At 66.7% G+C, this 56598-nt stretch carries 50 protein-coding genes and 2 tRNA genes (2 of these 52 only partly in view); 24 read left to right on the forward strand and 28 right to left on the reverse strand.

The window, feature by feature from the left end; genetic code table 11:
* Positions 1-1852: the 5' portion of a threonine--tRNA ligase gene (gene thrS / locus MU449_RS03540; RefSeq protein ID WP_244736632.1), read on the reverse strand. It extends 89 nt beyond the left edge of the window; the window shows 1852 of its 1941 coding nt (coding positions 1-1852); its start codon is at positions 1850-1852; its stop codon lies off the left edge, out of view.
* A 126-nt stretch (positions 1853-1978) separates the two neighbouring features.
* On the opposite strand from thrS, the gene MU449_RS03545 reads away from it, so the two are divergent.
* Complete coding sequence (locus MU449_RS03545; protein ID WP_244736633.1) at positions 1979-2707, forward strand: alpha/beta hydrolase; 729 nt, start codon at positions 1979-1981, stop codon at positions 2705-2707.
* Here the strand turns inward: MU449_RS03545 and rimO are convergent.
* Together rimO and fni are read right to left on the reverse strand one after the other, a co-directional pair.
* Positions 2704-4095 (reverse strand): 30S ribosomal protein S12 methylthiotransferase RimO, encoded by a 1392-nt coding sequence (rimO, locus tag MU449_RS03550; protein WP_244736634.1) that lies wholly within the window; start codon positions 4093-4095, stop codon positions 2704-2706. The genes MU449_RS03545 and rimO overlap by 4 nt on opposite strands.
* Before the next feature lie 32 nt (positions 4096-4127).
* Positions 4128-5138 (reverse strand): type 2 isopentenyl-diphosphate Delta-isomerase, encoded by a 1011-nt coding sequence (gene fni, locus MU449_RS03555; protein ID WP_244736635.1) that lies wholly within the window; start codon positions 5136-5138, stop codon positions 4128-4130.
* Positions 5139-5234: 96 nt separating this feature from the next.
* Here fni and MU449_RS03560 point away from each other — a divergent pair, with 96 nt between their 5' ends.
* Together MU449_RS03560 and MU449_RS03565 are read left to right on the forward strand one after the other, a co-directional pair.
* Positions 5235-6152 (forward strand): polyprenyl synthetase family protein, encoded by a 918-nt coding sequence (locus MU449_RS03560; protein WP_244736636.1) that lies wholly within the window; start codon positions 5235-5237, stop codon positions 6150-6152.
* Positions 6152-6661: a sterol desaturase family protein gene (locus tag MU449_RS03565; protein WP_244736637.1), complete on the forward strand. Its 510-nt coding sequence runs from the start codon at positions 6152-6154 to the stop codon at positions 6659-6661. The genes MU449_RS03560 and MU449_RS03565 overlap by 1 nt, the downstream gene beginning before the upstream one ends.
* On the opposite strand, the gene MU449_RS03570 is transcribed toward MU449_RS03565, so the two are convergent.
* The 4 genes from MU449_RS03570 to MU449_RS03585 all read right to left on the reverse strand — a co-directional run bounded on the left by MU449_RS03570 (position 6643) and on the right by MU449_RS03585 (position 10253).
* Positions 6643-7527, reverse strand: a complete 885-nt coding sequence (locus MU449_RS03570; RefSeq protein ID WP_244736638.1) for a phytoene/squalene synthase family protein — start codon at positions 7525-7527, stop codon at positions 6643-6645. The two genes, MU449_RS03565 and MU449_RS03570, sit on opposite strands and share 19 nt — an antisense overlap.
* A complete protein-coding gene (locus MU449_RS03575; protein ID WP_244736639.1) occupies positions 7524-8978 on the reverse strand; it encodes a phytoene desaturase in 1455 nt (484 codons plus the stop codon). Before MU449_RS03575 ends, MU449_RS03570 begins: the two co-directional genes overlap by 4 nt.
* Positions 8975-10108, reverse strand: coding sequence for a lycopene beta-cyclase CrtY (gene crtY / locus MU449_RS03580; protein WP_244738959.1), 1134 nt, complete (start codon positions 10106-10108; stop codon positions 8975-8977). Before crtY ends, MU449_RS03575 begins: the two co-directional genes overlap by 4 nt.
* Positions 10109-10178: 70 nt before the next feature.
* Positions 10179-10253 (reverse strand) — tRNA-Glu (locus MU449_RS03585).
* A 126-nt stretch (positions 10254-10379) separates the two neighbouring features.
* On the opposite strand from MU449_RS03585, the gene MU449_RS03590 reads away from it, so the two are divergent.
* The 7 genes from MU449_RS03590 to MU449_RS03620 all read left to right on the forward strand — a co-directional run bounded on the left by MU449_RS03590 (position 10380) and on the right by MU449_RS03620 (position 17274).
* Positions 10380-11267 carry a LysR family transcriptional regulator gene (locus tag MU449_RS03590; RefSeq protein ID WP_244736640.1) on the forward strand — a complete coding sequence of 296 codons (888 nt, stop codon included), beginning with the start codon at positions 10380-10382 and terminating at the stop codon, positions 11265-11267.
* A 187-nt stretch (positions 11268-11454) separates the two neighbouring features.
* Positions 11455-12486 carry a TRAP transporter substrate-binding protein gene (locus MU449_RS03595; protein WP_244736641.1) on the forward strand — a complete coding sequence of 344 codons (1032 nt, stop codon included), beginning with the start codon at positions 11455-11457 and terminating at the stop codon, positions 12484-12486.
* Between the two features lie 10 nt (positions 12487-12496).
* Positions 12497-13042, forward strand: a complete 546-nt coding sequence (locus MU449_RS03600; protein ID WP_244736642.1) for a TRAP transporter small permease subunit — start codon at positions 12497-12499, stop codon at positions 13040-13042.
* Positions 13039-14322 carry a TRAP transporter large permease gene (locus MU449_RS03605; protein WP_244736643.1) on the forward strand — a complete coding sequence of 428 codons (1284 nt, stop codon included), beginning with the start codon at positions 13039-13041 and terminating at the stop codon, positions 14320-14322. The genes MU449_RS03600 and MU449_RS03605 overlap by 4 nt, the downstream gene beginning before the upstream one ends.
* An 11-nt stretch (positions 14323-14333) precedes the next feature.
* Positions 14334-15002: a DUF2848 domain-containing protein gene (locus MU449_RS03610; RefSeq protein WP_244736644.1), complete on the forward strand. Its 669-nt coding sequence runs from the start codon at positions 14334-14336 to the stop codon at positions 15000-15002.
* Positions 14999-16255, forward strand: a complete 1257-nt coding sequence (locus MU449_RS03615; protein WP_244736645.1) for an amidase family protein — start codon at positions 14999-15001, stop codon at positions 16253-16255. The genes MU449_RS03610 and MU449_RS03615 overlap by 4 nt, the downstream gene beginning before the upstream one ends.
* 62 nt (positions 16256-16317) lie before the next feature.
* Positions 16318-17274: a 2-hydroxyacid dehydrogenase gene (locus tag MU449_RS03620; RefSeq protein ID WP_244736646.1), complete on the forward strand. Its 957-nt coding sequence runs from the start codon at positions 16318-16320 to the stop codon at positions 17272-17274.
* Here the strand turns inward: MU449_RS03620 and MU449_RS03625 are convergent.
* On the reverse strand, positions 17271-18203 hold the full coding sequence (locus tag MU449_RS03625) for a LysR substrate-binding domain-containing protein (protein ID WP_244736647.1): 933 nt from the start codon (positions 18201-18203) through the stop codon (positions 17271-17273). The genes MU449_RS03620 and MU449_RS03625 overlap by 4 nt on opposite strands.
* Positions 18204-18306: 103 nt before the next feature.
* On the opposite strand from MU449_RS03625, the gene MU449_RS03630 reads away from it, so the two are divergent.
* Genes MU449_RS03630 through MU449_RS03655 form a run of 6 tightly spaced genes read left to right on the forward strand, consistent with a single transcriptional unit; the run spans position 18307 to position 24753 of the window.
* Entirely contained in the window at positions 18307-19230 is a 924-nt protein-coding gene (locus MU449_RS03630) for an ABC transporter permease (RefSeq protein ID WP_244736648.1), read from the forward strand.
* On the forward strand, positions 19227-20066 hold the full coding sequence (locus MU449_RS03635) for an ABC transporter permease (protein WP_244736649.1): 840 nt from the start codon (positions 19227-19229) through the stop codon (positions 20064-20066). The genes MU449_RS03630 and MU449_RS03635 overlap by 4 nt, the downstream gene beginning before the upstream one ends.
* 28 nt (positions 20067-20094) lie before the next feature.
* Positions 20095-21675: an ABC transporter substrate-binding protein gene (locus tag MU449_RS03640; RefSeq protein ID WP_244736650.1), complete on the forward strand. Its 1581-nt coding sequence runs from the start codon at positions 20095-20097 to the stop codon at positions 21673-21675.
* 17 nt (positions 21676-21692) lie between these two features.
* Positions 21693-22472 carry a creatininase family protein gene (locus MU449_RS03645; protein ID WP_244736651.1) on the forward strand — a complete coding sequence of 260 codons (780 nt, stop codon included), beginning with the start codon at positions 21693-21695 and terminating at the stop codon, positions 22470-22472.
* Entirely contained in the window at positions 22469-24085 is a 1617-nt protein-coding gene (locus tag MU449_RS03650; RefSeq protein ID WP_342345636.1) for an ABC transporter ATP-binding protein, read from the forward strand. Before MU449_RS03645 ends, MU449_RS03650 begins: the two co-directional genes overlap by 4 nt.
* Positions 24082-24753, forward strand: a complete 672-nt coding sequence (locus MU449_RS03655) for an RraA family protein (protein WP_244736652.1) — start codon at positions 24082-24084, stop codon at positions 24751-24753. Before MU449_RS03650 ends, MU449_RS03655 begins: the two co-directional genes overlap by 4 nt.
* Before the next feature lies 1 nt (position 24754).
* Here MU449_RS03655 and MU449_RS03660 read toward each other — a convergent pair.
* The 15 genes from MU449_RS03660 to purD all read right to left on the reverse strand — a co-directional run bounded on the left by MU449_RS03660 (position 24755) and on the right by purD (position 40824).
* A tRNA-Glu gene (locus MU449_RS03660) sits at positions 24755-24829 on the reverse strand.
* A gap of 48 nt (positions 24830-24877) precedes the next feature.
* Positions 24878-26623: a single-stranded-DNA-specific exonuclease RecJ gene (recJ, locus tag MU449_RS03665; protein ID WP_244736653.1), complete on the reverse strand. Its 1746-nt coding sequence runs from the start codon at positions 26621-26623 to the stop codon at positions 24878-24880.
* A 74-nt stretch (positions 26624-26697) separates the two neighbouring features.
* Positions 26698-27666, reverse strand: coding sequence for a class II fructose-bisphosphatase (gene glpX, locus MU449_RS03670; RefSeq protein WP_244736654.1), 969 nt, complete (start codon positions 27664-27666; stop codon positions 26698-26700).
* A 70-nt stretch (positions 27667-27736) separates the two neighbouring features.
* Positions 27737-29023 carry a homoserine dehydrogenase gene (locus MU449_RS03675; RefSeq protein ID WP_244736655.1) on the reverse strand — a complete coding sequence of 429 codons (1287 nt, stop codon included), beginning with the start codon at positions 29021-29023 and terminating at the stop codon, positions 27737-27739.
* Between the two features lie 58 nt (positions 29024-29081).
* Complete coding sequence (locus MU449_RS03680; RefSeq protein WP_244736656.1) at positions 29082-29297, reverse strand: hypothetical protein; 216 nt, start codon at positions 29295-29297, stop codon at positions 29082-29084.
* Positions 29294-29797: a flavin reductase family protein gene (locus MU449_RS03685; protein WP_244736657.1), complete on the reverse strand. Its 504-nt coding sequence runs from the start codon at positions 29795-29797 to the stop codon at positions 29294-29296. Before MU449_RS03685 ends, MU449_RS03680 begins: the two co-directional genes overlap by 4 nt.
* A gap of 16 nt (positions 29798-29813) precedes the next feature.
* The gene (gene purF, locus MU449_RS03690; RefSeq protein ID WP_244736658.1) at positions 29814-31277 is read right to left on the reverse strand and encodes an amidophosphoribosyltransferase; all 1464 of its coding nucleotides are present in this window, start codon (positions 31275-31277) and stop codon (positions 29814-29816) included.
* Between the two features lie 82 nt (positions 31278-31359).
* On the reverse strand, positions 31360-31959 hold the full coding sequence (locus tag MU449_RS03695; protein ID WP_244736659.1) for a CvpA family protein: 600 nt from the start codon (positions 31957-31959) through the stop codon (positions 31360-31362).
* 10 nt (positions 31960-31969) lie between these two features.
* Positions 31970-33331, reverse strand: coding sequence for a DNA repair protein RadA (gene radA, locus MU449_RS03700; protein ID WP_244736660.1), 1362 nt, complete (start codon positions 33329-33331; stop codon positions 31970-31972).
* Positions 33331-34077, reverse strand: coding sequence for an ABC transporter ATP-binding protein (locus MU449_RS03705; protein ID WP_244736661.1), 747 nt, complete (start codon positions 34075-34077; stop codon positions 33331-33333). The genes radA and MU449_RS03705 overlap by 1 nt, the downstream gene beginning before the upstream one ends.
* The gene (locus MU449_RS03710) at positions 34074-34856 is read right to left on the reverse strand and encodes an MlaE family ABC transporter permease (RefSeq protein ID WP_244736662.1); all 783 of its coding nucleotides are present in this window, start codon (positions 34854-34856) and stop codon (positions 34074-34076) included. The genes MU449_RS03705 and MU449_RS03710 overlap by 4 nt, the downstream gene beginning before the upstream one ends.
* Positions 34853-35902, reverse strand: a complete 1050-nt coding sequence (alr, locus tag MU449_RS03715) for an alanine racemase (RefSeq protein ID WP_244736663.1) — start codon at positions 35900-35902, stop codon at positions 34853-34855. The genes MU449_RS03710 and alr overlap by 4 nt, the downstream gene beginning before the upstream one ends.
* A 78-nt stretch (positions 35903-35980) precedes the next feature.
* Entirely contained in the window at positions 35981-38221 is a 2241-nt protein-coding gene (gene ptsP, locus MU449_RS03720) for a phosphoenolpyruvate--protein phosphotransferase (protein WP_244736664.1), read from the reverse strand.
* Positions 38222-38239: 18 nt separating this feature from the next.
* Positions 38240-39499, reverse strand: coding sequence for an aspartate kinase (locus MU449_RS03725; RefSeq protein ID WP_244736665.1), 1260 nt, complete (start codon positions 39497-39499; stop codon positions 38240-38242).
* Between the two features lie 62 nt (positions 39500-39561).
* A complete protein-coding gene (gene purD, locus MU449_RS03730) occupies positions 39562-40824 on the reverse strand; it encodes a phosphoribosylamine--glycine ligase (RefSeq protein WP_244736666.1) in 1263 nt (420 codons plus the stop codon).
* Between the two features lie 70 nt (positions 40825-40894).
* Here purD and xseA point away from each other — a divergent pair, with 70 nt between their 5' ends.
* The 4 genes from xseA (at position 40895) to MU449_RS03750 (ending at position 44991) form a co-directional block, all read left to right on the forward strand.
* Entirely contained in the window at positions 40895-42439 is a 1545-nt protein-coding gene (gene xseA, locus MU449_RS03735) for an exodeoxyribonuclease VII large subunit (RefSeq protein ID WP_244736667.1), read from the forward strand.
* A gap of 63 nt (positions 42440-42502) precedes the next feature.
* On the forward strand, positions 42503-43495 hold the full coding sequence (ftsY, locus tag MU449_RS03740) for a signal recognition particle-docking protein FtsY (RefSeq protein WP_244736668.1): 993 nt from the start codon (positions 42503-42505) through the stop codon (positions 43493-43495).
* Complete coding sequence (locus tag MU449_RS03745) at positions 43492-44382, forward strand: DMT family transporter (RefSeq protein ID WP_244736669.1); 891 nt, start codon at positions 43492-43494, stop codon at positions 44380-44382. Before ftsY ends, MU449_RS03745 begins: the two co-directional genes overlap by 4 nt.
* A gap of 9 nt (positions 44383-44391) precedes the next feature.
* On the forward strand, positions 44392-44991 hold the full coding sequence (locus MU449_RS03750) for an inner membrane-spanning protein YciB (RefSeq protein ID WP_244736670.1): 600 nt from the start codon (positions 44392-44394) through the stop codon (positions 44989-44991).
* A gap of 9 nt (positions 44992-45000) precedes the next feature.
* On the opposite strand, the gene betC is transcribed toward MU449_RS03750, so the two are convergent.
* The 3 genes from betC to ettA all read right to left on the reverse strand — a co-directional run bounded on the left by betC (position 45001) and on the right by ettA (position 48654).
* Complete coding sequence (gene betC / locus MU449_RS03755) at positions 45001-46497, reverse strand: choline-sulfatase (protein WP_244736671.1); 1497 nt, start codon at positions 46495-46497, stop codon at positions 45001-45003.
* Between the two features lie 97 nt (positions 46498-46594).
* A complete protein-coding gene (locus MU449_RS03760) occupies positions 46595-46801 on the reverse strand; it encodes a cold-shock protein (protein ID WP_244736672.1) in 207 nt (68 codons plus the stop codon).
* Between the two features lie 197 nt (positions 46802-46998).
* Positions 46999-48654, reverse strand: coding sequence for an energy-dependent translational throttle protein EttA (gene ettA / locus MU449_RS03765; RefSeq protein ID WP_244736673.1), 1656 nt, complete (start codon positions 48652-48654; stop codon positions 46999-47001).
* A gap of 136 nt (positions 48655-48790) precedes the next feature.
* Between ettA and MU449_RS03770 the strand changes: the two genes are divergently transcribed.
* Positions 48791-49348 carry a nicotinate-nucleotide adenylyltransferase gene (locus MU449_RS03770; protein WP_244738961.1) on the forward strand — a complete coding sequence of 186 codons (558 nt, stop codon included), beginning with the start codon at positions 48791-48793 and terminating at the stop codon, positions 49346-49348.
* Between the two features lie 15 nt (positions 49349-49363).
* Complete coding sequence (gene dacB, locus MU449_RS03775) at positions 49364-50794, forward strand: D-alanyl-D-alanine carboxypeptidase/D-alanyl-D-alanine endopeptidase (RefSeq protein WP_244736674.1); 1431 nt, start codon at positions 49364-49366, stop codon at positions 50792-50794.
* A gap of 111 nt (positions 50795-50905) precedes the next feature.
* Here the strand turns inward: dacB and MU449_RS03780 are convergent, their stop codons facing one another.
* A complete protein-coding gene (locus MU449_RS03780; protein WP_280517694.1) occupies positions 50906-51277 on the reverse strand; it encodes a tellurite resistance TerB family protein in 372 nt (123 codons plus the stop codon).
* A gap of 161 nt (positions 51278-51438) precedes the next feature.
* On the opposite strand from MU449_RS03780, the gene MU449_RS03785 reads away from it, so the two are divergent.
* Together MU449_RS03785 and MU449_RS03790 are read left to right on the forward strand one after the other, a co-directional pair.
* Positions 51439-53016, forward strand: a complete 1578-nt coding sequence (locus MU449_RS03785) for a lysine--tRNA ligase (protein ID WP_244736676.1) — start codon at positions 51439-51441, stop codon at positions 53014-53016.
* An 87-nt stretch (positions 53017-53103) separates the two neighbouring features.
* Positions 53104-55389: a glycoside hydrolase family 55 protein gene (locus MU449_RS03790; RefSeq protein ID WP_244736677.1), complete on the forward strand. Its 2286-nt coding sequence runs from the start codon at positions 53104-53106 to the stop codon at positions 55387-55389.
* Here MU449_RS03790 and guaD read toward each other — a convergent pair.
* Positions 55356-56598: the 3' portion of a guanine deaminase gene (guaD, locus tag MU449_RS03795; RefSeq protein WP_244736678.1), read on the reverse strand. The gene runs 44 nt beyond the window's last position; only the last 1243 of its 1287 coding nucleotides appear in the window; the start codon falls outside the window, past its right edge; the stop codon is at positions 55356-55358. The genes MU449_RS03790 and guaD overlap by 34 nt on opposite strands.

Genomic DNA, 56598 nt, shown 5'->3' on the forward strand with positions numbered 1-56598 from the left:
CGGAGACGGTGCGCTCCTCCACCTCGCGCATGCCGACGGCGAGGATGACCGGCACCTTGCCCACCGAATGTTCGCGGACCTTGTAGTTGATCTTTTCGTTGCGCAGATCGGTTTCGGCCCGCACGCCCGCGGCCTTCAGCGCCTCGGCCACCTCGCGCGCGTAATCGTCGGCATCCGACACGATGGCCGCCACGACCACCTGACGCGGGGCCAGCCAGAAGGGCAGCTTGCCGGCATAGTTTTCGATCAGGATGCCGATGAACCGTTCAAAGCTGCCCAGAACCGCGCGGTGCAGCATGTAGGGACGGTGCTTGCCGCCATCCTCGCCGATATATTGCGCGTCCAGCCGTTCGGGCAGGTTGGGATCGACCTGGAACGTGCCGCACTGCCATTCGCGGCCGATCGCGTCGGTCAGCTTGAAATCCAGCTTGGGGCCGTAGAAAGCGCCGTCGCCCTCGTTGATCTCGTAGGGCAGGCCCAGCTTCTCGATCGCGCCCTTCAGCGCGCCTTCGACCTTGTCCCACTGTTCGTCGGTGCCGATGCGGACATCGGGGCGGGTGGACAGCTTGATGTCGAACTTTTCGAACCCAAGATCGCGATAGACTTCGGACAGAAGCGAGATGAAGCCCGCGCATTCGCTTTCGATCTGATCCTCGGTGCAGAAGATGTGGCCATCGTCCTGCACGAAGCCGCGCACCCGCATCAACCCGTGCATGGAGCCCGAGGATTCGTAGCGGTGGCAGGACCCGAACTCGGCCAGCCGCAGCGGCAGGTCGCGATAGGATTTCATGCCGTGGTTATAGACCTGCACATGGCAGGGGCAGTTCATCGGCTTCAGCGCGTTGATGCGCTTTTCCTTGGCGCCTTCCTCGTCCACCTCGACGATGAACATATTCTCGCGATAGGCTTCCCAGTGGCCGGACTTTTCCCACAGGATGCGGTCCAGCACCTGCGGCGTGCGGATTTCCTTATACCCCGCCGCGCGCTGCTTGCCGCGCATGTAATCTTCCAGCGTGCGATAGATCTGCCAGCCGTTCGGATGCCAGAACACCATGCCCGGCGCTTCTTCCTGCAGGTGGAACAGCTCCATCTCGCGGCCCAGCTTGCGGTGGTCGCGCTTGGCGGCTTCCTCCAGCATCAGAAGATGGGCTTTCAGATCCTCGCGGTTCTTGAAGGCCACGCCATAGATGCGCTGCAACATGGGCCGCGTGCTGTCCCCCAGCCAATAGGCCCCGGCGACCGAGGTCAGCTTGAACGCATCCGCCGGAAGCTGTCCGGTGTTCTGCAGGTGCGGGCCACGGCACAGGTCCATCCAGGGCCCGTGCCAATACATGCGGATCGGCTCATCGCCCGGAATGCGGTCCAGGAGTTCGACCTTGAACGGCTCGCCCGCCGCCTCGTAATGGGCGCGGACGCGGGGGCGGTCCCAGACCTCGGTCTTCACCGGCTCGCGCGCGTTGATGATGTGCTTCATCTTCGCCTCGATCGCGCCAAGGTCTTCGGGCGTGAACGGTTCCGCCCGGTCGAAATCATAGAACCAGCCCTGATCGCGGACGGGGCCGATGGTGACCTTCACGTCCGGCCACAGCTCCTGCACCGCGCGGGCCATGACGTGGGCGAAATCGTGGCGGATCAGCTCCAACGCCTGGGCGTTGTCCTGCATGGTGTGGATGGCGATGCTGGCATCCTCGTCGATCGGCCATTGCAGGTCGTGATGCGCGCCGTTCACCGTGGCCGAGATGGCCTTCTTGCCAAGGCTGGTGGAGATGGCCGAGGCCACATCGCCGGGCGTGACGCCCGCGTCGAAGGCGCGTTGATTGCCATCGGGAAAGGTCAGGGTGATCTGGGCCATATGCGGCTCCTCGTCGGTTTGGCGCCCACGGAACGCCCGGTTGCGGGTATGTCGCAGGGGTTGTCGCGGGGCGGGGCTGGAAAGTCAACCGCGCCCCGCGCTAGGGTGCGATCAAAGGAGACACCCATGACCGATTTTCTGACCACGCCCGAGGGCCGCCGCATCGCCTATGACCTGACCGTGGGGGCGGGCCCGGCGGTGGTGTTCCTGGGCGGTTTCCGTTCCGACATGGAGGGGACGAAGGCGCTGGACCTTCGCGATTGGGCCGCCGCGCAGGGGCGGACCTTCCTGCGGTTCGATTATTCCGGCCACGGCCTGTCGGGCGGACGGTTCGAGGATGGGTGCATCGGCGATTGGTATGAGGATGCCCGCGCCGCCCTGTCGCTGGTGGCGGGGCCGGTCGTTCTGGTCGGATCGTCGATGGGGGGCTGGATTTCACTTCTGCTGGCGCGCGAGATGCCGGAGCGGGTGGCGGCCTTCGTCGGCATCGCCGCCGCGCCCGACTTCACCGAAGATCTGATGTGGGACGCCTTTGACGAGGATCAGCGCGCGCAGGTCATGGCGGGCGTCTATCCCATGCCGTCCCCATACGGCGAGCCGACGCCGATCACGCGGCGTCTGATCGAGGATGGGCGGGAGCGGCTGGTCCTGCGCTCGCCCCTGGCCTTCGGGTTCCCCGTGCGGCTGCTGCAAGGGACGGCGGATGCGGATGTGCCGGTTTCGGTCGCCATGCGCCTGATCCAGCATATCGACGGGCCGGACAAACAGATGATGGTGATCGGCGGGGCGGACCATCGGTTCTCCACCCCCGAATGTCTGCGGGAAATCCGGCGGGTGGTGGCGGAGGTCGCCTAGACCTGCCGCCCCCAGAGGTCGTATTCGCTGGCCTCTTCCACCCGCACGGTGACCATGTCACCCGGCTTCAGCCCCTCGAACCCTTCGTCGATGAACAGGTTGCCGTCGATTTCGGGCGCGTCGGCCTTGGTGCGGCAGGTGGCGCCGTCGGAGTCCACCTCGTCCACGATGACCTGTTGCAGGCTGCCGACCTTGGCCGCCAGCTTCGCCTCGGAAATGGCTTGGGCCTTTTCCATGAAGCGGTCCCAGCGGTCCTGCTTCACCTCGGGGGCCACATGGTCGGGCAAGAGGTTCGACCGCGCCCCCGCGACGTTTTCGTATTGGAAGCAGCCGACGCGGTCCAACTGCGCCTCGTCCAGCCAATCGAGCAGGGTCTGGAACTCGGCCTCCGTCTCGCCCGGATAGCCGACTATGAAGGTGGAACGCAGGGTGATGTCGGGGCAGGCGGCGCGCCAGGCCGCGATTTCGTCCAGCGTCCTGGCCGCCGCCGCCGGACGCGCCATGCGGCGCAACGTGTCGGGATGGGCGTGCTGGAACGGAATGTCGAGGTAGGGGAGCACCAGCCCCTCCGCCATAAGCGGAATCAGGTTGCGCACATGGGGATAGGGATAGACGTAATGCAGCCGCACCCACGCGCCGAGCTGCCCCAGTTCCCGCGCCAGATCGGTGATGTGCGCCCGCACCTCGCCGCCCTTCCACGGGGCCATGTCGTGCTTGCGGTCCACGCCATAGGCGGAGGTGTCCTGGCTGATGACCAGCAGTTCCTTGACGCCCGCATCGACCAGCTTCTCCGCCTCGCGCAGGATGGCGTGGGCCGGGCGGCTGGCCAGCTTGCCGCGCATGTCGGGGATGATGCAGAACTTGCAGGCGTGATTGCAGCCTTCGGAAATCTTGAGATAGCTGTAATGGCGGGGCGTCAGGCTGACGCTTTGCTGGGGCAGCAGATCGACGAAGGGATCGGGCTTCGGCGGCACGGCCTTGTGCACGGCGTCCAGCACCGCCTCATACTGGTGGGGGCCGGTGACGGCCATGACCTTGGGGTGCGCGCCGGTGATGTATTCGGGGTCGGCCCCCAGACATCCGGTGACCAGAACCTTGCCGTTTTCGCGCAGCGCCTCGCCGATGGCGTCCAGACTTTCGGCCTTGGCGGAATCGAGAAACCCGCAGGTGTTGACGATGACCGCATCCGCGCCCTTGTAATCGGGGCTGATCGCATATCCTTCCGCCCGCAGGCGGGTCAGGATGCGTTCGCTGTCCACCAGCGCCTTGGGGCAGCCAAGGCTGACCATGCCGATGGTCGGCTGGCCCGCGCGCGGGTTGGCGTCGATCTGGATCTTCGGGGCAAGATCCGGGCGGAGGTTCGGCGGGTTCTGGGTCATCGCGCGCATATAGACGACGCGCGGCCTTCGCGGAAGGGGATTTACAGCAGTTCGGCCATGCGCAGGGCGGCAAGATCGCGTGATCCGGTGCAGAAGCAGGCAACGCGCAACTGCCCTTCCAGAACGGCGAAGGCGTCGGCCACCGCCTCCGGCCCCTGCACGGCGGCGGGCAGGATCGCCCCCGCCACCCCCGCCATGTCCGCCCCAAGGCGCACCGCGCGCGCCACGTCCAACCCCGTGGCGATCCCGCCCGAGGCGAGGACCGTCGCGTCGGGGCAGGCGGCGCGGACCTGCCGGATGGAGGTGGCGGTGGGAATGCCCCAGTCGGCGAACGCGTCCGCGATGGCGGCCCGGACGGGATCGGTGTTGCGGGCCGCCTCCACCGCCGCCCAGCTTGTGCCGCCCGAACCGGCGGTGTCGAAGATGCCGACGCCCTCATCCGCCAGGCGTCGGGCGAGTGTGCCCGACAGGCCCGCGCCCACCTCCTTCACCACCAGCGGAACATCCAGATGGCGGGCCAGCGCCCCGATCTTCGCCGGAAGGTCGCGCCAGTCGCGGTCGCCCTCGGGCTGCAGCGCCTCCTGCAATGGGTTCAGATGGATGATGAGGGCGTCGGCCCCGATCCCCTCCACCGCGCGGCGGGCATGGTCCACGCCGTAGCCGAGGTTCATTTGCGCCGCGCCCAGATTGGCCAGAATTGGAATGTCCGGGGCCAGCCGCCGCAGGTCGGCATCCAGGCCCCCGGCGGCCCCATCCTCCAACGCGACGCGCTGCGACCCGACGGCCAGCGCCACCCCCGTTGCCTGACAGGCGATGGCAAGATTACGGTTGATGTCCGCCGCCCGCGCCGGTCCGCCCGTCATCGAACTGACGAAGATCGGCAAGGCGACGGGGCGGTTCAGAAAGCGGGTGGACAGGTCCACCGCATCCATGTGCAGATCCGGCAGGGCGTTGTGGGCAAAGCGCACCGCGTTCAGCCCCGTGTCCCCCGACCCCGCCGCCCGACCGTCCAGCACGATGTCCAGATGCTGCGACTTTCGTTCCGTGGTCATGAGGTTTCCGCAGGTTGGGTTTGACAAGGGGGGCCTTGCTTCCAGATAGTCGCACTGACAGCCCCGGCAAACCGAAGCGATCGCATACTTATGAACATGACGCCAGACCTGCACCCCGGACCGCGCCATGCCGAAACCTTCGACCGGTTTCGCGCGGCGCTGGACCACCGGCTTGAGGTGGTGCTGGGCGCCACGTCCGACGCGCCATCGCGGTTGCGTCAGGCTTCGTCGCAAGCGGTGCTGAGCCCCGGCAAGCGGATGCGCCCTTTCATCCTGCATCTGGTGGCGGGGCGGATGGATGCGGCGGTTCTGGATGCCGGCGTGGCGCTTGAGATGGTGCACTCGGCCTCTCTCATCCTGGACGATCTGCCTTGCATGGATGATGCGCATCTGCGGCGCGGGGCGGCGGCGACCCATGTGACCTGGGGGGAGGCGACGGCGATTCTGGGGGCCGTGGGGCTGTTGAACCAGTCCTTCGGTGTTCTGGGCGCGGTGGAGGCGACGGACGCGCAGCGCGTGGCGCTGGTCCGGGTCATGTCGGACGCCGTGGGCTGGAACGGGCTGGTCGCGGGGCAGGATTACGACGTGAACGGCCCGGAAGGGACGGGCAGCGTGGATCACATCGACCGCGTCAACCGGATGAAGACCGGCGTCCTGCTGATCGCCGCGGCCGAGATGGGGGCGATTCTGGCAGGGCGTTCCGACGATTGCCGTGCCCATCTGCGCCGGTTCGCGGGCGATCTGGGCCAGGCGTTCCAGATCGCCGACGATCTGGGGGATGCGCTGAAATCGCGGGTCGAATTCGGCAAGGACGTGGGCAAGGATGCGGGCAAGGACACGCTGGTCGCGCGTCTGGGGCCGGAACTGGCGCTGCGCCGCTGTCTGGACCTGCTGCTTCAGGCGCAACATGCGCTGGAGGCGGCGGGCCTGGACTTCGCGCCCTTCCACTGGATGATCGGGCAGGTGTTCGACCGCGATCTGCTGATTGCCCGCGTGGGCAAGGGGGCGGCGTGATGTCGTGGATCCTGCCGATCGTCGTCGTCATCGCCACGGTGGCCTTCATGGAATGGGTGGCGTGGGCGTCGCACAAATACATCATGCACGGCTGGGGCTGGGGTTGGCACAAATCCCACCACGAGGAAACGCACGGCATGTTCGAACTGAACGACCTTTATGCCGTCGTCTTCGCGCTGTTTTCCATCGGGCTGTTCGTGGCGGGGGAATGGCTGTGGCGTCCGGCGACCTGGCTGGGGATCGGTGTGCTGATCTATGGGATCCTATATTTCATCGCCCATGACGGGCTGGTGCACAAACGCTGGCCGTTCCACTACATCCCGCGCAAGGGCTATGCCAAACGTCTCTATCAAGCGCACCGCCTGCATCACGCGGTGGAGGGGAAGGAAGGCTGCGTGTCCTTCGGCTTCATCTGGGCCAGGCCGGTGAAAACGCTGGTGAAAGAGCTGGACCAGAACAAACGCGCCGACCGCAACCTGATGCGCGACGTTCAGGAAGGGCGGGAATAAAGCCCGACCCGCGGCGACGGCGTGCGGAACCGGCTGCGGGCCACATCGCCCAAGGCGGCGGTGAACAGCGCGGCCTTTTCGGCCTTCGTGGTGCTGATCCGCCGCTCCCACGCCTCCGGCCCGCCCTTGCGCAGCTTTTCCCCGATGGCGCGATAGACGCGGCGGGCGGCGGCGATGGCCAGGGCCGAACGCGGCGGCAATTCCGCGATGCCGTCCAGCGCGCTGTCGTAATACGCCTCGGCCATGTCCAGAAGCCGCAGCGCGGCGGCATAGCGGGTGGGGGTGGCCGCCAGGATATCATCGGGGATATAGCATCGGCCCGCCGCCGCATCCTCCATCACGTCGCGCGCGATGTTGGTCAGCTGGAACCCGATCCCAAGGTCGGAGGCGCGGTCCAGTGTCCGTTCGTCCCGCACGCCCATGATCTGAGCCATCATCACCCCGACGACCCCCGCCACGTGGTAGCAATAGGTCAGAAGATCGTCGGTCGTGGCGTAGTGCTTTTCCTCCACATCCATCGCGAATCCGTCGATCAGCGCCAGAGGATGACGCGGCGGAATGGCGTTGCGTTCCACCACCCGGCGCAGGGATTCGAAGACGGGATCGGTCTGCGGCGCGCCGTGCAGCGCGGCCTCGGTCTGGGCGCGCAGGGTGACCAGCCGCGCGCGCTGTCCCGCGCGGAAATCGGCGCGCTGGGCGTGGCCCAGATCCTGCCCGTCGATCACGTCATCCGCGTGGCGGCACCAGGCATAGAGCATGACGCAATCGGCCCGCACATCCGCCGGAAAAATCCGCGCGGCGGCGGCAAAGCTTTGCGACCCCTTGGCGATCGACGCCTCGGCCCCGCGCAGAACGGCGTCGGTCATATCATCAGCCCCGCCGTCGCCTCGGCCGAACCGACGACGCCCGGAATGCCTGCGCCGGGATGGGTGCCCGCGCCGACGATATACATGTTCGTCAACCGCTCGTCCCGGTTGTGGGGGCGGAACCACGCGCTTTGGGTCAGGATCGGCTCGATGGAAAACGCGCTGCCGTGATGGGCGTTCAGCTCATCGCGGAAATCGAAGGGAGTGAAGTGGCGCACGGTCATCAGATCGCGGCGCAGGTTGGGGATATACCGCGCCTCAAGGTAATCCAGAATCCGGTCGCGGTATTGGGGCCCCACCACGTCCCAGTCGATCGCGGCCTGCCCCAGATGCGGCACGGGCGAAAGGACGTAATAGGCGCTGCACCCTTCGGGGGCCAGGCTGTCATCCGTGACCGAGGGCGCGTGGAGATAGAGCGAAAAGTCGTCCGGCAGGTCGTGGCCGTGAAAAATCTCCTGGATCAGATCGCGGTAGCGGTTGCCGAACAGGACCATGTGGTGCCGCAGGTCCGGCCGCGCGCCGCGCAGCCCGAAATAGGTGACGAAAAGCGACATCGAATGGCGTTTCGCCGCCAGCTTTTCCCCCTTCGGATCGGCCAGCAGCTTGCGGTAGGTGTGGACCACATCGGCGTTCGACGCGATCATGTCGAAGGGCTGACGCGTGCCGTTCACGCGCAGGGCGGTGGCGCGGTTGCCTTCGGTGTCGATCCCCTCCACCTCGGCGTTGCAATGGATGGTGCCGCCCAGATCCTGGAACAGGTTCACCATCCCGTGCACCAGCGCCCCCGTGCCGCCCTTGGCGAACCAGACCCCGCCCTGACGTTCCAGCGCATGGATCAGGGCATAGATCGACGAGGTCTCGAACGGGTTGCCGCCGACCAGCAGGGTGTGGAAGCTGAACGCCTGCCGCAACTGGTCGTCCTTGATGAATTTCGCCACCATGGAATAAACGCTGCGCCAGCTTTGCAGCCGGGCCAGTTGCGGCCCCGCCTTGATCATCGACTTGAAATGCAGGAACGGCACTGTGCCCAGCTTTTCATACCCCTCGCGATAGACGTCGCGGGAATAGGCGAGAAAGCGGCGATAGCCTTCCACGTCCTCGGGGCTTTTGGCGGCGATCTGCGCGTCGATGGCGTCCTGATCGTCGGCGTAATCGAAGCGATAGCCGTCCTCCCAGCACAGCTGATAGAACGGGGTGACGGGCAGCAGGGTGACGTAATCCTCCATCCGCCGCCCCGACAGCGCCCACAGCTTCTTCAGGCAGTCCGGGTCGGTGATGACCGTCGGCCCCGCATCGAAGGTGAAGCCCGCATCGCGATAGACATAGGCCCGCCCGCCGGGCAGGTCGCGCTTTTCGAACACGGTCGTCTGGATGCCCGCCGATTGCAGGCGGATGGCCAGCGCCAGACCTCCCAGGCCCGCACCGATGACGGCGGCGTTACGTTCGGTCATGGCAGGGTCCTTCGGGGCAGGGCGCGCAGGGCACGGGGAATGGAGACGGGTGGTTTGCCGATCAGGATGCGGGCCATATCGGCGGGCGTGGTCCGTCCGGCATAGAAACGCGCAATCAGCGGCTCGGGCAAGGTGTAGAATCGCTGCATCACATGGCGGCGCTGGGCGGGGTCGGCCGCGCGGAACAGCATCCGGTTCAACATGCGGTAAAAGCCCTGCCGTCTGGCACGGGTCAGCGCGTCGGACGTCAGATGGCGGGCCAGCGCCTCCGACCCCTCGTGCCAATGCCGCGCGACGACATTCGCGGTGCGCACGGCGTCGGGCAGGGAATAGCCGGTGACGGGATGGAACTGCGCCGCCCGCATCCCGATGCGGGGCAGGGCCGCATCCGCCCAGAACCGCGCCGCGTCGTAGTCGAGCGCGAGGGGGAGGGAGGACGTCTCCTCGGCCAGCACATCGGCGATGGTCCAGCCTTGGCCTTGGGCATAGGCGGCGATGCCCGCGCGAAAGGCCTTGGCATCCACCTCCGGCCCATCGGAATACCGCGTATCCTCGATCAGCAGGCGGGTCGGTGAAAACGGCAAAAGATAGACGAAGCGATAGCCGTCGAGCTGATCGACGGTGGCGTCCATGATGACGGGGCGGGTCAGGCCGTGGGGGGCGGTCAGCGCCACCTCTTGCCCCAGGAACTTCTGCCAGGCCACCCGCAGCGCGGGGTGGGGCGCGGCCCCGCGGGCGTCGATGACCAGCGGCGCGCGCAGGGCGGTGCCGTCCACCGTCAGATGGTCGGCGGCCAGCGTCGTCACCTGTCCCTGCACGATGCGGACCCCGCAATCGGCCACGGCGCGGGCCATCGTTTCGGGGCGGATGGTGGCATATCCGCTGTCCAACGTCCGGCGGTAATCGGGAAAGCGCACGTCCTGCCCCTGCCAGCGCGCGGCGATCGCGGGGGAGATCCAGCGCAGATCGTCCCCGGTGACGTCATCGTCGTGAAACGACCATGTGCGGCCCACGAACGGGGTGGCGCTGTCGATCAAGGTGACGCGGGGGGCATCCGGCAGGGCGCGCAGGCGCAGCGCCGTCAGCGCGGCGGCCAGTCCCGCCCCCGCAATCGCGATATCCGTATCCATCAAGCCCCCGCGCCTTTCCCGCGAACCTAGCGGAGACAGGGGAAATGGCGAGGCAAATCTTTGGAAAATGTGGCAGCCCGTAGGGGAGTCGAACCCCTCTTTTCAGGTTGAAAACCTGACGTCCTAACCGATAGACGAACGGGCCACACTGGGATGGGCGGTGCATACTGTCCGGGCCGTCACCGCGCAAGGGGAAAAGACACGAGGCGGGGATTTTTCTGCTGCGCCCGCCGTCTTGACGGGGGCGGCCGGGCGGGGATGATGGCGCATCATGTTCGGGTTCCGCGACATCTTCATCATTCAGGCCATCGTGCAGCACGGGGGCTTTCGCGCCGCGTCGGATGCGACGGGGGTGGCGCAGTCGGCCATCTCGCGCCGGGTGCGCCATCTGGAGGATCGGATGAAGATCACGATCTTCGAACGCGACGGGCGCGGGGTGCGCCTGACCGCCGTGGGCCGCCGCCTGCTGGAGGAGGCGGAGACCCTGATCACCCAGCGCGACCGGATCCTGGACGAATTGACGCAGAACGTCATGGCGGGGGTGGTCCGGTTGGGCGTGGCCGAAACCCTCAGCCATACGGTCCTGCCGCGGATGCTGACCGAATTGCGCCGCCGCCACCCCCTGCTGCGGTTCGAGATTTCGGTCGATACGTCCGAGCAGATGGCCCGGATGCTGGTGGCGGACCAGTTGGACGTGGCGATGCTGCTGCGCGATCAGGCCCCGCGCGAGGCGACGGTGGCGCCGCTGCCGCCCGTCAGCCTGGGGTGGTTCGTCTCTGCCGTGCATTTCACCGTGGCGCAGCCCGCCAACGTGGCCGACATCGCGCATCTGCCCATCGTCACCTTTCCCAAGGGAACCCTGCCGCACCGTCAGGTGGATCACCTGCTGTCGCCCACGCGACGGCAGGCGGCGGTCGTGCACGGGTCGGCCTCGCTCGCCACGATGCTGCAACTGGTGGATCAGGGGTTCGGCATCGGCACCATTCCCCACGATCTGGTCGCCGGCTGGCCGCAGGTTCATCTGCACGAGGTGATCGTCACGCCCGAGGCGCGGCTGCCGGATCTGGAATTCGTCATCTGCCACATGCCCGACCGCAACGAAAAGATCGGGCGCGAGGTGACGTCCGCCGCCTTGGGGTTGGACGCACCGATGCCGTAAGGGCATCGGTATTGGATAAGATTGCCTTCTTGATGCGATGGGATGCGGCTGCAATCCTTTCGCCATCGACCGGACAGTGCGGGACGACCGCATCCGGCCCCGGTGCCGACATCCGGCCTTCAGGACCGAACCGGCATCCAAAAAACGCCCGCCGGAAAGGCGGCTTTCACCTCAACGGGAGACCGACATGAAACTTGCGACCCTCATTCTTGGCTCGACGATGCTGGCCACCTCCGCCATGGCGGAAGACCTCAGTGTTGTCGGAAGCTGGAGCAACCTGCCGCTGTATCAGAATTTCGAAACCCCGTTCTGGACGCAGGAAATCGGCAGCCTGACGAATGACGAATTCACCGCCCAACTGACCAGCTTCGACCAGATGGGCGTGGCGGGGGCCGACGTGTTCCGCATGTTGGGCGACGGGCTGTTCGACGTCGGCGCCACCGTGGCCGATTACACCGTCGGCGACGCGCCCGAACTGGAGGGGCTGGATGTGCCGCTTCTGGCCACCACCGTGGCGCAGGCGCAGGCCATGGTCGATGCGGCCAAGCCGATGGTGGCCGACATCATGCGCGCCCGATTCGGGTCCGAGATGCTGGGCATCGCCCCCTATCCCCCGCAGGTCGTTTTCTGCCGGGGCGCGATCGCGTCGCTGGACGATCTGAAGGGCAAGAAGGTGCGCGGCTCAGGCCGGATGACCACGAAATTCCTGGAGGCGCTGGGGGCCGAGGGCATCAACATCGCCTTTTCCGAAGTGCCCGGATCGTTGGAGCGGGGCGTGATCGACTGCGCCGTCACCGGGGCCGGGTCGGGCTTTTCCGCCGGCTGGTGGGAGGTCAGCGACACGCTGGTCGCCCTGCCGCTGGGCGGGTGGGATCCGGTGGTGATCGCGATGAACGGCGACCGGTTCGACGCGTTGGACGCCGAGGCGCAGGAGACGCTGAAAACCGCCGTGGCCGAGGGGCTGGAAACCCCCGCCTGGGATGCGGCCGAAGGCGGGCTTGAAACGTATCTGGCCTGCCTGACCGGGAATGCCGCCTGCCCGGTGGAGACGGCGGCCGCCATGACGCTTCTGGAGCCCACCGCCGCCGATATCGAGGCCGCGCGCGCCATCCTGACGACTGAGGTCCTGCCCGACTGGGCGGGCCGCGCGGGCGACGAATGGGTCACGCGCTGGAACGACACGGTGGGCACGGCCGTGGGCCTGACCATCGCGCAATAAGGGCGGGACCATGATCGACCGCATCCATGACGCGCTGCGGCGCGCGAACGGGGCGATCGCCATCCTTCTGGGGGTGGCGCTGGTCCTGACGGTTCTGTTCATCCTGACCGACGTGATCCTGCGCCGCGCCGGGCTCGGCTCTCTGGGCGGCTCGGACGAGGTGTCGGGCTATGTCATGGGTGCGGTCGCAAGCTGGGGTCTGGCCTGTGCGCTGATGGACCGGGCGCATGTCCGCATCGACGTGATCCGCCAGCGTCTGGCCGCCCCCGGTCGCGCGGTGATGGACATCTTCGCGATGATCGTCACCACCGGCGTCGTGCTCTTGATCGCGGTGCGGTGCTGGCCCGTCCTGTCCAAGACGCTGACCAGCGGCGCGCGGGCAAACACCTCGTTGGAGACGCCCTTGTGGATTCCGCAAGGGATCTGGTTCGCGGGCTGGGTCTGGTTCGCCTTCACGGCCACCGCCCTCAGCCTGATCGCCATCGCCTATTTGGCCACCGGTCGGCGCGAGGCGTTCGAGGCGACCGCCGGCATCGGGGCGGAGGTGGAGACATGATCTGGACCGTCGGGCTGTCGCTTCTGGGCCTCATGGCCCTGTCCCTGCCGGTGGGGATCGTGCTGTTTCTTCTGGGCATCGGGGTGGGGGAGTTCTATTCCGCGTTCCCGCTGCTGCGGGGTCTGGGGCAGTTGATCTGGTCCTCCTCGGCCTCCTCCACGCTTATCGCCATTCCGCTGTTCGTGCTGTTGGGAGAGATTCTGGTGCGGGGCGGCGTGGCCGAACGCACCTATGGCGCGCTGGACACTTGGCTGTCCTGGCTGCCGGGCGGGCTGGTCCATGCCAACATCGCCACGGCGACGATGTTCTCGGCCACCTCTGGGTCGTCCGTCGCGACGGCGGCGACGGTGGCCACCGTCGCCATGCCGCAGGCCGAACGGCTGAACTACGACCCGCGCCTGTTTTCCGGCGCGATCGCGGCGGGGGGCACGCTGGGCATCCTGATCCCGCCGTCGATCAACCTGATCGTCTATGGCTTTCTGACCGAAACCTCGATCCCGCAATTGTTCTCGGCGGGGCTTCTGCCGGGGCTGCTGATGGCGCTGGCCTTCATCGCGGTGACGGTGGTGATCTGCGTGCTGCGCCCGGCCCTGGGCGGGCCGTCGCGCCGGTTCACATGGTCCGCGCGGGCCGCCAGCCTGGTTCAGTTGGGGCCGATCGTGCTGCTGTTCGGGGTGGTCATCGGCTCGATCTATGCCGGATGGGCGACGCCCACGGAATCGGCGGCGATCGGGGTTGTGATGGCCGCCGTGATCGCCGTCCTGTTCGGCACCGGGCTGAACCGGGCGGCGATGACCGAGGCGCTGCGCGGCACGATCCGCATTTCGGCCATGATCATGCTGGTGGTGGCGGGCGCGTCGTTCCTGAACTTCGCCATGACGGCGGCGGGATTGGGGCGGCAGTTGACGCAGTTGATCGAAGGCTCCGGCCTGACGCCCTTCGGCACGCTTTTGCTGGTCATCGGCCTTTACTTCGTTCTGGGCTTCTTCATCGAGACGTTGTCGCTGATGGTCGCCACCATCCCGATCGTCGTGCCGATCATGGCGGGCCTTGGGTATGACAAGGTGTGGTTCGGCATCCTGATGATCGTTTTGATCGAGATGGCGCTGATCACCCCGCCGGTCGGGCTGAACCTGTTCGTGGTGCAGGGCGCACGGCGGTCGGGGTCCATAAATCAGGTGATCATGGGGGCCATTCCCTTCGTGCTGGTGATGATCTGCATGATTGCCGCGCTGATCGCCGTGCCGGGGCTGGCGCTCTGGCTTCCCTCCATTCTGTGAAAGACCAAGACATGACCTTTATCCTGAACGGCACCCCTCTGGATGCCATGCCCGCCCATCTGGTGGTGGCGGGCTGGACCGGGCGCGACGCCGCCGCGATCCGCCACCATATCGAGGAACTGGCCGCGCTGGGCGTGGCGCCGCCCTCGGCCACGCCGCTGTTCTATCGCGTGGCGGCCCCGCTGCTGACCACCGCCGACCGGATCGAGGCGGTCGGCTCCGCGTCCTCGGGCGAGGTGGAGCCGTTGATCCTGCAGATCGGCGGGCGGCGGTATCTGGGCCTTGGTTCCGACCACACCGACCGCGCGCTGGAGGCCCATTCCGTCGCCTTGTCCAAACAGGTCTGCGCCAAGCCCTGCGCCGCCGAGGTCTGGCCGTGGGAGGAGGTGGTCGACGTGCTGGAGGACATCCGTCTGCAATCCTGGATCGAGGAAGACGGCGCCTGGGTCCCCTATCAGGACGGGACCATCGCCGCGATCCGTCCCCTGGCCGACCTGATCGCGGGGGCGGAGTTCGACCGGCTGGCCGAGGCGGGCGGGGTGGCGATGATGTGCGGCACGTTCGGGGCCAAGGGGGGCGTGCGCCCGGCGGCGCGGTTCCGCATGGCGATGACCAACCCCGCCACCGGCCGCACGATCCGCCACGAATATGAGACCGTGACGCTGGACGCCGTCGCATGATCGCCGCGTTCCGCCAGAAGCTCGACATCGCCCTTGGCCGCGTGGCGGCGATGACGGAGGCTGACCGCCGCGCCGTCTTCACCCAATTCGACCCCGCCCGCATCCGGGCCGAGGCGGACGGCCTGATCGCCCGCCATGACGCGGGCGAGGCGATGCCGCTGTTCGGCACGCTGGTGTCGGTCAAGGATCTGTATGACGAGGCGGGGCAGGTCACGGGGGCCGGATCGCGCCTTTTGGCCGACGGCCCGCCCGCCCCGCAGGACGCGGTGGCGGTCGCGCGCCTGCGCGCGGCGGGGGCGCTGATGTTCGGGCGCACGTCGATGTCGGAATTCGCCTATTCCGGGGTGGGGCTGAACCCGCATCACGGCACGCCGTCCAGCGTTCTGGCGGCGGGGGTGATCCCCGGCGGCTCCTCCTCGGGTGGGGCGGTGACGGTGGGTCTGGGGCTGGTGGATGCGGCCATCGGCACGGATACCGGGGGATCGCTGCGCATCCCGGCGGCGGCGAACGGGCTGTGGGGGATCAAGCCGACCCAAGGGCTTATCGACGATACCGGCGTCCATCCGCTGGCCCCCAGTTTCGACACGCCGGGCCCCATGGCCGCAGATCCGACGGTTCTGCGCCGGATGGTGGAGGTGATGGCCGGGACCCCGCTGACCGATGCGGCGGCGGGGCCGTTCACCCTGGCCGTGCCGGTGGGGGCCTTCACCGACGCGCTGTCGCCGGAGGTGGAGGCGCTGTTTGCCCGCGATCAGGCCCGGCTGCGGGCGGCGGGGCACGATCTTCAACCGCTGGACCTGACCTTTCTGGGCGCGGCGATCGGCCTGAACCGCATCCTTGTCGCGGCCGAGGCGCATCGCCTTTATGCCCCGCATCTGGACCGGCTGGAAACGGTGGGCGACCCCCGCGTCCTGTCGCGCATCCGGTTCGCCGAAACCCTGTCGGCGGCGCAGGTGGAGGAGGCCTTGGCCGCGCGGGCCGAGGTTGTGGCGCGGTTCGACGCCGCGATGGCCCCGTTCGACGCCGCCATCGCGCCCACGCTGTCGCGGATGCCCCCCACCATCGCCGAGGTGGAGGCGGATTTCGACAGGTTGAACGCGGCGATGCTGCGCAACACGTCGCTGGTCAATCTGGCCGACGGCTGCGCGCTGGCGATGCCCATGCCGGGCGGGGGCGGGTGGTCGATGACCATGCTGGTCGGGCGTCGGGGCGCGGATGCGCGGCTGTTCGCACTGGCGCAGACCATCGGCTGACGGTTGACCGCGGGGGCCGCCTGTCCCATCGTCGGGCCACCGCGATGACAGGGGATGGGACGATGCGACTTGTGATGCTGGATCCGGCGCAACCCGAACGGCTGGACCGGATCCGGCCCTTTCTGCCGGCGGGGTGGACGCTGGACACCGCCGCCTCGCGCACGCCCGAAGATCAGATCGCGGCCCTGAACGGTGCCGGTTTCGCCATCACGGGGGATGTTCCGGTGACGGCGGCGATGATGGCGGTTCCGGGGCTGCGCGCCGTGCACAAATGGGGCGTCGGCTATGACAACATCGATCTGGAGGCCGCGCGCGCGCATGGGGTGCGGGTGCTGCGCACCACCGGATCGAACGCGGTGGCGGTGGCGGAAACGACGCTGGCGCTGATCCTGGCCGTCAATCGCAACATCCAGCGGGGCCATTCCGGCATCGCGGGCGGCATGTGGCGGAAATCCGAACTCTCCCCCACCTCCCATCGGCTGTCGGGCAAGACGGTGGGCATCATCGGGCTGGGGCATATCGGGGCGGCGCTGGCGCGATTGCTGGCGGGGTTCGGCTGCAACCTGCTTTACACCAAGCGCACCCCCCTTCGGGCCGAGGAGGAGCGCGCCCTGTCCCTGACCTTCGCCCCGCTGAACGATCTGCTGGCGCGGGCGGATGTGGTCACGCTGAACTGCGAGCTGAACGCCACCACCCGCGATCTGATGGACGCGGCGCGGCTGGCGCAGATGAAGCCCGACGCCATTCTGGTCAACGCCGCGCGGGGTGGGGTGCTGGTGGAACAGGCGCTGGCCGATGCGATCCGCGCCGGGCGGCTGCGCGGGGCGGGCGTGGACGTCTTCGCGGTGGAGCCGATCGCCCCCGACAATCCGCTGATCGGGTTGGACCGTGTGATCCTGACGCCGCATATCGGCGCGGTATCCGCCGACAGCTTCGCCCCGTCGATGCAACGGATCATCGGCAACCTGGCCGCGGTGGCGGCAGGGCGGCCCCCGCGCAACGGCGACCTTGTCATCTAGGGGTGATTCGGACGTGTGAAGCCCAGATCGCGGGCGATGCCGGGTGTCAGACGTTTCGTGATCGCTATGAAATCGTGCACAAGGGGCGATGTTTCACCACTGGGCCAAGCGACGACCAGATCGATGACCTGCGGCAGGTCGGACACGGGGCGGAAATCGACATAGGGCATTCCCAGCCGTCCGATCCATGACGGCACCAGCGCGACCCCCAGCCCGGACGCCACCTGCGCCACCACCGCCGAGGTGTGGGTGCATTCCTGCACGACGCGGTAATGCAGCCCCGCCCGCCGCATCGCCCCCGTCATGATCGAGGCATAGTTCGCGCCCAGGATCGGCGCATATCCGATCAGCGATTCCCCGTTGAAATCCGCGACCGTCACATGGTCGCGCGCGCACAGGCGGTGCCCCTTGGGCAGGACCGCGACGAACCCCTCCCGCATCAGGGTTTCCGTCTGTAGAAACGCCGCGCGTTCGGTGGGGCGGATGAAGGCCACGTTGATGTCGCCCTTTTCCAGCGTGCGCAGCTGGTTGGACGTGCTGAGCGGGGCCACATCGACAATCACCCCCGGATGGGCCTTGCGAAATTCGGCCAGGATCGGGGGGAGGACATGGCTGAGGGCCACGGCCACACCGGCCACGTTGATCCGCCCCGACGTCTCGTTCGCCATGGCGCGGGTATGGGCCACCGCGCGTTCGGCCCCGTCCAGCAGCCCTTGGGCATGACGCAGCAGCGTCTCTCCGGCCGAGGTGAGGCGGGTGCGCCGCGTGGTGCGGTGGAACAACTGGACGCCCAACCGTTCCTCCATCTGCCGGATCTGCTGGCTGAGGGGGGCCTGCGCCATGCCAAGCCGTTCGGCGGCGCGACCGAAATGCAATTCCTCGGCCAGGCAGACGAAATACCGCAACTGACGCAGATCGAAGCCATTCATATGTTTTGCATATCAAATGATACCGCGAATGAGAATTGATTTTATCAAAATGACATGGTCGGCTTTCCCCTGACCCAGCAAGAAGGGGCGTTCGGACACAGTCATGGCGCGTTTCTGGTTTCTTCGGTTTCTTCGGACGATCCTGACCTTGTGGTTCGTCGTCACCTTCACCTTCGTGGTGCTGCGCACCAGCGGCGATCCGGTCGTGGCCCTTCTGGGGGCCGACGCCATGCCCGCCGAAATCGAGCAGTTCCGCGAGCAATGGGGCCTGAACCAACCGCTGATCGTGCAATATGCGAAATATGTCGGGCAGATGGCGATGGGCCAGTTCGGGGTGTCGTTGCAGGACGGGCGGCCGGTGATGCAGATCATCCTGGAACGCGCCCCGGCGACGGTGACGCTGGGCCTTGTCGCCTATGTGCTTGCGGCGGCGGTGGGGATCCCGGCGGGGATCGTGGCCGCGCTGCGCCGGGGCGGGGCGATCGACCGGGCCATCATGGCGATCGCCGTCATGGGATTTGCCTTGCCGAACTTCTTCATGGGCATCCTCATGATCCTGCTGTTTTCGCTGACGTTGCAGATCCTGCCCTCCTCGGGGACCGGCACGGCGCTGCATTACGTCATGCCCGCCATCACGCTGGGCACCTTCACGGCAGGGACGCTGGCGCGGTTCACCCGATCGGCGATGCTGGAGGTGCTGGAGAAACCCTATATGCGCGCGGCGGCGGCCAAGGGTGCGCCCGGCCTGACCCGCATCCTGCGCCACGCGCTGCCCAACGCCGCCATTCCGCTGGTGACGATCATCGGCCTGAACCTTGGCAACCTGATTGCCGGGGCCATCGTGGTGGAGACGGTGTTCGGCTGGCCCGGCATCGGGCGGCTGCTGGTCGTGGCCGTGTCGCAGCGCGATCTGGCGCTGGTGCAGGGGCTGGTCCTTGTGATCGCAACGACGATGGTGCTGGCCAATCTGGCGGTCGATCTCCTGTATGGGCTGCTCGATCCCCGCATCCGGGGGGGCGCGAGATGAGCCGTAGACCGAACCTGATCGTCCTTCTGGCCGCGGGGGTGCTGATCTTCGTGCTGGCCGTCGCCGCCTTCGGCAACATCTTCACGCCGTTTTCCCCCACGCAGCAGGACCTGATGGCCCGCCTGAAGCCGCCCGTCTGGCTGGGCGGTCCGGCGGAACACCCGCTGGGCACCGACCGCATCGGCCGCGACATGATCGCCCGCCTGATCGAGGCGCTGCGCATGTCGCTGTTCGTGGCGCTTGCGGGCACCTTCATCGGCGCGGTCTTCGGCACCGCCATTGGCTTCATCGCCGCCCATTTCCGCGGATGGGTGGAGGAGGTGCTGATGATGATCGTGGATTTCCAGGCCTCGCTGCCGTTCATCCTGATCGCGCTGACGCTGCTGGCGTTCTTTGGCAATTCCATGGTGCTGTTCATCATCCTGATGGGGCTGTTCGGGTGGGAAACCTATGCCCGGTTGGCGCGCGGCATCGTCCTGTCGGCGGCGGCGCAGCCTTATGCGCGGGCAGTGACGGCGCTGGGGGCCTCGCCCTCGCGCCTTTATCTGCGCCACGTCCTGCCCAACGTCGCCTCGGCGCTGATCGTGCAGGTCACGTTGACCTTTCCGCAGATCATCCTTCTGGAAACCTCGCTGTCCTTTCTTGGGCTGGGCATCCAGCCGCCCAACACCAGTCTGGGCCAGATCCTGGGCGACGGGCGGGATTACCTGTCCACCGCATGGTGGATTTCGGTCTGGCCGGGGCTCCTTATCTTCCTCATCACCCTGTCCATGTCGATCCTGGGCGACGCGCTGCGCGACCGGCTGGACCCGATGCTGAAATCACGAACCACCTGAGTTTCGACATATTTTTCGGAGGTATCCCATGATCACGCGACGGACGTTCGGAACCTATACCTTGGCTGCGGGCGCGATGACCATGCCATTGCCGCGCCTGGCCTTCGGGCAGGGCACGCGGCCCACGCTGCGCATCGCGGTGGACAATCTGTGGTCCAACCTGAACACGATCAACGGCATCTCCACCACCACGCGGCGGTTCTTTCCCAACATCTATACCCATCTGGTGGAACAGGATTTCATCAACGACCCCGAAGGCGTGGCGCTGATCCCCGGCCTTGCCACCGAATGGTCGCAGAACGGCAAGGTCTGGACCCTGACCCTGCGCGAGGGGGTGAAGTTCCACAATGGCGAAACGATGACCGCCGAGGATGTGGCCTTCACCCTTGGGCCGGAACGCCTGTGGGGCGAGCAGCCGTTCGAACCGCGCGGCAAGACCTTCACCGCCGGCTTCACGCGGGTGGAGGCCACGGGCGATCTGACGGTGGAGATCGAGACCGAGCGCGAGGACCCCTACATCCCCGGCAAGCTGACCGGCTATATCGGGTTCGTCGTGCCCAAGAAGGCTTATCTGGAGATGGGGGTGGACGCCTTCGGGCAGATGCCCATCGGCACCGGCCCCTACAAGGTCACGACCTTCCGTTCGGGCGAGGTGCTGGAGATGGAGGCCTTCGACGACTACTGGGACGGCCCGCCCCCCGCGCAGAAACTGATCTGGCGCATCGTGCCGGAATTCGCGGGCCGCATGGCGGGGCTGGTGTCGAACGAGTTCGACTTCATGGTCAACATCCCCACCGATCAGGAGGCGCAGATGGCGTCCTATTCCAACGTCACGCTGACGCGGGCGCTGGCGGGCAACTACCCGGCCTTCGCCTTCAACACGCGGCCCGATCCGGCGGACAACCCCCTGGTGGACGTGAACCTGCGCAAGGGGATGGTGCAGGCGATCGACATGGACGCGATCGTGGCGGCGCTGTTCGGGGACACGACCTTCCATCCGGCGGTGCCGTTCAACTTCCCTGAATACGGACCCTTCTATGACCCGAACATGGTCAACCCGCTGCCCTATGACCCCGACGCGGCCCGGGCGCTGATCGCGAAATCGGGCTATGACGGGCAGCCTTTGCAATGGCACATCACGCGCGGCTTCTATCCCAATTATGAAATCGCGGCCGAGATCATGATCGAGCAATGGGCGCAGGTGGGCGTGAACGTCGTGGCCGAAATCCTCGACAATTTCGAACTGGTCTATACCCGCCCCTATCACATGATGAACATGTCGATGTCGACGAACTTCATCCCCGGCGACCCCTATCAGCCCCTGTGGCTGGACTGGGGTCCGACGGCCAGCCGGTCCACCGCGCAGTGGAAGACTTGGGACCCCACCCCCGAATATTTGGCGGCGGGCGAGGCGTTCGAACAGGCCACCGATTTCGAGACGCGCAACGCCGCCTATTTGAAGCTGTCGCAGGCGTGGCAGGATGTGACGCCGGGATATTACATGTGGAAAAGCGTCTATAACTGGGCGCACCGATCCGACATCGGCTTTGTCCCCCGGTCGGATGGCGAGATGCGGATGTTCGGCCCCTATGTCACGCTGCCCTCATGAAACATACGTTGAAGGATATGACGGTCGCGGAATTCTGCGACCGGCTGGGCGACGATCCCGTCATCCTCCTGCCCTTGGGCAGCCATGAGGAGCAGGGGCCCCACGCCCCCATGGGCGATTACCAACTGGCCGAGATCATCGCAGGCCGGATCGCCGAAAGCTCGGGCGCGGTGGCGGCCCCCTGCCTGCCCTTCGGATATGCCGATTTCTTCCGCGGCTTTCCCGGCGGCATCCAGTTGCGCGCCAGCACCTTCACGGCGGTGCTGGCGGACATGATCACCGCCTTTCTGGATCACGGGCTGGAGCGGGTGCTGATCGTCAACGGCCATTCGTCGAACGCCCCGCTGATCGATCAGGTGCTGCGCCGGGTGCGGGCGGAGCGGGGGGTCGCCGTGGCCTCGTTGGATCTGTGGCGGGCGATCCCGGACGGGGTGTGGGGCCGCGTTCACGGGGATGATGCGGCGCGGGCGCGGGGGCATGGGGCCGATCCCGTCACCTCGGTCGCGATGCATCTTCTGCCGGACGCGGTGCGGCCCGACCTGATCCGGCCGTCGGGGTCGGCCACGGCGTTCGGCCTGCCTGCCGCCGTGAACGGGGTGCGGTTCGGGGATGTGCATGTCCATCTGCCCCTGAACGCGCATGAGGTGAATGCCGACGGGATGCTGGGGGGCGACGCCACCCTCGCCTCGGCCGCGAAGGGGGAGGAGATCGTGGCCCATCTGACCGCGCTGGGCGCCGATCTGGTGCGGCATCTGGCCCATGTCGATCCCCGCAACCCCATGGACCGGGTGGAATGATGACCGAACCACTGCTGGACATCCGCAATCTGACGGTGCCCCTGCCGCGCGGGGCCGACCGGCCCTTCGCGGTCAAGGATCTGTCGCTGACGCTGAACCCCGGAGAAATCCTGTGCGTGGTGGGCGAGACGGGGTCGGGCAAGTCCCTGACCGCGATGGCCGCCATGGGGCTGTTGCCGCCGAACCTGCCCGCCGCCACCGGCCATATCGGGTTCGAGGGGCGCGATCTTCTGCATCTGCCCGCGAAAGAGCGGCGGACATTGTCGGGCCGCCGTCTGGCGATGATCTTTCAGGAACCCATCGCGGCGCTGAACCCCGTCTACCGCGTGGGCGATCAGGTGGGGGAGGTGTTTCGTCTGCACACCGACCTGTCGGCGGCGCAGATCCGCGACAAGGTGCTGCACCTGTTTCGCGAAGTGCGCCTGCCAGACCCGGAGGCGATCATGGCCGCCTATCCCCATCAGTTGTCGGGTGGGCAATGCCAGCGCGTGATGATCGCGACGGCGCTGGCGCTGGAACCCGCGATCCTGATCGCGGACGAACCGACGACCGCGCTGGATGTGACCACGCAGGCGCAGATCCTGAAGCTGATGCTGGACCTGCGCCGGACCCACGACACCGGCATCCTGTTCATCACCCACGATTTCGGCGTCGTGGCCGAAATTGCCGACCGGGTGGCCGTGATGCGCCATGGCGAATTGGTCGAGGTGGGTCCGGTGCGCGGGATACTGACGACGCCGCAGGCCGATTACACCAAGCGCCTTCTGGCCGCCGTCCCGACGCTGGAACTGAACGCGGCGCGGGACGGGCGGGGTGGGCCGGTGCTGTCGGCCACCGGCATGTCCAAGCTGTTCCGCGTGGGCGGCATGTTCGGCAAGGTGCGCGAGGTGCGCGCGCTGGATCATGTGGACCTGACGGTTCATGAGGGGGAGACGGTCGGCCTTGTGGGGGAAAGCGGCAGCGGGAAATCGACGTTGGCGCAATGCGTGATCCGGCTGGTCGATCCCGATGGCGGGGCGGTGACGCTGGCGGGCGGCGATTTCACCCATCTGCGCGGGCGGGCGCTGCGGGATGCGCGGCGCAAGGTGCAGATCGTGTTCCAGGACCCCTATACCGCGCTGGACCCGCGCCAGACGGTGGGGGGCGCGATCGCCGAAGGGCCGATCATCCACGGCACCCCCCTGCGCACGGCGCAGGCGCAGGCGCGGGATTTGCTGGGGGCGGTCGGGCTCGACCCCTCGGCCTATGGTCGGTTCCCGCACGAGTTTTCCGGCGGGCAGCGGCAACGGGTCTGCATCGCCCGCGCCCTGGCGCTGGAGCCGCGCCTTCTGATCGCGGATGAAAGCGTGTCGGCGCTGGACGTGTCGGTGCAGGCGCAGATCCTTGATCTGCTGGCCGACATGCAGGCGCGGCTGCGCTTCGGGATGCTGTTCATCACCCACGATCTGCGCGTCGCCAGCCGCATCTGCGACCGTATCGCCGTCATGCGCCAGGGCCGCATCATCGAGGAGGCGGAGCCCGCCACCCTGTTCACCGCCCCGCGCGAAGATTACACCCGCGCGCTTCTGGCCGCCGTGCCGGGGCGCGACTGGCAAACGAGGACCCCCGCATGAAACGCTATCACATCGGCCCCGTGCCGCCGCAGATCGACCCGGCCCTGAGGGAGGGGTTCGCCAAGGTGGAGGTGGCGACCATCGGCCATTTCCGCCATCGCGGTTATGTCGATCATGGTCTGCGTCCGCTGGCCCCGCTGGGCGGGACGCTGGTCGGCACGGCGATCACGGTGGCCATTCCGGGCACCGATTCCACGATGCTGCACCACGCCATGTCGGTGGTGCGCCCCGGCGACGTGGTGGTGATCGACCGGTTGGGGGACCGGCGTCACGCCTGTCTGGGCGGGGGTGTGGCCTTTGCCGCCAAGGTGGCGGGGGCGATCGCCGTCGTGCTGGACGGCCCCTGCACCGACGCCGAAGAGATTGTCGGCGTGGGCCTGCCGGTCTTCTGCCGGGGTGTTTCCGGCGTCACGACGCGGCTGAACGATCTGGGCGGGGCGCTGAACCTGCCCATCGCCTGCGGCAATGTGCCGGTCCTGCCGGGGGATGTGGTGATTCTGGACGATTGCGGCGTGCTGGTCCTGCCCCCGGCCGAGGCGGAGGAGGTCCTGACCGAAGCGATCGCACGTCAGGCGCGCGCGGGCCGCAACGCCCACCGGATCGAGGCGGGAGAAAAGCTGGGTGATCTGTCGGGGGCGACGGCCAAGGTCATGACAGCGTTGAAGTAAGTGGCAGCCCGTAGGGGAGTCGAACCCCTCTTTTCAGGTTGAAAACCTGACGTCCTAACCGATAGACGAACGGGCCACTGGCGGGGTGTCTAATGTCCGACGCCCCCCCGTGCAAGAGGAAAAATCACGCTTCGGGTGCGGCATCTTCCAGACGCATCTGAACCTTGGTGCGCCCGCCCCATGTATTCAGCTCCAGCCGTCCGGCCAGATGGAACCGCCGCGTGCCGCCGCCTTCCAGTGCGGGGCCGAGGGGGCCGTCGAAGGCGCCGAAGGCCATCGCCTCCACCTGCGGGCCGCCAAGCCCGCCGAAGGTGGCCTTCAGATGCGTCTCACCAATCCGGCGGGTGGAAAGGACCTGCGCGGCGAAGGCAAAACGCGGCGCGGGGGAAGAGGCGCCGAACGGGCCCGCCGTCTCGATCTGTTCGATCAGTTCGGGGGTGCAGGCCTGGGGCATGAGCAGACCGTCGATCCGCAGATCGGACGGCCCGGCGGTGCCCGCGCCCTGCCGCGCCAGAAGATCGGCCAGACGGGCCATCGCCTCGGGCAGCTTCTCTTCGGCCACGGTCAGGCCGGCGGCCATCTTGTGCCCGCCGCCCTTCAGCAGCAACCCTTCCTCGGCCAGCCGATGGATCGCGGCCCCCAGATCGACGCCCGCCACCGACCGGCCCGAACCTTTGCCGATCCCCTTGTCCAGCCCGATGACGATGGCGGGGCGGTTCGTCGCCTCTTTCATGCGCGAGGCGACGATGCCCACCACACCCGGATGCCAGCCATCCCCCGCCGCCCAGACCAAGGGCGCGTCAAGGCCGCGGGCCTCGGCCTGGGCCATCGCCTCGGCCCGGACCTGGCTTTCGATGTCGCGGCGGGCGGTGTTCAATTCGTCCAGCCGCGCGGCCAGCGCCGCCGCCTCGCGCGGGTCGTCCGTCGCCAGAAGGCGCGCGCCCAGATCGGCCTGCCCGATCCGCCCTCCCGCATTGACGCGGGGGCCAAGCAGAAACCCGAGGGCATAGGTGTTCGGCGCCTCGCGCATCCGCGCCACGTCGGCCAGCGCGGTCAGGCCCACGCGGTCGCGGCGGGCCATGACCTTCAGCCCCTGTCGGACCAGCGCGCGGTTCACCCCGATCAGCGGGGCCACATCGGCCACCGTCGCCAGCGCGACCAGATCGAGCATCCCCATCAGGTCCGGTCCGGTGATCCCGTCGCCCCGCAGGCGGCGATTGGCCTCCACCAGCATCAGGAACACGACCGAGGCGGCACACAGATGCGCCAGCGCCCCATCCTCGTCCTGCCGGTTGGGGTTCACGACGGCCACGGCGGGGGGCAGGGTTTCGGCCCCCAGGTGGTGGTCCAGCACGATGACATCCGTGCCCGCCGCCGCGATCGGTTCATGGCTGAGGGTGCCGCAATCGACGCAGATGATCAGGTCGTGCCGGGCCCCCAATTCCTGCATCGCGGGCACGTTCGGGCCATAGCCCTCGTCGATCCGGTCGGGGATATAGAGCGTTGCCTGACGCCCCATGGCGCGCAGCCACACCAGCAGCAGGGCGGCGGAGGTGCCGCCATCTACATCGTAATCGGCAAAGACCGCGATGCGTTCGCGCCCGTGAACGGCCGTCAGGAAACGATCCGTCGCGGGGCCCATGTCGCGCAGGGTCATCGGATCGGGCAGAAGGTCGCGCAGCGCGGGCGCAAGGTATGAGGCCGAGGTGTCCGCCGTCACGCCGCGTTTGACCAACACGCGGCACAGGGCGGTGGGCAGGCGGGTGGATTGGCCAAGGGCGTCGGCCAGACGCTCCTCCTCGGCGGTGGGGCCGACCCAGCGGCGTCCGGTGATCGAGCGTTCGACGTTCAGGAAAGCGGGGGATGTCATGGGCGGTCTGTTACCGCGTTTGCGGACGCAGGAACAGGAAAAACGCCCCGTCCTTGCGGGCGGGGCGTTCGGGATCAGATGGATTTGATCGGGGTGCGATAGCTCATCCGCCGAACCGATCCGGTGCGCGAACGCATCAGGACGGTTTCCGTGGTGACCCAGCCGATCTCGCGCTTGATACCGGCGACAAGGTTGCCGTCCGTCACGCCGGTCGCGGCGAAGATAACGTCGCCCGTCACCAATTCGTCCTTGGTATAGACGCGGTCCAGATCCTCGATCCCCGCCTTGCGGGCGCGACCGATTTCATCGTCGTTGCGGAACAGAAGCTTGCCATAGATCTGACCGCCCATGCATTTCAGGGCAGAGGCCGCCAGAACCCCCTCCGGCGCGCCACCCGAGCCCATATACATGTCGATCCCCGTGCCCGGCGTCGCGCAATGCATGACCCCCGCCACATCGCCATCGGTGATCAGACGGATCGCCGCGCCGGTGGAGCGGACTTCGGCAATCAGGTCGGCGTGGCGGTCCCGTTCCAGAATGCAGACGGTGATGTCGGAATCCGCACCGCCCTTGGCGCGTGCCAGTGCGCGCACACGTTCGGCGGGGGACATGGCCATCGTGACGGTGTCGGGGGCATAGCCCGGCCCGATCGCCAGCTTTTCCATATAGACGTCGGGCGCGTGCAGCAGCGTGCCGCGCGGGGCCATCGCGATCACCGTCAGCGCGTTCGGCATGTCCTTGGCGGTCAGGGTCGTGCCTTCCAGCGGATCGAGCGCGATGTCCACCGCCGGGCCGTTTCCGGTGCCGACCTCTTCGCCGATGAACAGCATCGGGGCTTCGTCCCGCTCGCCTTCGCCGATGACGACGACACCCGCGATGTCCAGCAGGTTCAACTGGTCCCGCATGGCGTTGACGGCGGCCTGATCGGCGGCCTTTTCATCGCCGCGACCGATCAACGCGTGGGAGGCGAGCGCCGCCGCCTCCGACACCCGAGCCAGACCGAGCGAAAGCATGCGGTCCTGGAATTGTTCTGCGTTGGCCATCCTGCCCCTCGTTTTTACGTTCGCCCTATTGGTAGGGCGCACGGGGGGCGGGGGCAAGCGCAGGTAGCGCTCACACCTCTTCGATGCGCAAGGCGACGGGGTCGCCCACCAGAACGCCGGTCTGACGGAAGCTGTCCAGCGCCACCTGAATGTCGTCGCGCGTGGCCTTGTGCGTCACGATCAGCACGGGGGCGTCGCCGTCGGCATGGCTGTATTGGCGCATCCGGTTGATGGAAATGCCCGCATCGCCCAGCTTGGTGGCGATTTTCGCCAAAGCGCCGGGGCGGTCCAGCAGGCGCATCCGCAGATACCATGCCGCAGGTGCCGCCGAACGCGCGGGAACCGCGCTTTCCAGCCGGTCGGCGGGAATGCCGAAGACCGGCGTGCGGATGCCGCGCGCCAGATCGATCACGTCGCCCATCACGGCGCTGGCGGTCGGACCCTGACCCGCGCCCGCGCCGCGCAAAACGATCTGACCGACCGAATCGCCCTCGACCACCACCATGTTGGTGCCGCCCGCCAATTGGCCCAGCGGGCTGTCGCAGGGCACGAGGCAGGGCGTCATCCGCTGTTCCAGGCCGCGCCCGGTCATCTGCGCCACGCCCAGAAGCTTGATGCGGTATCCCATGTCGCCCGCTCGCCGGATGTCGTCGATGGAGATCGCGCCGATCCCCTCCATCTCCACCCCGTCGAAGGCCACGCGGGTGCCGAAGGCGATGGAGGACAGAAGGCTCAGCTTGTGGGCGGCGTCGATGCCCCCGACGTCCAGATTCGGATCGGCCTCCAGATAGCCCAAAGCGCGGGCCTCTTCGAACACCATCTCATAGGGCAGGCCCGCATCCTCCATCCGCGTCAGGATATAGTTGCAGGTGCCGTTCATCACGCCCATCACGCGGCGGACCTTGTTGCCGGCCAGCGCCTCGGTCAGGGATTTGATGATCGGGATGCCGCCCGCCACCGCCGCCTCGAACCGGATGGTGCGGCCTGCGGCCTCTGCCTGTTCGGCCAAGGTGTGGCCGGAATGGGCCAGAAGCGCCTTGTTGGCGGTCACGACATCCTTGCCGGCGGCCAGCGCCGCCACGGTGGCGTCATGGGCGGCACCTTCGTGGCCGCCCATCACCTCGACGAACACGTCCACGTCGTCGCGCCGGGCCAGCGCCACGGGATACTGTTCCCAGGCAAGGCCCGACAGATCGACGCCGCGGTCGCGCGTCGCATCGCGCGCCGAGACGGCGGTGATCGTAATCGGACGGCCCGCCCGCATGGCGATCATCTCGGCATGTTGCTGAACGATCTTGATGACACCGACGCCGACCGTTCCAAGGCCGGCAAGTCCGATACGCAGGGGAGCGGGCATGAATCCTCCGATGGTAGCCGAAGGTCTGTTAGCCTTTTGCGCGCAGACTGACCAGCCTTTAGCGCAAGGCGGCGGCCCGGGCGCGCAGGGCCGCCCCGCGCGCGTCCAGATCGGTCTGCGTCTGCACGTCGGTCAGATTGTCGCCGATCCGCGCGTCGATCTGCGCCTGCGGCAGCAGGGTCGGGGCGGGGCCGTCATCGGCGGGCAGGGGGCCGATATCGGGCCGCGGGCCGCAGGCGGCCAGCGCGAGGGCGAGAATCAGCGCCCCCCTCATTCGGTCAACCGCGCAAAGCGGCCCCCGTGAAAGACCATCGGCGCGCCGTCCGCCGTGGTGACGCGGCCCACGCGGCCCACCATGATCAGATGGTCGCCGCCGTCATGGGTGGCATGGGTGTCGCATTCGAACCGCGCCAGCGCCCGGTCGATCAGGGGCGCGCCGTGATCGCCAAGGCTGTGTTCGACATCGTCGAAGCCGGGGCCGCCGCGCCCGAAGGCCATGGAGATGTCGGTCTGATCCTGGGACAGGACATGGATCACGAAATGCCGCGCCGTCTCGAACAGGGAAAAGCGCGAGGAGGAGCGGGCGGGCGACCACAAGACCAAGGGCGGGTCGAGCGACACGGAGGCGAAGCTGTTTGCGATCATGCCCACCGGCCCCTGCGGCGTGGCGGTGGTGACCAGCGTCACCCCCGTTGCAAAGCGGCCAAGGGCGTCGCGAAAGGCGATCGCATCGTCGCAGGCTTGGAACGTCGCGCTCACCGGCACCTCCGTCATTCTTGTCGGGCGGGGCCTATTCGGCGGCCTGCTTCATCTCGAACCCTTCGGCCAGTTTGTCCGAAGGCACGATGGGATATTCCCCCGAGAAGCAGGCGTCGCAGAACTTCGGCGATTTCGGATCGCGGCCCGCCGCTTCACCCGCCGCGCGATAAAGCCCGTCAAGAGAGATGAAGCGCAGCGAATCGACGCCGATCCAGTCGCGCATCTCGTCTTCCGACATTGTGGCGGCAAGGAGCTTGGAGCGTTCGGGCGTGTCCACGCCGTAAAAACACGGCCAGGCGGTGGGGGGGGAGGCGATGCGGAAATGCACCTCCGCCGCGCCGGCATCCAGGATCATGTCCTTGATCTTGCGGCTGGTAGTGCCGCGCACGACCGAGTCGTCCACAAGGATGATGCGTTTGCCGCGGATCAGCGCGCGGTTCACGTTCAGCTTCAGCCGGACGCCCATGTTGCGGATGGATTCGGTCGGCTCGATGAAGGTCCGGCCCATATATTGGTTGCGGATGATCCCCATCGCATAGGGAATGCCCGATTCCTGGCTGAAGCCGATGGCCGCGGGCGTGCCGCTGTCGGGAACGGGACAGACGAGATCGGCCTCCACCGGTGCCTCGCGCGCCAGTTCCACGCCAATCTGGCGGCGGGTTTCATAGACCGAGCGACCGCCGAGGATCGAGTCGGGGCGCGAGAAATAGACCTGCTCGAAAATGCAGAACCGCGATTTTGCAGGGCCGAAGGGGCGGGAGGAGGCGATCTGTCCATCCTCGATCACCACCATCTCGCCCGGATCGACCTCGCGGATGAATTCCGCGCCGATGATGTCCAGACCGCAGGTTTCCGACGACAGGGCATAGCCTTCGCCGATGCGGCCCAGAACCAGCGGGCGCACGCCCAGGGGATCGCGCACGCCGATCAGTTTGGTCCGGGTCATGGCGATGACGGAGAACGCGCCCTCAACCCGGCGCAGCGCGTCCTTCATCCGTTCGGGCACGGTGCGTTGGATCGACCGCGCCATCAGGTGGATGATGCATTCGCTGTCCGAGGAGGATTGGAAGATCGACCCACGCTCGATCAGTTCGCGGCGCAGTTGCGCGGCATTGGTCAGATTGCCGTTATGCGCAATGGCCGCGCCGCCCATCGAAAATTCGCCGAAGAAGGGCTGCACGTCGCGAATCGCGGTCGCGCCCTTCGATCCGGCCGTGGAATACCGCACATGGCCGATGCCCAACTCGCCGGGCAGGGTTTCCATCACGTCGGCGCTGGTGAAGTTGTCGCGGACATAGCCGAAGCGGCGGGCCGAGTTGAACCCGTGTTCGGGATGATGCGTCACGATGCCCGCGGCTTCCTGCCCGCGATGTTGCAGCGCGTGCAGCCCGAGGGCCACGAAGTTCGCCGCGTCGGCCACGCCGATGACACCGAAAACGCCGCATTCTTCCTTCAACTTGTCATCGTCGAAGGGGTGCGAAAGGAAGGGTCGCATGGTCGCGCTCCGAATCCGTGGAATTGCCCCTCACATAGTCGGTAACGCGGCGGCTGTCACCCTCCTGATACAGGAAAAGCGATCACGTCGCCGGGGTCGGGGCCACGACGGGGGCGACCGGCTGGACCGGCACGCCGCATTTCGCCACCAGCTCCTCATAGCGGGCGGTGATCCAGCCCGGCGCGTCTTCCGGCATACCTTCGGAAATGCGCGACTGGAACGTGGCGAAGACATGGGCGGAGCGGGAGTTGTCCACCATCGCGATGGTCTGCGCGCCCAGCACGCTGTCATAGACGATGAAGGCCACCGCGACGAGCACGATGCCCCGCGCCGCGCCGAAGATGAAGCCCAGCGACTGGTCCACCGTGCCCACTGCCGTGCCCTGCAAGGACGAGGACAAAAGCGGCGTGAAGAGCGAGATGATGACCAGCGCCAGCGCGAAGATCGCAAGGAACGCCACGATCATCGACAATTCGCAGCTGTCGCCCAGGAAATCGCCCACGACGGGGATCTGGCGGATCAGCGGCTCAACCGCGCTGGCGAAGGCAAACGCCAGAACGGCGGCGGCGATCCAGCCGAGGATGGCCATCACCTCGCGCACGAGGCCGCGGGCATAGGCCAGAATGGCGGACAGGATGATGACGACCGCCACGACGGCGTCGATAAGGGTAAAGCCGTCCATAGATCTCTCCTCAACCGGCGCCGAACACGTCCCCCACGAAGGCGGTGAGGTCGGACATCTGCCGCACCTCCATCCCCTCCACCGATCCGAGCTTGGACCGGCTGGGCGCAATCGCCCGTGTGAAACCAAGTTTCGAGGCTTCTTTCAACCTGTTTTCCGTCTGTCCCACGGGCCGAAGCGCCCCGGACAGGCTGATTTCGCCGAAAAGCACCATATCGGGCGGAATTGCCACATCTTCGCGGGCCGACAAAAGGGCGGCGGCGACGGCCAGATCGGCGGCGGGTTCATTGACGCGCATCCCCCCCGCCACGTTCAGGAACACGTCCAGACCCGCGAAGGGAATGGCGCAGCGCGCCTCCAGCACGGCCAGAATGGTGGACAGCCGCCCCGAATCCAGCCCCACCACCGTGCGGCGGGGCGTGCCGAGGGGGGAGGGGGCGACGAGGGCCTGAATCTCGGTCAGCACGGGCCGCGTCCCTTCGATCCCCGCAAACACCGCCGAGCCGGGGGCGGGCTTGTCGCGTTCGGACAGGAACAGGGCCGAGGGGTTGGCGACCTGCGCCAGGCCGTCGCCCGTCATCTCGAACACCCCGATTTCATCCGCCGGGCCGAACCGGTTCTTCACCGCGCGCAGGATGCGGAACTGGTGGCCGCGTTCCCCTTCGAAATAAAGGACCGTATCGACCATGTGCTCCACCACGCGGGGGCCGGCGATGGCGCCTTCCTTGGTCACGTGGCCCACGATGATGATCGCGACGCCGCGCGATTTGGCGAAGGTCACCAGTTCATGCGCGGCGGCGCGCACCTGACTGACCGATCCCGGCGCGCTGTCGATGTTGTCAAGCCACATGGTCTGGATCGAATCGATCACCGCCAGCGCGGGGCGTTCGCGGTCCAGCGTCGTCAGGATTTCACGCAGGTTGGTTTCCGCGCCAAGGGCCACGGGGGCCTGCGCCAGACCCAGCCGCTGCGCGCGCATCCGCACCTGGGCCGAAGATTCCTCGCCCGAGATATAGAGGCATTTCAGCCCCGACCGGGCAAAGCTGGCTGTGGCCTGCAGCAGAAGGGTCGATTTGCCGATCCCCGGATCGCCGCCCACCAGAATGGCCGAGGCGGGCACCAGACCGCCGCCCAGGACCCGGTCCAGCTCCTCCATGCCCGAGGCGGCGCGGGGGGGCGGGGCCTCCTCGGTCGCAAGATCGGTCAGGAGGATGCCTTTGCCGCGCGCCGCCCCCAGCGCCTTCTTGGGGCCGGAGGACAGGGGCGCTTCCTCGACGATGGTGTTCCACGCGCCGCAGGCGTCGCAGCGTCCGGCCCATTTGGAATGCGCGGCCCCGCAGGCCGTGCAGGTGAAGGCGGCGGCCTTGGCCATCAGCGCACGCTTTCGATCGGCCCCTCGGCCCGGCCATGGATGAACTGCTGGACGTAAGGATCGTCGGTGGCGTCCAGATCGGCGATGGGGCCCGCCCAACGCACGATGCCGCCATGCAGCATCGCCACATCGTCGGCGATGGCGCGGACGGAGGTCATGTCATGGGTGATGGTCATCGCGGTCGCGCCCATCTCGGTCACGATCTCGCGGATCAGGTCGTTGATGACGCCCGACATGATGGGATCAAGACCGGTCGTCGGTTCGTCGAAGAAGATGATCTCCGGCTCGGCCGCGATGGCGCGGGCCAGGCTGACGCGCTTTTGCATCCCGCCCGACAGCTCGGCCGGGAACTGGTCGGCCACGTGTTCCTTCAGGCCCACGCGGCGCAGTTTTTCGATGGCAATGGCGCGGGCTTCGTCCTTGGGACGTTTCGTGGCACCCTGCCGCAGGCGGAAGGCCACGTTTTCCCACACGCGCAGCGAATCAAACAGCGCGCCGCCTTGGAACAGCATCCCGAAGCGGGCAAGGAAGGCGTCGCGGTCGCCTTGCGTCACGTCCTGTCCATCCACGGTGATCGTGCCCCTGTCGGGCGTGACAAGGCCAAGGATGGATTTCAGCAGCACCGATTTTCCGGTGCCCGACCCGCCGATGATGACGGTGCTGGTCCCCTTGGGCACGGTCAGGTTCACGCCCTGCAGCACCCGGTTCGACCCGAAGGTCTTATGCACGTCCCGAAGTTCGATCATGAGGCGAAGAACACTTCCGTCAGCAGATAATTGGCCGCAAGGATCAGGACCGAGGCCGCGACCACGGCGGATTTCGTCGCGGCCCCCACGCCCTGCGCGCCCCGGCCCGAGTTCATGCCGTGATAGACCCCCATCAGCGCGATGATGAAGCCGAACACCGCCCCCTTCACCAGACCGGAGGCCACATCCCAGAATTGCAGGAAGTTGACCGTATTGTTGATATAGGTGGCCGAATTGAAGTCCAGCCGGTTGACCCCCACAAGCCAGCCGCCCGCGATGCCGATGGCGTCGCCCACGGCCACAAGGACCGGAAGCACCAGGACGGCGGCCACGACGCGGGGCACGGCCAGATATTTCATCGGATTGGTGGACAGCGTGGTCAGCGCGTCGATCTGTTCGGTGACCTTCATGGTCCCGATCTCGGCCGCGATGGAGGAGGCGACCCGCGCGGCCACCATCAGCCCGCCCAGAACCGGACCCAGTTCGCGCACCATGCCGATCGCGGTGATGGACGGCACCGCCGCCTCCGCCCCATAGCGGGCACCGCCGGCATAGATCTGGAGCGCCAGCGCCCCGCCGGTGAAGAGCGCGGTCATGCCCACGACCGGCAGGCTGAACCAGCCGATATTCATCACCGCCGCAAAGAATTCGCGCGGATAGAAGGGGGGGCGAAGGATATGGCTGACGACCTGCGCCGCAAAGATCGTGATGCGCCCGATGCTGGCCAGAAGCGACAGGACGGGACGGCCAAGGGCGGCCAGCGGGGCGGTCAGGATCATGCACCCTCTCCGATATAGTCGCGACGATAGCGGGACCCAAGCGAGGTCATGATTTCATAACCGATGGTGCCCGCCGCATCGGCCAGCGCGTCGGCGGTCTGATGGGGGCCGAGGATGTCGAGGGCCTCCGGCACCTCCTCAAGATGGGAGACATCGACGGTGATCAGGTCCATGGACACGCGCCCGACCAGCGGGCAGGGGGTATCGCCATGCCACAGGGTCGCGTTGCCGGACAGGGCGCGGGGCAGCCCATCGGCATAGCCCGCGGCCACCGTGGCGATGAGGGCGGGCCCCTCGGCCTGCCATGTCCCGGAATAGCCGACGACCTCTCCTTCCCGCACCTCGCGCACCTGCACCACGGGCAGGGACAGGCGCAGCGGATTGGTGCCGCCGTCGAATGGCCGCGCGCCATAAAGGCCGATGCCGGGGCGGGTCAGTTCGAAATGGTATTGTTCGCCCAAAAGGATCCCGCCCGTCGCGGCCAACGAGCGCGGGATGCCCGCGCCCTCGGTCATCGCGTGAAACTCGGCCAGTTGCGCCTCGTTCATCGGGTGGTCGGGGTCGTCCGCGCAGGCCAGATGCGACATGATCAGTTCCGGCCCCAAATCCAGCACCATCTGTCCCACGGCCTGCCATTCGGGCATCTCCAGCCCCAGACGGTTCATGCCGGTATCAAGCTGGATGCCGAAGGGATGGCCGGGCAACGCCTCGGCATGGCGCATGATCTGTTCGACCGAATTCAGCATCGGCGTCAGCGCCAGATCGCGGATCAGGTCCGTGTCGCCCGCCATGTGGCCGGAAAAGACGTTGATCTGCGGGCCGGGGCCAAGGGCGCGGCGCACGGCCTCCGCCTCCTGGGCCATGGCGACGAAAAAGCGGCGGGCGCCGGCCTGGGCCAGCGTGCGGGCGATTTTTCCGGCACCAAGGCCGTAGGCGTCCGCCTTGACCACGGCCCCCGTCTGGGTGCCACGGGGGGACATGCGATCCAGCGCGCGCCAGTTGGCGGCGATGGCGTCAAGGTCGATGGAGAGAATTGCGCTGGCCATGGGTGCTGTTTCGGGACTCGCGTCGGCAAGGTCAAGGGTCAACCGACGCGGGGCCGGGGGCGGGCGGGGCGGCGCCGATCAGTCGGCAGCTTGTGTGGCCAGCCATTCGATGACCGGCTGGCGCACGGAATCGCCGTGCAGCATGGCGGCCTCGATCAGATCGCGCAACTCCGACAGGTCCACGCGTCGTAACAAGGTCTTGACCGGCCCGATGGAGGCGGGGCGCATCGACAGGGTGCGCAGGCCAAGTGCGGCAAAGCACATCGCCTCGATCGGGCGGCCCGCATCCTCGCCACAAAAGGACAGGTGGGTGTCCGAGGCGTCGCACCGTTCGACGATGCGGCGGATGAAATCCAGAAACGCGGTGCTGAGCGTGTCATACCGCCGCCGCACGCGTTCATTCTCGCGGTCGGCGGCGAAGAAGAACTGCTTCAGATCGTTCCCGCCGATGGAAATGAAGTCCACCGCGCGAAAGAAGCTTTCCGGCGCGAAGGCCAGAGCGGGCGTTTCCAGCATCGCGCCGATGCGGATATCGTCCGGCACGACATGGCCAAGGCTGCGTTCGCGTTCCACCTGCGCCATGAAGATGGCGCGTGCCTCGTGGAACTCGGCCCCTTCGGCGATGAAGGGGAACATCACCGACATGGGCCGCCCCTGATGCGCGCGGATCAGCGCCTGCACCTGCATCCGCAGCACGCCCGGCTTGTCCAAGCCCACGCGGATCGCGCGCCACCCCATGGCGGGGTTGGGTTCATCCTGCGGTTTCATGTAGGGCAGGACCTTGTCCGACCCGATATCCAGCGTGCGGAAGGTTACGCCGCGTCCCTTGGCCGCATCCAGGACGCGGGAATAGATCGCGGCCAGCTCCTCGCGCTTGGGCATCTTGTTGCGGGTCAGGAACTGCAGTTCGGTGCGGAACAGGCCCACACGTTCGGCCCCCGAATGTTCCAGCGAAGGCAGGTCGGCCATCAGCCCCGCATTCATGTGCAGCGCCGTCACCGTGCCGCAGCGCGACCGCGCGGGCAATTCGCGGATGGAGGTGTAGCGTTCCTGCGCCTGCGCCTGCATGGCGATCTTGTCGCGGAAGGCGCGGGCGACCGTTTCCTCGGGGCGCAGGTGCACGACGCCCTGATCGCCGTCGACCATGATCGGGTCGCCGTTCAGCGCCTCGGTCGTGATGCGGTCGGCGTGGATCACCAGCGGGATCGCCAGCGCGCGGGCGACCACGGCAGCGTGGGATCCGACGGACCCTTCTTCCAGCACGATGCCGCGCAGCTTGCGCCCGTAATCCAGAAGTTCCGCCGGCCCAATGTTGCGCGCGATCAGGATGGGATCGGCCGGCATGTCGGCGCCCGTGTCGCGGCCCTGGCCGGTCAGGATGCGCAGCAGGCGGTTGGCCAGATCATCCAGATCGTGCAGCCGGTCGCGCAGATAGGCGTCGGGCACCGCTTCCATCCGGGCGCGGGCCATGGATTGTTCCTTCTGCACCGCCGCTTCGGCGGACAGGCCGCGGGCGATGTCCTCCTCCATCCGGCGCAGCCAGCCGCGCGAATGGGCGAACATGCGATAGGCCTCGAGGACCTGGCGCTGTTCCTTGTCCAGTGCGGCAGCGGACAGCAGATCGTCCACCGAAACGCGCAGATGGGCGACCGCGTCGCGGATGCGTTCGATTTCCGTCAGCGGGTCGTCGGCCACGGGGTTGGTGACCACGACGCGGGGTTCGTGCAGCCAGACATGGCCCTCGGCCGCGCCTTCCTGACCTGCGCCCCCCCGGAACAGGACCGGATGGGTGTGGATGTTGGCCATCGTGTCATCGCCGTTGAACGCGCCCAGCTCGGCCATTTCGGCCAGAACCATGGCGACTACCTCCAGCGCGTCCACCTCATCCTCGGCATAGATGCGCGAGGTCTTCGATTGCACCACCAGCACGCCCAGCCGTTCGCCGACCCGCTGGATCGGCACGCCCAGAAAGGCGCAATACGCCTCCTCGCCCGTTTCGGGCATATAGCGGAAACCCTTGGCGGCGGGGGCATTGTCGGTGTTGAAGGGTTTGCCCAGACGCGCGACCTGTCCGACCAGCCCTTCGCCCAGTTTCAGGCGGGTCTTGTGGACGGATTCGGGGTTCAGCCCTTCGGTCGAACAGAGTTCCAACGTCTGGGGATCGCGGAACAGATAGATCGAACAGACCTCGGACCGCATGGAATCCGCGATCAGGTGCGTGATGCGGTCCAGCCGGTCCTGCCCTTGGCCGGGCAGGGCGAGGCTGTCGCGCAGACGCCGCAGAAGTCTGCGGCTGTCGCTGTCGCTGCGTTCCGGCATGTGCCCCCTCAGGGCCGGTCAGGCCTTTTCCAGTTCAAACGCATCATGAAGCGCCTGAACCGCAAGTTCCATATATTTCCGGTCGATCAGAACCGAAATCTTGATTTCGGACGTGGAGATGACCTTGATGTTCACCCCGTCATTCGACAGCGCCCGGAACATCTTGGCCGCGACACCCGCGTGCGAGCGCATGCCGATGCCCACGACGGACACCTTGGCCACATCCTCGTCGATGATCAGTTCGTCGTATTTGATCAGGCCTTGGGCGCCCGCATCCTCAATCGCCTTTTTCGCGCGCGCCACCTGGTTGATGGGGCAGGAAAAGGTCATGTCGGTGACCGCGCCGGGGTGATCGTCGTCGTAATCCTTTTCGGAAATGTTCTGGACGATCATGTCCACGTTGATGCCCGCATCGGCCAAGGGGCCGAAGATGGCCGAGGCGACGCCGGGCCGGTCCTCGATCGTGAACAGGGTGATCTTCGCCTCGTCGCGGGAATAGGCGACGCCGGAGACGACTTTCGATTCCATGATATCATCCTCTGCGCAGACAAGCGTGCCGGAGTTTTCGTCGGTATCTTCAAAGCTGGACAGAACCCGCAGGCGCACGTTGTAACGCATGGCGAGTTCGACCGAGCGGGTCTGCAGGACCTTGGCCCCGAGGGAGGCCAGTTCCAGCATCTCCTCGAACGCGATGCGGTCCAGCTTTTTCGCCTTGGACGTGATGCGCGGGTCGGTGGTATAGATGCCGTCCACGTCGGTATAGATGTCGCAGCGTTCGGCATCGAAGGCGGCGGCGAAGGCGACGGCGGTGGTGTCCGACCCGCCCCGGCCCAGCGTGGTGATGCGGCCTTCGGGGCTGACGCCCTGAAACCCCGCCACGACCGCGACCTTGAAGCCTTCGGCGAATTTCGCCTCGATGTTGGTGCGCGGAATGTCGAGAAACCGGGCCGAGGAATGGGCCGAGGTGGTGTTGATCGGCACCTGCCAGCCCTGCCAGGACCGTGCGGGCACGTCCATTTCCTGCAAGGTCAGCGCCATCAGGCCGGCGGTGATGTTTTCGCCCGAGGCGACGACCGCGTCGTATTCGCGCGCATCGAACAACGGCGAGGTTTGTTCGACCCAGCCCACAAGTTCGTTCGTCTTGCCCGACATCGCGCTGACGATGACGATGACGTCATAGCCGCGCTCAACCTCGCGGCGAACCTTTTCGGCGGCGTTCTTGATGCGCGCCAGATCGGCCACGGATGTGCCGCCGAATTTCATGACGAGAAGTGGCATGGTCCCCCCCGCTGCCGGACATAACGCGCCCCCCTTAGCGGTCCCGCAAGGGGAGGGCAAGTTCAGAGCGCGCGCCAGCCGATGTCGCGGCGGCAAAAGCCGTCCGGCCAGTCGATGGCGTCCACCATGCGGTAGGCCTCGGCCTGAGCGTCGGCCAGCGTCGCGCCGCGCGCGGTCACGGCCAGAACCCGCCCGCCGGTGGCGACGGTCTGGCCGTCGCGCGTGGCGGTGCCCGCGTGGAACACCATCTGGCGGCTGGACTCGGGCAGGCCGTCCAGCCCGCGGATGACCGTCCCCTTGGCATAGGATCCGGGATAGCCGTCGGCGGCCATCACCACCGTCAGCGCGTGATCGTCGGCCCATGTGACGGGCGTGCCCGCCAGACGCCCCTCGGCGCAGGCCAGAAGCAGGTCGAGCGCCTGCGCGCCAAGGCGCATCATCAGCGTCTGGCATTCGGGATCGCCGAAGCGGGCGTTGAATTCCACGAGCCGCGCCGCGCCGTCCTTGATCATCAGCCCCACGAAGATCACCCCCTGATACGGGGTGCCGCGCCGGGCCAGTTCGGCCACGCAAGGGGCCACGATCCTGTCCAGAACGTCCTGTGCGATCGCGTCGGTCAGGACCGGGGCGGGCGAATAGGCGCCCATGCCGCCGGTGTTGGGGCCCGCGTCGCCGTCGAAGGCGCGCTTGTGGTCCTGCGCCGTGCCGATGGGCAGGATGTCGGTGCCGTCGGACAGAACAAAGAATGAGGCTTCCTCGCCCTCCATGAACTCTTCAATCACCACCTCGGCACCGGCCTCGCCGAAGGTGCCGCCGAACATGTCGTCGAGGGCGTCCAGCGCCTCGGCCTCGGTCATGGCGACCACCACGCCCTTGCCCGCTGCCAGGCCGTCGGCCTTGATGACGATGGGGGCGCCCTGGTCGCGGACATAGGCGCGGGCGGGGTCGGCGCTGGTGAAGCGGGCATATCCGGCGGTGGGGGCGTTCACCGCGTCGCAGAGTTCCTTGGTGAAGGCCTTCGACGCCTCGATCCGCGCGGCGGCGGCCGAGGGGCCGAAAGTCAGGATGCCCGCGGCCCGCGTGGCGTCGGCCACACCGGCGGCCAGCGGCGCTTCGGGCCCGACGATGACGAAATCGATGCTGTTTTCGCCGCAGAACTCGGCCACCGCCGCGCCGTCCATGATATCGAGCGCGGCGCATTCGGCGATCTGCGCGATGCCCGCATTGCCCGGCGCCACGATCAGCCGGTCGCATTTGGGGTTCTGCTTCACTGCCCAAGCCAGCGCATGTTCGCGCCCGCCGCTGCCCAGAATAAGAATGTTCATCGCCGCCCCCGCTTGGCCTTTCCGCCCCCGCGTTCTAGGGTTCCGTCCGATAAACCGCAAGAAGGCTGGCATGGACCTGTTCGAGACCCCCGACGACAACGCCCACGATTTCACCGTTTCGGAACTGTCGGGCGCGGTGAAGCGCGTGATCGAGGGGGAGTTCGGTCAGGTGCGCGTGCGCGGCGAGATCGGGCGCGTGTCGCGGCCCGCCTCGGGGCATCTCTATTACGACCTGAAGGACGACCGCTCGGTCATTGCCGCGATCACGTGGAAGGGGCAGGCAGGCAAGCTGGCCGTGCGCCCCGAGGAGGGGATGGAGGTCATTGCCACCGGGCGGATGACGACCTTTCCGGGGCAGTCGAAATACCAGCTGATCGTCGAGGATATCCGCCCCGCCGGGGCCGGTGCGCTGATGGCCATGCTGGAGAAGCGCCGCAAGGCGCTGGCTGCCGAGGGGCTGTTCGACGAAGCGCGGAAGCGGCCGCTGCCGTGGCTGCCGGAAGTGATCGGCGTCGTGACCTCGCCCTCGGGCGCGGTGATCCGCGACATCCTGCACCGCTTGGCCGACCGTTTTCCGCGCCATGTGCTGATCTGGCCCGTGGCCGTGCAGGGGGAACGCTGCGCGCCGGAGGTTGCGGCTGCGATTCGCGGGTTCAACGACCTGCCCGCCGGGATGCCGAAGCCCGATCTTCTGATCGTGGCGCGGGGGGGCGGCTCGCTGGAGGATCTCTGGGGCTTCAACGAAGAGATCGTGGTGCGGGCTGCGGCAGACTCGCGCATCCCGCTGATTTCCGCCGTCGGGCACGAGACGGACACCACGCTCATTGATTTTGCCGCCGACCGTCGCGCGCCCACGCCGACGGCGGCGGCCGAAATGGCGGTGCCGGTGCGGGCCGATCTGCTGGCGGCGGTGGACCAGCGGGGGGCGGCGCTGTCGCGGTGCATCGCCAACACCTTCGCCCACAGGGACCAGCGCCTGCGCGATCTGGCCCGCGCGCTGCCGCGCCCCGAAAGCCTGATGCAGGTGGCGGTGCAGCGTTTCGACAGCTGGGCCGAGAAGCTGGACGGGGCCTTGGGCGTGGGCGTGTCCAACCGGCGGGCGCGGCTGACGGAACTGGCGGTGCATCTGCGGCCCCGCCTGCTGGCCGATCTGACCGCGCGCGGGCGGGAGCAACTTGCGGACCGCGCCCGTGCGCTGGAGGGCCGGATGGACCTGCGGCACGAACGCGCGGCCGAGCGGCTGGCGGGCCTTGCCGCCCGTCTGGCCCCGGCGCGGGCGCGGGCGATGGCCGAGGCCGCGCGCGATGTCGTTCGGGGGCGGGAGCGGCTGGCCGGTGTCGGCGCGCAGCTGGATGCGTCGGCCACGGCGCGCCTGCGGGGATTGTCGGACCGGCTGGAGGCGGTGGACCGTCTGCGCGTGACGCTGGGTCATCACCAGACCCTTGCCCGTGGCTATGCCGTGATTCGCGGCGACGGGCAGGTGGTGACGTCGAAAGCCGCCGCCGAAAAGGCCGCCGTGCTGGAGGCGGAATTTCACGACGGGCGGCTGACCCTGTCGGGGCGCGTCCCGAAAAAGACACGCGCGCCCAAGCCGTCGCAGGGCGAGTTGTTTTGACGGGGCGTTGCGCCTGCGCGCCGAACTCTCTACCTGAAAGCAATCCAAAGGCACGAGGCAGCGATGGCATCCTTCTTCCGTAAACTCCGCGAGCGGATGACGCGCTCCTCGGACAAGCTGGGCGAAGGCATCGAGGCCATCGTCGAGGATGCGCCCCAGCCCCCCGACGCGCCGCCGGAAAAGCCGGGGCTTCTGGGCCGGCTTCTGGGCGAAGAGCCCAAGCGCGTGTTCGACGACGCGATGCTGGAGGGACTGGAGGAGGTTCTGATCGCCGCCGATATGGGGGTCGACACCTCGCTTCGCGTGGCCGCCAACATCGCCGAGGGGCGGTTCGGGCGCCGCGTCGGCACGACCGAGATTCGCGAGGCGCTGGCCGCCGAGATCGCCCGGATCATGGACCCCGTCGCCCGCCCCATGCCGCTGGCCGCCAAACGCCCGCAGGTGGTGCTGGTGGTGGGCGTGAACGGCGCGGGGAAGACCACGACCATCGGCAAGCTTGCCAGCCAGTTCCGCGCCGCCGGAAAGACGGTGGTGATCGCGGCGGGCGACACGTTCCGCGCGGCGGCGGTGGAGCAGTTGCAGATCTGGGGCCAGCGCGCGGGCGTGCCGGTCATGACCGCGCCCGAGGGGTCAGATCCGGCCAGCCTTGCCTATGACGCGATGGTGCGGGCCGAGGCGGAGGGGGCGGACCTTCTGATGATCGACACGGCGGGCCGTCTTCAGAACCGCGCCGACCTGATGGAGGAGTTGTCGAAGATCGTCCGCGTGATCCGCAAGAAGGACCCCTCTGCGCCGCACAACACGCTGTTGGTGCTGGACGCGACCACGGGCCAGAACGCGGTGACGCAGGTCGAGGCGTTCCGCAAGCTGGCCGATGTGTCGGGCCTTGTGATGACCAAGCTGGACGGGACCGCCCGCGGCGGCGTTCTGGTCGCGCTGGCCGACAAGTTCGGCCTGCCCATCCATGCGATCGGCGTGGGAGAGCAGATAGACGATCTGGCCCCCTTCGATCCGCAGGATTTCGCCCGCGCGCTCGTGGGGCTTGAGACGACGTGATCGAATGGCTCGATTCCATCGCCGGCACACCCCTTGGCGGGCATGTCGCGATGGGATTGGCGCTGACATCGGCCATGGCCCATGCCAGTTTCGGCGCGATCCAGAAAGGGCGGCACGATCCCTGGGTCAGTCGGGCGGGCATCGACCTGTGGCTTCTGGCCTATACCCTGCCGCTGGCGCTGTTCGTGTTTCCGTGGCCGCAGGGGGGCGAGTGGCTGATCCTGCTGGGTGCGTCGGGCATCCACTTCTTCTATAAGTTCTTCATGGCGATGGCCTATGAGCGGGGCGCTTATACCGTCGTCTATCCGGTGGTGCGGGGCACGGGGCCGTTGGCGACGCTGGTGTTCGCCGCGATCTTTCTGGCGGAACATTACGCGCCGGTTCAATGGCTGGGTGTGGCGGTTCTGTCTGGGTCGATCCTGTGGCTGGCGAAGATGAACCTGGACGCGGCGCCGCTGAACCGGCCCGCCCTGATCGCGGCCTTGGGCTGGGCGGTGGTCACGGGGATGACGGTGGCCGTCTATACTACCTATGACGCGTGGGGGATCCGGCTGTGGCAGGATCCGTTCGCGTTTATTTTATGGCTGTTCGTCTTCACCTCGGTCGATTTTCCGACCTATATGATCGTGCGGGAACGGGGGATCGCATGGATGCGGACCCTGTTGTCGCGGGGGGCCATCGGCGGGATTTTGGGGATCGTCAGCTTTGGCGGCATCATGCTGGGCACGCGTATCGGCAAGGTTGCGGAGGTGTCGGCCCTGCGGGAAACCTCCACCCTGTTTGCGGCCTTGATCGGATGGCTGATTCTGGGCGAAAGATCGACACCGGCGCGCGTGGCGCTGATGGGCGGGATTGCCGCAGGGGCAATCCTGGTCCAGATGGGATAAAGACGGATTATGAGCGAACGCAAGATACACCCCGCCCTGAAGATGACTCTGGAAATGGGCCCGATCGTTGCCTTCTTCGTGGGCTATGTCCTGATGAAGGATCGGGTCTTCACCTTTGGCGGGACCGATTACAACGGGTTCATCGTCGTGACGGCGGCGTTCATTCCGGTGCTGGTGATCACCACCGCGATCCTGTGGGCGCTGACCCGCAAGCTGTCGAAGATGCAGATCGCGACGGTGGTCATGGCGGTGGTGTTCGGCGGCCTGTCGGTCTGGCTGAACGATGAGCGGTTCTTCAAGATCAAGCCCACGCTGATCTATCTGCTGTTCGGGGGCCTTCTAGGCATCGGCCTGCTGCGCGGGCAAAGCTGGTTGCGGCTGGTGCTGGAGGAAGCGATTCCGATGCGCCACGAGGGGTGGATGATCCTGACCAAGCGGCTGTGCGCGTTCTTCTTTGCGTTGGCGCTGGCGAACGAGGTGGTGTGGCGCATGTTCTCGACCGAGGTCTGGGTCAGTTTCAAGACCTTCGGTCTGACCATTGCGCTGTTTGCGTTCTTCATGGGGCAGGGAAAGCTGCTTCAGACCTACGGCACGCCGCGCAAGGACTGAGCGCGGCGGTCATTCGCCGCGCGGGAAGCGCTTCGATTCCTCCAGGATGTTCAGGTCCATGTGATTGCGCATGTAGCGTTCGGACGCCTTTTTCAGGGGCTGATAGTCCCAAGGGTAGTATCCGCCCTGACGCAGCGCCTCATAGACTATCCAGCGGCGGGCCTGGCTTTCGCGGACCTGCGCGTCGAACTGCGACAGGTTCCAGCGGGTGTCGGCCAGCGCGCGCAGGCGGGCGAGGGCGGGGGGATTGGCGGGGGCGAGGTTGTCCCGCTCCTCCGGGTCGGTGTCGAGGTTGTAGAGCTGGTCGGGATCGGCGGCGCAGCGGATGTATTTCCACGGTCCCTCGCGCAGGGCCACCAGCGGGGCGATGCTGCCTTCGGCCGCGTATTCCATCGGGACGGGATCGCGCGGGATGCCCGAGGCGACCGGGCGCAGGCTGGTCCCGTCGGTCCAGGGCATCACCCCCTCCATCGAGATGCCCGCCAGATCGCAGAGCGTGGGCGTCACGTCGATGGTGGAGACGGGGGTGTCGATGCGCCCCGCCGCCACGCCGGGGGCGGCGATCATCAGGGGAACGCGGGCGGAGCCTTCGAAGAAGTTCATCTTGAACCACAGGCCCCGGTCGCCCAGCATGTCGCCGTGATCCGAGGTGAAAAGGATGATCGCGTCCTGCCGCGTCGCCTCCAGCACCGTCAGAATCTCACCGATCTTGTCGTCGACATAGGAGATGTTGGCGAAATAGCCGCGGCGGGCGCGTCGGATCATGTCATCCGTCAGGGGCGTGGCATCGGAGTCGCAGGCATCCCACAGGCGTTGGGAATGCGGGTCCATGTCGTCATAGGAGAGGGCGGCGGGCGGTTCGGTTTCCGCGCAGCCCTCATACAGATCCCAGTATTTGCGCCGGGCGACATAGGGGTCATGGGGGTGGGTGAAGCTGACCGTGAGGCACCAGGGGCGATCATCGGCCCCGCGCGACAGGTCATAGAGCTTCTGCGTCGCCTGATGGGCCACGTCGTCGTCATATTCGTATTGGTTGGTGATTTCGGCCACGCCCGCGCCGGTGACGGAGCCGAGATTGTGATACCACCAGTCGATCCGTTCGCCCGGTTTGCGGTAATCCGGGGTCCAGCCGAAATCGGCGGGGTAGATGTCGGTGGTCAGCCGTTCCTCTAACCCGTGCATCTGGTCGGGGCCGACGAAATGCATCTTGCCCGAGAGGCTGGTCTGATAGCCCGCACGGCGCAGGTGGTGGGCATAGGTGGGAATGTCGGACTGAAATTCCGCCGCGTTGTCATAGACGCGGGTGCGCGAGGGCAATTGGCCCGACATGAAGCTGGCGCGGGCCGGGGCGCAGAGCGGCGAGCCCGTGTAGGTTTGGGTGAACCGGACCGAGCGTTCGGCCAGACGTTTCAGGTTGGGTGCATGCAGGAATGGGGCGGGCCCGTCGGGAAAGAAGGTTCCGTTCAACTGATCGACCATCAGGATGAGGATGTTCGGGCGGGTCATGCGGGCCTCCTGTCTTGCGGGCCCTGTCTGTCACGGACGGGGGCAAAGGAAAAGGGCGACCCGAGGGCCGCCCTTTGTCGCTTCGATCTGACCGAAATCAATCGACTTGGATGTCGATCGCGGATTCGCGGCCGTCACGGCCGGACTGGATTTCGAACGTCACGGCCTGACCATCGGCCAGCGAGCGGATGCCCGCACGTTCCAGGGCGGTGATGTGGACGAACACGTCCTTGTTCGAGCCTTCCGGCGCGATGAAGCCGTAGCCTTTGGTGGTGTTGAACCATTTCACGGTGCCTTTGGCCATCGTGAGTTCTCCTGATCTTGACCGTCCGCAGGATGCGACGGCGTGGCTAAGTCAGAGCAAGATCGAGTCGCTGTGGCCGTGAAGGACAGATCGATAAAGAATAACGTCGCGGAAAGAATCGTAGCATAAAAAGTGATTCACGCAAGGGCCGCGTGATCCGCGCGGGCAAGGGGGCGAAATGTCCGCCCCCGCCGGTATCAGCGGGTGAACTTCTTGTGCTTCACACGCTTGGGGTTGGCCGCGTCGGGACCGAGGCGGCGGATCTTGTCCTTCTCGTAATCCTCGAAGTTGCCTTCGAAGAATTCGACATGGGCATCGCCTTCGAAGGCGAGGATGTGCGTGCACAGACGGTCGAGGAAGAAGCGGTCGTGGCTGATGATGACCGCGCAGCCGGCGAAATTCTCGATCGCGGCTTCCAGCGCCTGCAGCGTTTCCACGTCCAGATCGTTGGTCGGTTCGTCCAGCAGCAGGACGTTGCCGCCCGATTTCAAGAGCTTTGCCAGATGGACGCGGTTGCGTTCCCCGCCCGACAGCAGGCCCACCTTCTTCTGCTGGTCGGTGCCCTTGAAGTTGAACGAGCCGACATAGTTGCGGCTGTTGATCTGCGCATCGCCCAGTTCGATGATCTCGGCCCCGCCGGAAATTTCCTCCCAGACATTGGCTTCGGGGTTCAGGCTGTCGCGCGACTGGTCCACGAAGGCCAGCTTGACCGTGTCACCCAGCGAGACGGTGCCGGTATCGGGCTGTTCCTGCCCCACCAGCATCTTGAACAGGGTGGATTTGCCCGCGCCGTTCGGGCCGATCACGCCGATGATGCCGCCCGGCGGCAGGGTGAACGAGAGGTTCTCGATCAGTTGCTTGTCGCCCATTGCCTTGGACATGCCCTCGACCTCGATCACCTTGTTGCCAAGGCGCGGGCCGTGGGGGATGACGATCTGGGCGCGGCCGACCAGTTCCTTGACGGATTCGTCGGCCATCTTGTTGTAGGCCGAGATACGGGCCTTGGACTTCGCCTGACGTGCCTTTGCCCCGGCGCGGATCCATTCGAGTTCCTTTTCCAGCACTTTCTGCTTGGACTTGTCCTCGCGGGCCTCCTGCTCCAGCCGTTTGGCCTTCGCCTCCAGCCAGGAGGAGTAGTTGCCTTCGTGCGGCAGGCCGCGGCCGCGTTCCAGTTCCAGGATCCACGAGGTGATGTCGTCGAGGAAGTAGCGGTCGTGGGTGACCGTCAGGATGGTGCCCTTGTATTCGATCAGGTGCTTTTGCAGCCAGGCGATCGTTTCGGCGTCAAGGTGGTTGGTCGGTTCGTCCAGAAGCAGCATGTCCGGCTCTTCCAGAAGCAGCTTGCACAGGGCGACGCGGCGGCGTTCCCCGCCCGACAGGGTGGAGACGTCGGCGTCATCGGGCGGGCAGCGCAGGGCCTCCATCGCGATGTCGACGGTGTTGTCCAGTTCCCACAGGTTCTGGGCGTCGATCTGGTCCTGAAGGGTGGCCATCTCCTCGGCGGTTTCGTCCGAGTAGTTCATGGCGAGTTCGTTGTAACGTTCCAGGATCGCGCGTTTGCCGGCCACGCCTTCCATGACGTTGCCGCGCACGTCGAGGGATTCGTCGAGCTGCGGTTCCTGCGGCAGGTAGCCCACGCGGGCGTCCTTGGCGGCCCAGGCTTCGCCCTGGAAGTCCTTGTCGAGGCCGGCCATGACCTTCAGCAGCGTCGATTTACCGGCGCCGTTGACGCCGACGACGCCGATCTTGACGCCGGGCAGGAAGTTCAGGCGGATGTTCTCGAACACTTTCTTGCCGCCGGGATAGGTCTTGGAGACGCCATCCATGTGATAGACGTATTGATACGAGGCCACGGGGATGCTCCGTCGGTTAAGGGATTTTGGGGCCCTTGTAGCGATATCGCTGGACAAGGGCAATGAAGGGGTGGTTTGCAGAGGTCCGCACATTCCGGGGGGTGACGTGCAGGGCTGGCCAATCGCGACACGGGGCATGGTGATCGGGCTTCTGGGGGGATCGTTCGATCCCGCCCATGCGGGGCATGTGCATATCACGCGGCAGGCGATACGGCGGTTCGGGCTGGATCGGGTGTGGTGGCTGGTGTCGCCCGGCAACCCGCTGAAGGCGCGGGGACCGCGTCCCATGCCCGAACGGTTGGCCCATGCGCGGTGCGTGATGGACGACCCGCGCGTGGAGGTGACGGACCTTGAGGCGCGGCTGGGCACGCGGCACACGGCCGACACGCTGCGCGCGCTGATGCGACGCTATCCGGGGGTGACCTTCGTGTGGTTGATGGGGGCGGACAATCTGGCGCAGTTGCATCGTTGGGATGATTGGCGTTGGATCATGACCCATGTGCGGGTCGGGGTTCTGGCGCGGCCCGGCTGGGGAGTGCGGGGACGCGCGGGGCCCGCGGCGCGAAGTTTTGCCGGGGCGCAGGTGGGTGCCCGGGCGTTGGTGGGGGCGAATGTGCCCGCCTGGGCCTTTGCCGATTTGCCGATGAGCGGGGATTCGTCCACCGCCATTCGGGCGCGGGGGGATTGGGGATAGATGCAGGAGCGCAGGATGATGATTTCCAGACGGATTATGATGGGCGGGCTGGCCGCGTTGACGGCGGTTCCGGGATGCGCGGGGGCGCCCGAAAGCTCCATCCGTCCGCCGGTGCGGATCGGAAGCTCGGGCGCGTCGGATGCGCTGGTGGCGCGGGCGGGGTTGTCGGGCGAGGTGGCCTATGCCGTGGCGGATAGCCGCGGGACGCTGATCGAGGGGCGGGATGCCGCGCTGCCGCCGGCCTCGACCGCGAAGGCGATGACCGCGCTTTACGCGCTGGACCGGCTGGGGGCGGGGCACCGGTTCCAGACGTTGGTCATGGCCTCCGGCCCGGTGTCGGGCGGTGTGGTGCAGGGGGATCTGTGGCTGGTCGGCGGGGGCGATCCGTCGCTGGACACGGACGGGTTGGCCGCGATGGCGGCGGATCTGGCTGCGCGCGGGGTGCGGGGCGTGACGGGGCGATTCTATGCCTATGGCGGCGCGTTGCCCCTGATCGACCGGATTGACGCCGGTCAGCCGGTCCATGCCAATTACAATGCCACGGTGTCGGGGCTGAACCTGAACTTCAACCGGGTGTATTTCTCATGGGGGGCCGGGGGGGGCGGGGCGTCGCTGGATGCGCGGTCGGGGCGGGTGGTTCCGCCTGTGACGATGGCGCGCGTGCGGGTCGTGGGGCGAAGCTCGCCCGTCTACACCTATAGCGGTGGGGCGGGGGTGGACAATTGGACCGTCGCATCCTCTGCAGTGGGGCGCGGGGGGAACCGGTGGTTGCCCGTGCGCCAGCCCGACGCCTATACCGCCGAGGTGTTCCGCTGGTTGGCCGCCGCACGGGGGGTGAGCCTGCCCGAGCCGGTGGTCACCCGCAGCGCGCCGCAGGGGGCGGTTCTGGCAACGCGGGCGAGTGTGCCGCTGACCGAGATTCTGCGCGACATGCTGAAGTTTTCCAACAACATGACGGCGGAGGCGGTGGGGCTTTCGGCCTCACGCCAAGGATCGCTGGCGGCATCTGGGGCGGCGATGAGCGCCTGGCTGGCCGCGAAATATGGGGCGCGGATGGATCTGCGCGACCATTCGGGACTTAGCGGTGCGTCGCGCGTGGCGCCGTCGCAGATGGTGGCGGCGCTGGCGCGGGCGCAAGGCGATGCCACGGGGCGGTATCTGCGTGGGCTGTTGAAGGACGAAGGTCTGTTCGACGCGGCAGGTGTGGAGCGGTTGTCGGACCGCGTGCGGATCAAGGCCAAGACCGGGACGCTGAACTTCACCTCGGCGCTGGCGGGATATGTCGAGGCGGGCGGGACAGAGCGGGTGTTCGCGATCATTGCGGCGGACCTTCCCCGCCGCGCGGCACTGGCGGCGGACGAGGAGGCGCGCCCGGTGGGCGGGGCCGCCTGGACGCGGGGGGCGCGGATATTGCAGAGCCGGTTGATCGAGAATTGGGTGGGGTAGGCTGCCTTGGAATGATGGCAGTTCATCCTGACGGGCGTACGAAGATCGGCGAGCGCCTGCCATGCCGGAATGCCGGTCGCTCGCTCTAGTTGGGACGGATGGCGGGTCGCCTTACCCCGCCATATGCCGCGCCCGTGCGCCGCGTTCGATGGCGGCGGCGTGGAGGCGGTCTAGGCGGAGTTCTTCGCGGATTTCCTCGAGAAGGCGGAGTTCGGATTGGTAGAGGTGGCCGTCCGCCGCTGCCACGTCGCAGGCGAGGGCATAGGCGGTTTCGTACATGTGTTCGGCCACCGCCACGCGGATGAGGGCGAGGAGGGCGTCGAGGCCTTCCTCTTCGCGGAAAAGATCGTAGACGATATTGGCCACGCGTGGAATCCGGTCAAGGTCGTAATCGGCGAAGACCGGTAGGTGGTTGACGATCTGGTTGATCGCGACGAGTTCGGACACCTCCGCCCGACCATGGGAGGCGGAGATGGCGATCATGACCGCCACGAGGGCGTCGGGTTGGGTGAGGGAGGGAATGCTGTCTTCCACGGGGAGCGTCCTTCTTTTGGCCCTAGATTATTGACCTGAGGGCGTGTGGGCAATAGACCCCGCGGGGTGCGGCGGCATGGGGCCGCCGGTTCGATTTCGGGGAAATGCCCATGTCCGCCCTTCGCGATGCTGCGATGACCTCCAAAGCCTGGCCTTTCGAAGAGGCGCGCAAGATCTTGAAACGGGTGGGCGAAAAGGGGCCGGAGAAGGGCCATGTCCTGTTCGAGACCGGCTATGGCCCCAGCGGGTTGCCGCATATCGGCACATTCGGGGAGGTCGCGCGGACGACGATGATCCGGCGGGCGTTCGAGATCATTTCGGACATTCCGACGCGGTTGGTATGTTTTTCCGACGATCTGGACGGGATGCGGAAGGTGCCGGATAATGTGCCGGAGCAGGAGATGCTGCGCGAGAACCTGCAGCGGCCGCTGACCTCGGTGCCCGATCCGTTCGGGACGCATGACAGTTTCGGGGATCACAACAACGCCATGTTGCGGCGGTTTCTGAACACGTTCGGGTTCGATTACGAATTCATCTCGGCCACCGAATTCTATCGCTCGGGGCAGTTCGACGAGGTGTTGCTGCGGGCCTGCGCGCGGTATGACGACGTGATGAAGGTGATGCTGGCGAGTTTGCGCGAGGAGCGGCAGCAGAGTTATTCGATCTTTCTGCCGATTTCGCCGACCTCGGGGCGGGTGCTGTATGTGCCGTTGAAAGCGGTGAACGCCGAGGCGGGGACGATCACGTTCGACGACGAGAACGGGGTGGAGACGACGCTGCCGGTGACGGGCGGCAATGTGAAATTGCAATGGAAGCCCGATTTCGGCGCGCGCTGGGCGGCGCTGGACGTGGATTTCGAGATGTATGGCAAGGACCATTCCACCAATACGCCGATCTATGACCGGATTTGTGAGATTTTGGGTGGGAAGAAGCCGGAGCATTTCACCTATGAATTGTTCCTGGATGAGAACGGCGAGAAGATTTCCAAGTCGAAAGGCAACGGGCTGACGATCGATGAATGGTTGACCTACGCCTCCACCGAGTCGTTGGCCTATTTCATGTATCTGAAGCCGAAGACGGCGAAGCGGATGCATTTCGACGTCATTCCGAAGGCGGTGGACGAGTATCACCAGCAGTTGCGCGCCTATGCCACGCAGGACGATGCCAAGCGGGTCGATAATCCGGTGTTCCACATCCACAACGGAAACCCGCCCGAATCGAAGATGGTGGTGCCGTTTGCGATGCTGCTGAACCTTGCGTCGGTGTCGGCGGCGAAGGACAAGGCCGGGTTGTGGGGGTTCATCCGTCGCTATGCGCCCGACGCGTCGCCCGAGGGGAATCCCGATCTGGATGCGGCGGCGGGGTTTGCCGTGCGGTATTTCAACGATTTCGTGGCGCCGACGCGGCAATTCCGTTTGCCGACCGATCAGGAGCAGGGGGCGATGGAGGATCTTCTGGGCCGTTTGAAGGTCTGGGACGGGGGGCTGGACGCGGAGGCGTTGCAGACGATGGTCTTTGCCGTGGGCAAGGAACATGGGTTCGAGCCGCTGCGCGATTGGTTCAAGGCGCTGTATGAGGTGCTTCTGGGGGCTTCGGAAGGACCGCGGTTCGGCGGGTTCGTCGCGCTTTATGGTGTGGATGAGACGGTGGCGCTGATCGAAGCGGCGCTGCGCGGCGAGTTGGCGTGATGTTGCGCCCCCTCCGCACGGTGGCCTGAGGGGGCGTTAAACCGCCAAAGTTAATCCTGCCCGCAACCTAGCGAGGCGAGGATACCCATGAACAAGGCGATTACCGAGGGTCTGGTGCTGATGCCGCCGGCCTTTTCCGAAGGGCTGAACCTGTGGTCGCGCGAGGATGGGCGACCGGGGCAGGGCAGTTATGCCGGGCAGTCGAACGCCGCCTTCGTGCCCGCCGATCAGGATTTCGACGGCTGCATGGAGCTGGTGAAGCAGAATTCGGTTCAGAAGGTGCGGTGTTTCCAGCAGGTTCCGATGCAGCCGGGCCTGTATCTGCGGGTGACCGCGCGGGTGAAATGCGTGGCGGGGGCCTTTCCGTCGGTGCGGATTGCGGCCTGGGCCGGGAACACGTCCGGGCAGGCGGTGGATGTGCCGGTGACGGCGCGGTCGGTGGCGCTGAACCGTTATGGGGAGGTGGTGGAGGTGTCGGCCATCATCGGATCGGGCCGGCGCACGGGTGTGGACATGGTGTGGGGGACGGTGCCCGCCTATGGCCATTTCGGGCTGGATCTGACGGGGTCCAATGGCGGGGTGGTTCGGATCGACGACATCGTCATCGAGGATGTCACCTCGTTTTTTCAGCGCGACATGATGGATATCGTGGATGTGCGCGATTACGGCGCGGTGGGTGATGGGAAGGCTGACGATGCGGCGGCGTTCGTGGCGGCGGACCGCGCGGCCGGGGATCGGCGGGTGTTCGTGTCGGCGGGCACGTATCGCATCGGGTCGAACCTGACGTTGAATTCGCGCGTGCAGTTCGAGGGCCGCCTGACGATGGCCGAGAATGTGCGCCTGTCCTGCACGCGCAACTTTGATCTGGACACCTATACGGCGGCGTTCGGCGATCCCTATAAGGGGTTTCGCAAGGCGCTGCAGGCGTTGTTCTATTACACGGGGCATGTGACGCTGGATCTGTCGGGGCGCCGTGTGGACGTGCCGGAGCCGATAGATGTGGCGGGTTTGGCCGGGATGACGCAGTTCGAGCAGCGCCGGGTTCTGACCAACGGGCAGCTGAACGCCGTCGAGGGGCCCGCGTGGCAGACGGCGGTGGTGCGGTCGGTCGCGACCTTTACGCCGTCGCAGCCGATGCGGCTGACCAATGTGGCGAATGCGGCCAGCATCGCCGTGGGGTCGCGCGTGTCGGGGGCCGGGATCGGGCGCGAGGTTTACGTGCGCGGTGTGGATGCGGGGTCGGGGACGCTGGAGCTGTCGGTTCCGCCGGGCAGCCTTGCGGGGACGCGGACGCTGACCTTCGAGCGGTATCAGTATGTGCTGGACTTCTCAGGGTTCTCCAAGAACTCGAAGTTCGAGATCACGGATGTGGAGGTGCAGTGCAACGGGTTTGCCAGCGCCGTCATGCTGCCCATCACCGGAAGCGTGTTCCGCATGGCGCAGAGCGTGATCAACCGGCCCAAGGATCGCGGCATCACCTCCATCGGGTTGGCCTGTCAGGGCCTGATCATCGACGAGACGCAATTTCTGTCGAACGAGCAGGATGTGAAGGTTCCGGCACGCACGACCATCGCGTTGAACGTGAATGCCAACGACGCGAAGTTGCGCGACAACCGCATCGTCCGGTTTGCCCATTTCGGTGTGGTCAAGGGATCGGGGCACATGTTCATCGGCAACCACTTCTTTCACGGGGACGATGAGGAGGTGGGGGTGCGCCGGGCCGGTCTGGTTCTGACGGAGATCAACGCCAAGACGCTGTTCACGGGAAACTATGTCGACAACTGTTTCATCGAGTGGACGAACGAGCATGATGCGAACCCGAAATTCGAGAGCCAGTTTTCGTTCGGCGGGCTGACGATCACCGGCAACGTCTTCATGGCGTCGGGGACGGGGACGTTCTTTCGATGGTTGGTGGTGACGCCGCGGGGGCCGGGCCATTTCATCAACGGGCTGAGTGTGATGGGCAATGCGTTCCGCACCGTCAATTGCGAGGTGGGGCGCGTGGAGATGGTCGACACCTCCTATGCCGAGCTGGATCATGGGCGGATGCGGAACACGATGTTCGAATCGAACACGTTCAACGGGGTGATCCAGAGCACGTTCAGCCCCGTTACGGTGCGCCATGCGCAGAACACGGCGGCGAACACCTGGGTGGTCAATGCGGGGGCCTTCCTGCCCTTCGGGGCGCGGGCGCGCAACGTGTCCGCCGTGGTGGCGGAGGGGCCGATCACCAATGCGGGCGGCGGTGTGCAGATCCCGGCACCTTGGATCGAGGTGGAGAAGGGCAGCGACCGCAACCTTGTTCACCTGCGTTGGATGAACGACGTGAAGGGGGTGGTTCAGGTGACGGTGCGGGGGGACAATCCGACCTGACGCCCATTGGTCCAGACCGCGCGTATGGCACGGTCGTCGCCCATCATGATCGTCGGGAAGGCGGCCTGCCAGATGTCGGAGGCGTGGCCGTGGGCCTGGGCGATGGCGGGGGTGGAGGAGAGGTTCACGACCACAAGGTCGGCCTCCATCCCCGGGGCGATGTTGCCGATCTGATGGCCCGCCCGCAGGGTTTCGGCGGGGCCGCCGGTGGCGAGCCACCACAAGGCCGAGGGGTGGAGGGGGTCGCCGCGAAGCTGTCCGATCTCATACGCGGCGGCCATGGTGCGAAGCATGGAGAAGCTGGACCCGCCGCCGGTGTCGGTGGCGAGACCCACGCGGAGACCCTGACGGGCAAGCGTCATGTCGAAGAGGCCGGAGCCGATGAAGGTGTTGGAGGTGGGGCAATGGGCGACGCCGGAGTTCGACTCGATCAGGCGGGCGCGTTCGCGGGGGGTGAGGTGGATGGCATGGCCGAAGACCGCGCCGGGGCCGATCAGGCCGAACCGTTCGTAGACATCGAGGTAATCGCGCGCATCGGGAAAGAGGGATTGGACCCAAGCCACCTCATCCGTCTGTTCGGAGAGGTGGGTTTGCATCAGGCAGTGGGGATGATCGCGCCAGACGGCCCCGAGGGCTTCGAGTTGGTCCGGTGTGGAGGTGGGCGCGAAGCGCGGGGTGATGACGCAGGACAGGCGGTCCACCCCGTGCCAGCGGTCGATCAGGTGCCGGGTGTCCCGATCGGCCGTTTCGGCCGTGTCGCGCAGGCCATCGGGGGCATTGCGGTCCATGGCGGTGCGCCCGGCCCAGACGCGCATGTTGCGGGTTTGGGCGGTGCGGAAGTAGGCATCGACGCTGTGGGGATGGATGGTGGCGTAGGTGCAGACGCTGGTCGTGCCGTGGGCGGTGACGAGATCGAGGTGGCGGTTGGCGATGGTGGTCGCATAGGCGGGGTCGGCGAGGCGCATCTCCTCGGGGAAGGTATAGCGGTTCAGCCAGTCGATCAGCCGTTTGCCCCAGCTTGCGATGATGGCGGTTTGCGGGAAATGGGCGTGGCAGTCGATGAATCCGGCCGAGATGAGATCGCTGCCGTAATCGGTGACGCGGGCGCGCGGATGGGCCGCGCGCAGGGTGGCGGCGGGTCCGACCGCGTGGATCAGGCCGTTGTCGATCGCCACCGCCTCGTGCACCTGAGCGGTGCCGCCACGCAAC

This window comes from Falsirhodobacter halotolerans (genome assembly GCF_022899245.1).
In the GTDB taxonomy this organism is placed as follows: Bacteria; Pseudomonadota; Alphaproteobacteria; order Rhodobacterales; family Rhodobacteraceae; genus Falsirhodobacter; species Falsirhodobacter halotolerans.

Excerpts from the sequence above, each read along its gene's own strand:
- recJ (WP_244736653.1), bottom strand. The coding sequence starts at position 26,623 with ATGACATCCCCCGCTTTCCTGAACGTCGAACGCTCGATCACCGGACGC.
- MU449_RS03570 (WP_244736638.1), bottom strand. The coding sequence starts at position 7,527 with ATGACCGACGCCGTTCTGCGCGGGGCCGAGGCGTCGATCGCCAAGGGG.
- MU449_RS03685 (WP_244736657.1), bottom strand. The coding sequence starts at position 29,797 with ATGACGGAGGTGCCGGTGAGCGCGACGTTCCAAGCCTGCGACGATGCG.
- MU449_RS03770 (WP_244738961.1), top strand. The coding sequence starts at position 48,791 with ATGGTGATCGGGCTTCTGGGGGGATCGTTCGATCCCGCCCATGCGGGG.
- MU449_RS03620 (WP_244736646.1), top strand. The coding sequence starts at position 16,318 with ATGCGACTTGTGATGCTGGATCCGGCGCAACCCGAACGGCTGGACCGG.
- MU449_RS03545 (WP_244736633.1), top strand. The coding sequence starts at position 1,979 with ATGACCGATTTTCTGACCACGCCCGAGGGCCGCCGCATCGCCTATGAC.
- MU449_RS03575 (WP_244736639.1), bottom strand. The coding sequence starts at position 8,978 with ATGACCGAACGTAACGCCGCCGTCATCGGTGCGGGCCTGGGAGGTCTG.
- glpX (WP_244736654.1), bottom strand. The coding sequence starts at position 27,666 with ATGGCCAACGCAGAACAATTCCAGGACCGCATGCTTTCGCTCGGTCTG.
- purF (WP_244736658.1), bottom strand. The coding sequence starts at position 31,277 with ATGCGACCCTTCCTTTCGCACCCCTTCGACGATGACAAGTTGAAGGAA.
- alr (WP_244736663.1), bottom strand. The coding sequence starts at position 35,902 with ATGGCCAGCGCAATTCTCTCCATCGACCTTGACGCCATCGCCGCCAAC.
- MU449_RS03680 (WP_244736656.1), bottom strand. The coding sequence starts at position 29,297 with ATGAGGGGGGCGCTGATTCTCGCCCTCGCGCTGGCCGCCTGCGGCCCG.
- dacB (WP_244736674.1), top strand. The coding sequence starts at position 49,364 with ATGATGATTTCCAGACGGATTATGATGGGCGGGCTGGCCGCGTTGACG.
- MU449_RS03725 (WP_244736665.1), bottom strand. The coding sequence starts at position 39,499 with ATGCCACTTCTCGTCATGAAATTCGGCGGCACATCCGTGGCCGATCTG.
- MU449_RS03560 (WP_244736636.1), top strand. The coding sequence starts at position 5,235 with ATGACGCCAGACCTGCACCCCGGACCGCGCCATGCCGAAACCTTCGAC.
- MU449_RS03590 (WP_244736640.1), top strand. The coding sequence starts at position 10,380 with ATGTTCGGGTTCCGCGACATCTTCATCATTCAGGCCATCGTGCAGCAC.
- MU449_RS03760 (WP_244736672.1), bottom strand. The coding sequence starts at position 46,801 with ATGGCCAAAGGCACCGTGAAATGGTTCAACACCACCAAAGGCTACGGC.
- MU449_RS03705 (WP_244736661.1), bottom strand. The coding sequence starts at position 34,077 with ATGATCGAACTTCGGGACGTGCATAAGACCTTCGGGTCGAACCGGGTG.
- radA (WP_244736660.1), bottom strand. The coding sequence starts at position 33,331 with ATGGCCAAGGCCGCCGCCTTCACCTGCACGGCCTGCGGGGCCGCGCAT.
- MU449_RS03565 (WP_244736637.1), top strand. The coding sequence starts at position 6,152 with ATGTCGTGGATCCTGCCGATCGTCGTCGTCATCGCCACGGTGGCCTTC.
- MU449_RS03640 (WP_244736650.1), top strand. The coding sequence starts at position 20,095 with ATGATCACGCGACGGACGTTCGGAACCTATACCTTGGCTGCGGGCGCG.
- fni (WP_244736635.1), bottom strand. The coding sequence starts at position 5,138 with ATGACCACGGAACGAAAGTCGCAGCATCTGGACATCGTGCTGGACGGT.
- xseA (WP_244736667.1), top strand. The coding sequence starts at position 40,895 with ATGGACCTGTTCGAGACCCCCGACGACAACGCCCACGATTTCACCGTT.
- betC (WP_244736671.1), bottom strand. The coding sequence starts at position 46,497 with ATGACCCGCCCGAACATCCTCATCCTGATGGTCGATCAGTTGAACGGA.
- MU449_RS03610 (WP_244736644.1), top strand. The coding sequence starts at position 14,334 with ATGACCTTTATCCTGAACGGCACCCCTCTGGATGCCATGCCCGCCCAT.
- MU449_RS03675 (WP_244736655.1), bottom strand. The coding sequence starts at position 29,023 with ATGCCCGCTCCCCTGCGTATCGGACTTGCCGGCCTTGGAACGGTCGGC.
- MU449_RS03785 (WP_244736676.1), top strand. The coding sequence starts at position 51,439 with ATGTCCGCCCTTCGCGATGCTGCGATGACCTCCAAAGCCTGGCCTTTC.
- MU449_RS03790 (WP_244736677.1), top strand. The coding sequence starts at position 53,104 with ATGAACAAGGCGATTACCGAGGGTCTGGTGCTGATGCCGCCGGCCTTT.
- MU449_RS03695 (WP_244736659.1), bottom strand. The coding sequence starts at position 31,959 with ATGGACGGCTTTACCCTTATCGACGCCGTCGTGGCGGTCGTCATCATC.
- MU449_RS03595 (WP_244736641.1), top strand. The coding sequence starts at position 11,455 with ATGAAACTTGCGACCCTCATTCTTGGCTCGACGATGCTGGCCACCTCC.
- MU449_RS03780 (WP_280517694.1), bottom strand. The coding sequence starts at position 51,277 with ATGATCGCCATCTCCGCCTCCCATGGTCGGGCGGAGGTGTCCGAACTC.
- ftsY (WP_244736668.1), top strand. The coding sequence starts at position 42,503 with ATGGCATCCTTCTTCCGTAAACTCCGCGAGCGGATGACGCGCTCCTCG.
- ptsP (WP_244736664.1), bottom strand. The coding sequence starts at position 38,221 with ATGCCGGAACGCAGCGACAGCGACAGCCGCAGACTTCTGCGGCGTCTG.
- MU449_RS03655 (WP_244736652.1), top strand. The coding sequence starts at position 24,082 with ATGAAACGCTATCACATCGGCCCCGTGCCGCCGCAGATCGACCCGGCC.
- MU449_RS03710 (WP_244736662.1), bottom strand. The coding sequence starts at position 34,856 with ATGATCCTGACCGCCCCGCTGGCCGCCCTTGGCCGTCCCGTCCTGTCG.
- MU449_RS03600 (WP_244736642.1), top strand. The coding sequence starts at position 12,497 with ATGATCGACCGCATCCATGACGCGCTGCGGCGCGCGAACGGGGCGATC.
- MU449_RS03625 (WP_244736647.1), bottom strand. The coding sequence starts at position 18,203 with ATGAATGGCTTCGATCTGCGTCAGTTGCGGTATTTCGTCTGCCTGGCC.
- purD (WP_244736666.1), bottom strand. The coding sequence starts at position 40,824 with ATGAACATTCTTATTCTGGGCAGCGGCGGGCGCGAACATGCGCTGGCT.
- MU449_RS03630 (WP_244736648.1), top strand. The coding sequence starts at position 18,307 with ATGGCGCGTTTCTGGTTTCTTCGGTTTCTTCGGACGATCCTGACCTTG.
- MU449_RS03650 (WP_342345636.1), top strand. The coding sequence starts at position 22,469 with ATGATGACCGAACCACTGCTGGACATCCGCAATCTGACGGTGCCCCTG.
- MU449_RS03615 (WP_244736645.1), top strand. The coding sequence starts at position 14,999 with ATGATCGCCGCGTTCCGCCAGAAGCTCGACATCGCCCTTGGCCGCGTG.
- MU449_RS03750 (WP_244736670.1), top strand. The coding sequence starts at position 44,392 with ATGAGCGAACGCAAGATACACCCCGCCCTGAAGATGACTCTGGAAATG.
- MU449_RS03635 (WP_244736649.1), top strand. The coding sequence starts at position 19,227 with ATGAGCCGTAGACCGAACCTGATCGTCCTTCTGGCCGCGGGGGTGCTG.
- crtY (WP_244738959.1), bottom strand. The coding sequence starts at position 10,108 with ATGGATACGGATATCGCGATTGCGGGGGCGGGACTGGCCGCCGCGCTG.
- MU449_RS03645 (WP_244736651.1), top strand. The coding sequence starts at position 21,693 with ATGACGGTCGCGGAATTCTGCGACCGGCTGGGCGACGATCCCGTCATC.
- rimO (WP_244736634.1), bottom strand. The coding sequence starts at position 4,095 with ATGCGCGCGATGACCCAGAACCCGCCGAACCTCCGCCCGGATCTTGCC.
- MU449_RS03605 (WP_244736643.1), top strand. The coding sequence starts at position 13,039 with ATGATCTGGACCGTCGGGCTGTCGCTTCTGGGCCTCATGGCCCTGTCC.